General features: G+C 71.9%; 48 protein-coding genes and 2 pseudogenes (1 of these 50 only partly in view). 30 read left to right on the top strand and 20 right to left on the bottom strand.

Going from position 1 to position 57,303, the window contains the following annotated elements; translation table 11 throughout:
- Nucleotides 1-291 carry the final stretch of a hypothetical protein gene (locus QMZ92_RS20215; RefSeq protein ID WP_283298806.1) on the top strand. 1,056 nt of this gene lie to the left of the window's left edge, so 291 of the gene's 1,347 nt are visible here — the last part of the coding sequence; the start codon falls outside the window, past its left edge; its stop codon occupies nt 289-291.
- 251 nt (nt 292-542) lie between these two features.
- On the opposite strand, the gene QMZ92_RS20210 is transcribed toward QMZ92_RS20215, so the two are convergent.
- A complete protein-coding gene (locus QMZ92_RS20210) occupies nt 543-2,045 on the bottom strand; it encodes a peptide MFS transporter (protein WP_283298778.1) in 1,503 nt (500 codons plus the stop codon).
- Nucleotides 2,046-2,512: 467 nt separating this feature from the next.
- Here QMZ92_RS20210 and QMZ92_RS20205 point away from each other — a divergent pair, with 467 nt between their 5' ends.
- Nucleotides 2,513-3,190 carry a response regulator transcription factor gene (locus tag QMZ92_RS20205; RefSeq protein ID WP_283298777.1) on the top strand — a complete coding sequence of 226 codons (678 nt, stop codon included), beginning with the start codon at nt 2,513-2,515 and terminating at the stop codon, nt 3,188-3,190.
- A 222-nt stretch (nt 3,191-3,412) separates the two neighbouring features.
- A complete protein-coding gene (locus QMZ92_RS20200) occupies nt 3,413-4,681 on the top strand; it encodes a sensor histidine kinase (protein ID WP_283298776.1) in 1,269 nt (422 codons plus the stop codon).
- 140 nt (nt 4,682-4,821) lie between these two features.
- Here the strand turns inward: QMZ92_RS20200 and QMZ92_RS20195 are convergent, their stop codons facing one another.
- On the bottom strand, nt 4,822-5,331 hold the full coding sequence (locus QMZ92_RS20195) for a GtrA family protein (protein ID WP_138054865.1): 510 nt from the start codon (nt 5,329-5,331) through the stop codon (nt 4,822-4,824).
- Nucleotides 5,332-5,495: 164 nt separating this feature from the next.
- On the opposite strand from QMZ92_RS20195, the gene QMZ92_RS20190 reads away from it, so the two are divergent.
- The 3 genes from QMZ92_RS20190 to QMZ92_RS20180 are packed head-to-tail and all read left to right on the top strand — an operon-like array spanning nt 5,496 to nt 8,377.
- Nucleotides 5,496-6,635 carry a 5-(carboxyamino)imidazole ribonucleotide synthase gene (locus QMZ92_RS20190; RefSeq protein WP_283298775.1) on the top strand — a complete coding sequence of 380 codons (1,140 nt, stop codon included), beginning with the start codon at nt 5,496-5,498 and terminating at the stop codon, nt 6,633-6,635.
- A complete protein-coding gene (gene purE, locus QMZ92_RS20185; protein ID WP_283298774.1) occupies nt 6,632-7,171 on the top strand; it encodes a 5-(carboxyamino)imidazole ribonucleotide mutase in 540 nt (179 codons plus the stop codon). The genes QMZ92_RS20190 and purE overlap by 4 nt, the downstream gene beginning before the upstream one ends.
- 9 nt (nt 7,172-7,180) lie before the next feature.
- On the top strand, nt 7,181-8,377 hold the full coding sequence (locus QMZ92_RS20180; protein ID WP_283298773.1) for a dipeptidase: 1,197 nt from the start codon (nt 7,181-7,183) through the stop codon (nt 8,375-8,377).
- 133 nt (nt 8,378-8,510) lie between these two features.
- Here QMZ92_RS20180 and QMZ92_RS20175 read toward each other — a convergent pair whose 3' ends face one another.
- The gene (locus QMZ92_RS20175; RefSeq protein ID WP_283298772.1) at nt 8,511-9,023 is read right to left on the bottom strand and encodes a CGNR zinc finger domain-containing protein; all 513 of its coding nucleotides are present in this window, start codon (nt 9,021-9,023) and stop codon (nt 8,511-8,513) included.
- Nucleotides 9,024-9,119: 96 nt separating this feature from the next.
- Here QMZ92_RS20175 and QMZ92_RS20170 point away from each other — a divergent pair, with 96 nt between their 5' ends.
- A complete protein-coding gene (locus QMZ92_RS20170; protein ID WP_283298771.1) occupies nt 9,120-9,482 on the top strand; it encodes a VOC family protein in 363 nt (120 codons plus the stop codon).
- Nucleotides 9,483-9,525: 43 nt separating this feature from the next.
- Here the strand turns inward: QMZ92_RS20170 and QMZ92_RS20165 are convergent, their stop codons facing one another.
- A complete protein-coding gene (locus tag QMZ92_RS20165; protein ID WP_283298770.1) occupies nt 9,526-10,866 on the bottom strand; it encodes a UDP-glucose dehydrogenase family protein in 1,341 nt (446 codons plus the stop codon).
- Nucleotides 10,867-11,051: 185 nt separating this feature from the next.
- Here QMZ92_RS20165 and QMZ92_RS20160 point away from each other — a divergent pair, with 185 nt between their 5' ends.
- Together QMZ92_RS20160 and QMZ92_RS36445 are read left to right on the top strand one after the other, a co-directional pair.
- The gene (locus QMZ92_RS20160; RefSeq protein ID WP_283298805.1) at nt 11,052-12,209 is read left to right on the top strand and encodes an acyl-CoA dehydrogenase; all 1,158 of its coding nucleotides are present in this window, start codon (nt 11,052-11,054) and stop codon (nt 12,207-12,209) included.
- A gap of 346 nt (nt 12,210-12,555) precedes the next feature.
- A pseudogene (locus QMZ92_RS36445) lies at nt 12,556-12,765 on the top strand (IS256 family transposase); the annotation flags it as partial.
- Between the two features lie 213 nt (nt 12,766-12,978).
- On the opposite strand, the gene QMZ92_RS20155 reads toward QMZ92_RS36445, so the two are convergent.
- A complete protein-coding gene (locus QMZ92_RS20155; RefSeq protein WP_283298769.1) occupies nt 12,979-13,554 on the bottom strand; it encodes an HAAS signaling domain-containing protein in 576 nt (191 codons plus the stop codon).
- Nucleotides 13,551-13,943, bottom strand: a complete 393-nt coding sequence (locus tag QMZ92_RS20150) for a PadR family transcriptional regulator (protein ID WP_283298768.1) — start codon at nt 13,941-13,943, stop codon at nt 13,551-13,553. The genes QMZ92_RS20155 and QMZ92_RS20150 overlap by 4 nt, the downstream gene beginning before the upstream one ends.
- Before the next feature lie 140 nt (nt 13,944-14,083).
- Here QMZ92_RS20150 and QMZ92_RS36440 point away from each other — a divergent pair, with 140 nt between their 5' ends.
- Both QMZ92_RS36440 and QMZ92_RS20140 read left to right on the top strand, forming a co-directional pair.
- The gene (locus QMZ92_RS36440; RefSeq protein WP_502962097.1) at nt 14,084-14,410 is read left to right on the top strand and encodes a hypothetical protein; all 327 of its coding nucleotides are present in this window, start codon (nt 14,084-14,086) and stop codon (nt 14,408-14,410) included.
- Nucleotides 14,411-14,740: 330 nt separating this feature from the next.
- Nucleotides 14,741-15,316 (top strand): carboxymuconolactone decarboxylase family protein, encoded by a 576-nt coding sequence (locus QMZ92_RS20140; protein WP_283298767.1) that lies wholly within the window; start codon nt 14,741-14,743, stop codon nt 15,314-15,316.
- 81 nt (nt 15,317-15,397) lie between these two features.
- Here the strand turns inward: QMZ92_RS20140 and QMZ92_RS20135 are convergent, their stop codons facing one another.
- Complete coding sequence (locus QMZ92_RS20135; RefSeq protein ID WP_283298766.1) at nt 15,398-15,838, bottom strand: ATP-binding protein; 441 nt, start codon at nt 15,836-15,838, stop codon at nt 15,398-15,400.
- Between the two features lie 154 nt (nt 15,839-15,992).
- Here QMZ92_RS20135 and QMZ92_RS20130 point away from each other — a divergent pair, with 154 nt between their 5' ends.
- Nucleotides 15,993-16,865, top strand: a complete 873-nt coding sequence (locus QMZ92_RS20130; protein ID WP_283298765.1) for a helix-turn-helix domain-containing protein — start codon at nt 15,993-15,995, stop codon at nt 16,863-16,865.
- Nucleotides 16,862-17,068, top strand: coding sequence for a DUF397 domain-containing protein (locus tag QMZ92_RS20125; RefSeq protein WP_283298764.1), 207 nt, complete (start codon nt 16,862-16,864; stop codon nt 17,066-17,068). Before QMZ92_RS20130 ends, QMZ92_RS20125 begins: the two co-directional genes overlap by 4 nt.
- An 89-nt stretch (nt 17,069-17,157) precedes the next feature.
- On the opposite strand, the gene QMZ92_RS20120 is transcribed toward QMZ92_RS20125, so the two are convergent.
- A complete protein-coding gene (locus QMZ92_RS20120; protein ID WP_283298763.1) occupies nt 17,158-18,384 on the bottom strand; it encodes an LCP family protein in 1,227 nt (408 codons plus the stop codon).
- A 119-nt stretch (nt 18,385-18,503) separates the two neighbouring features.
- Between QMZ92_RS20120 and QMZ92_RS20115 the strand changes: the two genes are divergently transcribed.
- Nucleotides 18,504-19,052, top strand: coding sequence for an acyl-CoA thioesterase (locus tag QMZ92_RS20115; RefSeq protein WP_283298762.1), 549 nt, complete (start codon nt 18,504-18,506; stop codon nt 19,050-19,052).
- Between the two features lie 247 nt (nt 19,053-19,299).
- Here the strand turns inward: QMZ92_RS20115 and QMZ92_RS20110 are convergent, their stop codons facing one another.
- Nucleotides 19,300-20,883 (bottom strand): LCP family protein, encoded by a 1,584-nt coding sequence (locus tag QMZ92_RS20110; RefSeq protein WP_502962096.1) that lies wholly within the window; start codon nt 20,881-20,883, stop codon nt 19,300-19,302.
- A 188-nt stretch (nt 20,884-21,071) separates the two neighbouring features.
- Here QMZ92_RS20110 and QMZ92_RS20105 point away from each other — a divergent pair, with 188 nt between their 5' ends.
- Nucleotides 21,072-22,109 (top strand): glycosyltransferase family 2 protein, encoded by a 1,038-nt coding sequence (locus QMZ92_RS20105; RefSeq protein WP_283298760.1) that lies wholly within the window; start codon nt 21,072-21,074, stop codon nt 22,107-22,109.
- A 120-nt stretch (nt 22,110-22,229) separates the two neighbouring features.
- Here QMZ92_RS20105 and QMZ92_RS20100 read toward each other — a convergent pair whose 3' ends face one another.
- From QMZ92_RS20100 to QMZ92_RS20085, 4 genes are all read right to left on the bottom strand, one after another.
- Complete coding sequence (locus QMZ92_RS20100; RefSeq protein WP_283298759.1) at nt 22,230-23,909, bottom strand: LCP family protein; 1,680 nt, start codon at nt 23,907-23,909, stop codon at nt 22,230-22,232.
- 67 nt (nt 23,910-23,976) lie between these two features.
- Nucleotides 23,977-25,707: an LCP family protein gene (locus tag QMZ92_RS20095; RefSeq protein ID WP_283298758.1), complete on the bottom strand. Its 1,731-nt coding sequence runs from the start codon at nt 25,705-25,707 to the stop codon at nt 23,977-23,979.
- Between the two features lie 232 nt (nt 25,708-25,939).
- Complete coding sequence (locus tag QMZ92_RS20090) at nt 25,940-27,157, bottom strand: LCP family protein (protein ID WP_283298757.1); 1,218 nt, start codon at nt 27,155-27,157, stop codon at nt 25,940-25,942.
- A 236-nt stretch (nt 27,158-27,393) separates the two neighbouring features.
- Nucleotides 27,394-28,146 carry a TIGR03089 family protein gene (locus tag QMZ92_RS20085; RefSeq protein ID WP_283298756.1) on the bottom strand — a complete coding sequence of 251 codons (753 nt, stop codon included), beginning with the start codon at nt 28,144-28,146 and terminating at the stop codon, nt 27,394-27,396.
- A gap of 127 nt (nt 28,147-28,273) precedes the next feature.
- Here QMZ92_RS20085 and QMZ92_RS20080 point away from each other — a divergent pair, with 127 nt between their 5' ends.
- The 3 genes from QMZ92_RS20080 to QMZ92_RS20070 all read left to right on the top strand — a co-directional run bounded on the left by QMZ92_RS20080 (nt 28,274) and on the right by QMZ92_RS20070 (nt 32,258).
- The gene (locus QMZ92_RS20080) at nt 28,274-29,716 is read left to right on the top strand and encodes a peptidoglycan recognition protein family protein (protein ID WP_283298755.1); all 1,443 of its coding nucleotides are present in this window, start codon (nt 28,274-28,276) and stop codon (nt 29,714-29,716) included.
- Between the two features lie 139 nt (nt 29,717-29,855).
- Complete coding sequence (gene manB / locus QMZ92_RS20075) at nt 29,856-30,947, top strand: mannose-1-phosphate guanylyltransferase (protein ID WP_283298754.1); 1,092 nt, start codon at nt 29,856-29,858, stop codon at nt 30,945-30,947.
- A gap of 303 nt (nt 30,948-31,250) precedes the next feature.
- Nucleotides 31,251-32,258, top strand: a complete 1,008-nt coding sequence (locus tag QMZ92_RS20070) for a DNA-3-methyladenine glycosylase family protein (protein ID WP_283298753.1) — start codon at nt 31,251-31,253, stop codon at nt 32,256-32,258.
- 150 nt (nt 32,259-32,408) lie between these two features.
- Here QMZ92_RS20070 and QMZ92_RS20065 read toward each other — a convergent pair.
- The 4 genes and pseudogenes from QMZ92_RS20065 to QMZ92_RS20050 all read right to left on the bottom strand — a co-directional run.
- Nucleotides 32,409-32,468 (bottom strand): annotated as a pseudogene (locus tag QMZ92_RS20065) (biotin/lipoyl-containing protein); the annotation flags it as partial.
- Nucleotides 32,469-32,532: 64 nt separating this feature from the next.
- The gene (locus QMZ92_RS20060) at nt 32,533-33,831 is read right to left on the bottom strand and encodes a coenzyme F420-0:L-glutamate ligase (RefSeq protein WP_283298752.1); all 1,299 of its coding nucleotides are present in this window, start codon (nt 33,829-33,831) and stop codon (nt 32,533-32,535) included.
- Nucleotides 33,828-34,784: a 2-phospho-L-lactate transferase gene (gene cofD / locus QMZ92_RS20055; RefSeq protein WP_283298751.1), complete on the bottom strand. Its 957-nt coding sequence runs from the start codon at nt 34,782-34,784 to the stop codon at nt 33,828-33,830. Before cofD ends, QMZ92_RS20060 begins: the two co-directional genes overlap by 4 nt.
- A 119-nt stretch (nt 34,785-34,903) precedes the next feature.
- Nucleotides 34,904-35,407, bottom strand: a complete 504-nt coding sequence (locus QMZ92_RS20050) for a cysteine dioxygenase (protein ID WP_283298750.1) — start codon at nt 35,405-35,407, stop codon at nt 34,904-34,906.
- Between the two features lie 681 nt (nt 35,408-36,088).
- On the opposite strand from QMZ92_RS20050, the gene QMZ92_RS20045 reads away from it, so the two are divergent.
- From QMZ92_RS20045 to QMZ92_RS20035, 3 genes are all read left to right on the top strand, one after another.
- The gene (locus tag QMZ92_RS20045; protein ID WP_017945871.1) at nt 36,089-36,352 is read left to right on the top strand and encodes a WhiB family transcriptional regulator; all 264 of its coding nucleotides are present in this window, start codon (nt 36,089-36,091) and stop codon (nt 36,350-36,352) included.
- 574 nt (nt 36,353-36,926) lie between these two features.
- Complete coding sequence (locus tag QMZ92_RS20040) at nt 36,927-40,643, top strand: glycosyltransferase (RefSeq protein ID WP_283298749.1); 3,717 nt, start codon at nt 36,927-36,929, stop codon at nt 40,641-40,643.
- Entirely contained in the window at nt 40,640-42,211 is a 1,572-nt protein-coding gene (locus QMZ92_RS20035; protein WP_283298748.1) for a DUF5719 family protein, read from the top strand. The genes QMZ92_RS20040 and QMZ92_RS20035 overlap by 4 nt, the downstream gene beginning before the upstream one ends.
- A 74-nt stretch (nt 42,212-42,285) precedes the next feature.
- On the opposite strand, the gene QMZ92_RS20030 is transcribed toward QMZ92_RS20035, so the two are convergent.
- Complete coding sequence (locus QMZ92_RS20030; protein WP_283298804.1) at nt 42,286-42,714, bottom strand: metallopeptidase family protein; 429 nt, start codon at nt 42,712-42,714, stop codon at nt 42,286-42,288.
- 398 nt (nt 42,715-43,112) lie between these two features.
- Between QMZ92_RS20030 and QMZ92_RS20025 the strand changes: the two genes are divergently transcribed.
- The 6 genes from QMZ92_RS20025 to QMZ92_RS20000 all read left to right on the top strand — a co-directional run bounded on the left by QMZ92_RS20025 (nt 43,113) and on the right by QMZ92_RS20000 (nt 49,524).
- Complete coding sequence (locus tag QMZ92_RS20025) at nt 43,113-43,544, top strand: DUF3499 domain-containing protein (protein ID WP_283298747.1); 432 nt, start codon at nt 43,113-43,115, stop codon at nt 43,542-43,544.
- Between the two features lie 361 nt (nt 43,545-43,905).
- Nucleotides 43,906-45,282 (top strand): phosphomannomutase/phosphoglucomutase, encoded by a 1,377-nt coding sequence (locus QMZ92_RS20020; protein ID WP_283298746.1) that lies wholly within the window; start codon nt 43,906-43,908, stop codon nt 45,280-45,282.
- Nucleotides 45,283-45,627: 345 nt separating this feature from the next.
- Entirely contained in the window at nt 45,628-45,810 is a 183-nt protein-coding gene (locus QMZ92_RS20015; RefSeq protein WP_017945877.1) for a Trm112 family protein, read from the top strand.
- 52 nt (nt 45,811-45,862) lie between these two features.
- Nucleotides 45,863-46,996 carry an SIS domain-containing protein gene (locus QMZ92_RS20010; RefSeq protein WP_283298745.1) on the top strand — a complete coding sequence of 378 codons (1,134 nt, stop codon included), beginning with the start codon at nt 45,863-45,865 and terminating at the stop codon, nt 46,994-46,996.
- A gap of 281 nt (nt 46,997-47,277) precedes the next feature.
- Nucleotides 47,278-48,429: a mannose-6-phosphate isomerase, class I gene (manA, locus tag QMZ92_RS20005; RefSeq protein WP_283298744.1), complete on the top strand. Its 1,152-nt coding sequence runs from the start codon at nt 47,278-47,280 to the stop codon at nt 48,427-48,429.
- Between the two features lie 117 nt (nt 48,430-48,546).
- The gene (locus tag QMZ92_RS20000; protein ID WP_283298743.1) at nt 48,547-49,524 is read left to right on the top strand and encodes a cation diffusion facilitator family transporter; all 978 of its coding nucleotides are present in this window, start codon (nt 48,547-48,549) and stop codon (nt 49,522-49,524) included.
- Nucleotides 49,525-49,815: 291 nt separating this feature from the next.
- Here the strand turns inward: QMZ92_RS20000 and QMZ92_RS19995 are convergent, their stop codons facing one another.
- Nucleotides 49,816-51,954: a fructose-specific PTS transporter subunit EIIC gene (locus QMZ92_RS19995; RefSeq protein ID WP_502962098.1), complete on the bottom strand. Its 2,139-nt coding sequence runs from the start codon at nt 51,952-51,954 to the stop codon at nt 49,816-49,818.
- A 488-nt stretch (nt 51,955-52,442) separates the two neighbouring features.
- On the opposite strand from QMZ92_RS19995, the gene ahcY reads away from it, so the two are divergent.
- Complete coding sequence (gene ahcY, locus QMZ92_RS19990) at nt 52,443-53,900, top strand: adenosylhomocysteinase (protein ID WP_283298741.1); 1,458 nt, start codon at nt 52,443-52,445, stop codon at nt 53,898-53,900.
- Nucleotides 53,901-54,033: 133 nt separating this feature from the next.
- On the top strand, nt 54,034-54,648 hold the full coding sequence (locus QMZ92_RS19985) for a hypothetical protein (protein WP_283298740.1): 615 nt from the start codon (nt 54,034-54,036) through the stop codon (nt 54,646-54,648).
- Nucleotides 54,649-54,748: 100 nt separating this feature from the next.
- Here the strand turns inward: QMZ92_RS19985 and QMZ92_RS19980 are convergent, their stop codons facing one another.
- Nucleotides 54,749-55,807 (bottom strand): RDD family protein, encoded by a 1,059-nt coding sequence (locus QMZ92_RS19980; RefSeq protein ID WP_283298739.1) that lies wholly within the window; start codon nt 55,805-55,807, stop codon nt 54,749-54,751.
- A gap of 174 nt (nt 55,808-55,981) precedes the next feature.
- On the opposite strand from QMZ92_RS19980, the gene QMZ92_RS19975 reads away from it, so the two are divergent.
- Nucleotides 55,982-56,989: a stage II sporulation protein M gene (locus QMZ92_RS19975; RefSeq protein WP_283298738.1), complete on the top strand. Its 1,008-nt coding sequence runs from the start codon at nt 55,982-55,984 to the stop codon at nt 56,987-56,989.
- Nucleotides 56,990-57,303: the final 314 nt, after the last annotated feature.

The raw sequence follows: 57,303 nt of genomic DNA, 5'->3' as shown, positions 1-57,303 counted from the left end.
CTCACGGTCGAGGCGCTGGGCACGACGACGACCTGCACCCCGCCCGCCGACGTCGCGGTCTCCCTGGAGCTCGACACCTCCGCCCAGCCGGGCGGTGCGAGCGGCGGCTCCGGCGGTGCAGCCTCCGGCTCGGCAGGCGGTGGTGACGCCTCGGGCGGCGGTCTCGCCGACACCGGCGCCGGGGACGGTGGAGCTCTGCGCGCCCTCGCCCTCGTGGCCGGCACGGTCATCCTGACCGGCGGTGCGGTCTTCACGTTCACGCCGTGGGGGAGGCTGCGCGGGGCTCGGTGAGCCGGACAGGTGCGGCGGGCGGGCGAGTGCTTCCCACCAGGCCCCGCGACGGCGGCAGCGACGAGGTCACGACGACGAGGACGCTTCCCCCGACCACGAGCACGGCGTCCCGAGTCCGGGAACGCATCCCGAGCTCGGGGTCGGCGACATGCGAACGGGGTCGGCCCGGCACGCGGTGTGCGTGCCGGGCCGACCCCGTTCCGCGGTGAGCGCCTGCGCCGGCGGACGACGCCGGCGGGTCCCGCGTGACGTCAGCGGACGTCGCCCATGAGGGCGCGGATCTTCCTGCCCGCCATCATGAACGTCAGGCCCGCGACGATCGCGACGACCGCCCACATCGAGTAGTACGCGGAGTCGCCCAGCGGCTCGTTGAGCTTGGTGGTCCAGCCGTTGAGGGCGTTGCCCGTCGCGGTGGCCAGGAACCACAGACCCATGATCTGGCCGACGAACTGCTTGGGGGCCAGCTTCGTGGAGAGCGACAGGCCCACCGGGGACAGGCACATCTCGCCGAGGGTCTGGACGAGGTAGACGCTCAGCAGCCAGAAGACGGTGACCTTGCCGGTCCCGCTGTTCGCGGCCGCGGCGCCCGCCAGGCCCATGATGGCGAAGGAACCGCCGATGAGCAGCATCGCCAGGGCGAACTTCATCGGGGTGCTGGGCTCGCGGTTGCGCTTGGCGAGCCTGACCCAGAGGGCGGCGAAGAGCGGGGCCAGCACGATGACCATGGCCGGGTTCACCGACTGGTACCAGGACGCGGGGAACTCCCAGCCGCCGATCACGCGGTCGGTCTTGTTGTCCGCGAACAGGGTCAGCAGCGAGCCCGACTGGTCGTAGATCATCCAGAACAGCACGGCCGTGGCGAAGAACCAGGCGAACGCCTGGATCTTGGGCTTGTCGGTCGCGGTCAGCGCCGGGTTCCGGTAGATCGCGACGAAGTAGACGACCGGCACGACGACGCCGAGGACCGCCAGGACGTTGACGACGTGCTCGATGTCGTACGTGCCGAGCAGCACGTCGACGGCGAGGGCGGCGACGGCGAGGCCGCCCCACAGCAGGACCTTGCGCAGCGCGGTCCGCTTCTCCTCCGGCGTCGCCGGAGTGCCGGGCTCCTTGCCGACGTCGCCGAGGTGGCGGCTGCCGAGGACGTACTGGACGACCGCCAGCGTCATGCCGATACCGGCGACGGAGAATCCGAGGTGCCAGTTGACGTTCTCGCCGAGGTAGCCGACGACCAGCGGGGCGGCCATGGCACCGATGTTGATCGCCATGTAGAAGAGCGTGAAACCGGCGTCCCGGCGGGCGCTGGACTGGCCCTCGTAGAGCCCGCCGACCATGGCCGAGATGTTCGGCTTCAGCAGACCCGTGCCGGCGGCGATGAGCACCAGACCGGCGAAGAAGGCGGTGTCCGACGGGATGGCCAGGGTGTAGTGACCCAGGGCGATGACGATGCCGCCGACGAGGACGGCCTTGCGCGCGCCCCACAGGCGGTCGGCGATCCAGCCGCCTGGCATGGCGGCCATGTAGACCACGGCGTTGTAGACGCCGTAGATGGAGGCGGCCAGCGCCTCCCTGCCCTGGAGCGGCCCGTCGAGGACTCCCGCGACCAGATAGAGGACGAGGATGCCGCGCATTCCGTACCAGGAAAAGCGCTCCCACATCTCCGTCATGAAGAGCGTGGCCATACCGCGTGGGTGGCCGAGGAAGGTCTTCTCGCCAGGGGTGCTGGACGAGTCCTTCGTCAGGCTGGACGCCATGTCGATCCTTGCTGCTCGGGACGCGCCGCGTCGTGAGCGGTTTCCGCGCCCGGTGGGGGGCGGCCGGCACCGGCAGGGGAGCGGTCCCGCCCCCACGCCCGAGGGGCCCGCCCCTGGCGGGGGGCGAGGGACAGTCCTCACCGGGATCCACGCCCCGCGCGCGTCGCCGCGTGCGGGGACCGGCCCAGGTCATTCACGGTCGCGGAGGGGGCGGGATCCCGCCCGACTCCGCACAGAAAAGAGACCTTTGACAATGAAAGAAGCCAAAGGTCCCCAGGTGGTGCTGTAGGCGCTTTGACACCATAAGGCATGACAGCAACATGTTTAGACCACTTGAGAGAAGGATCACAGGTGTTTCGCGGAACCGCCTGCCCGCATTCGAAGGCGCGAACCGGGATCGCATCGCCGACATCGAGGGCCTGCCCAGGACCCCCCGGAGCGTGACCGCCGCGGACTACCATCACCCCATGACCCGTGTACTGCTCGCCGAGGACGACGCATCCATCTCCGAGCCGCTGGCGCGCGCGCTGCGCCGGGAGGGGTACGAGGTCGAGGTCCGTGAGGACGGCCCGACCGCGCTCGAGGCCGGGCTCCAGGGCGGTGTCGACCTGGTCGTGCTGGATCTCGGGCTGCCCGGGATGGACGGGCTCGAAGTGGCGAGGCGGCTGCGCGCCGACGGCCACAGCGTGCCGATCCTGGTGCTGACCGCCCGCGCCGACGAGGTGGACACGGTGGTCGGCCTGGACGCCGGCGCCGACGACTACGTGACCAAGCCCTTCCGGCTCGCCGAACTGCTGGCCCGGGTGCGGGCCTTGCTCCGGCGCGGCGCCACGGAGCCCGCGGCGGCGCCCGCGACGCACGGCGTGCGGATCGACGTCGAGTCCCACCGGGCGTGGATGGGCGAGGAGGAGCTGCAGCTCACCGCCAAGGAGTTCGACCTGCTGCGCGTGCTGGTGCGGGACGCCGGCCGGGTGGTCACCCGCGACCAGTTGATGCGCGAGGTCTGGGACACCACGTGGTGGTCCTCCACGAAGACGCTCGACATGCACATCTCCTGGCTGCGCAAGAAGCTGGGGGACGACGCGGCGAACCCGAGGTACATCGCGACGGTCCGAGGCGTCGGCTTCCGCTTCGAGAAGAACTGACCGCCGGGGACCGGCCGGCCGTCCCGGGGCCCGGTGTCCCGGGAACCCGCCTCCCCGGACCGGCCGCCCGGACCGGATTCCCCGGGCGTGACCGCCCGGGACCGGCCGGCCCCGGGACGCGGCGGTTCGGGACACAGGGCCTGGGGCCGCACCGTCCCGGGCCGGCAAGGAGCGCGGGGGTCCGGCCCCCGCCACGACCGCAAGACCCGCCCGGAGGGCACCGTGCGCCGCCGACTGATCAACTCCACCCTGGCCGTGGTGCTCGTGGTGATCGCCGTCTTCGGTGTGTCGCTCGTCATCGTCGAGACGCGGACGATCAGCAACAGTGCGCAGGAGAGCGTCGACTCCGAGGCGCTGCGGCTGGTCAGCGTCATCGAGGCCAAGGTCCTGGAGCACGAGCGGGTCGATGACGGGGTGTTGGCCGACCAGATCGGGCCGGACCGGTTCGCCAGGATCGAGATCCCCGGCGGCCCGCCGATCGAGGTGGGGCAGCGGCCTTCCGGCAGCGTGATCCGCGGCACCGCAACCGGAGACCAGGGTGAGCGGGTCACCGTCGAGGAGTCCCGGGCCACCGTGACCCGCGAGGTCGGCCGTTCCCTGATGATCATCGGTGCGGTGGCGCTGCTCGCCGTCGTCGCCGCCGTACTGCTCGCCCTGCGGCAGGCCAACCGGCTCGCCTCGCCGCTGACCGATCTCGCCGAGACCGCGGAGCGGCTGGGCTCCGGCGACCCGCGGCCGCGTCACAAGAGGTACGGCGTCCCCGAACTCGACCGCGTCGCCGACGTCCTGGACGCCAGCGCCGAGCGGATCGCCCGGATGCTGACCGCCGAGCGCCGGCTCGCCGCGGACGCGTCCCACCAGCTCCGTACACCTCTGACCGCCCTCTCCATGAGGCTGGAGGAGATCTCCGCCACCGACGACCCGGACATCGTCAAGGAGGAGGCGAACGTCGCGCTCACCCAGGTGGAACGGCTCACCGACGTGGTGGAGCGGCTGCTCACCAACGCCCGGGACCCGCGGACCGGGTCCGCGGTCGCCTTCGACCTCGACGAGGTCGTCAAGCAGCAGATCGAGGAGTGGCGCCCGGCGTACCGCAGCGCGGGACGCGCCATCGTCTGCTCGGGCAAGCAGGGGATGCGGGCCGTCGGCACACCGGGCGCGGTCGCCCAGGTCCTGGCCGCGCTGATCGAGAACTCGCTGATGCACGGGGGCGGCACGGTGGCCCTGCGCACCCGTGTCACCGGCAACCAGGCCGTCATCGAGGTGACGGACGAGGGCCCGGGCGTACCGGCCGACCTGGGGGCGCGGATCTTCGAGCGCACCATCAGCGGGCGGAACTCGACGGGTATCGGTCTCGCCGTGGCCCGGGACCTCGCGGAGGCGGACGGCGGACGGCTGGAGCTGCTGCAGCAGCAGCCCGCGGTGTTCGCCCTGTTCCTGAGCCGGGAGGCGCGGCCGCGCAAGGAGGAGCCGGAGCACACGGTGCGCTGAGGCGGTACNGAGGAGCCGGAGCACACGGTGCGCTGAGGCGGTACGACGCACCGGCACGGGACGCACCGGCACGGGACGCACCGGCACGGGACGCACCGGCACGGGACGCCGGGGACGGGTGCGACGAGCGGCGGGCCGGTTCAGCTGCCGACGCGGTCGGGCGCCTCCGTGCGCCGCTGCTCCAGGAACGACTCCGCGGTCTGCACGGCCTCCCGCGCCGGCAGGGCGCGGAAGACCCAGGTGCGGTACGACCAGAAGCGGAACAGCGTCGCGACCGCGATGCCGAAGAACTTGAAGAAGTTGCTCTGCAGCGGGCTGTCCCAGCCGAACCCGTAGGTCGCGACGTACAGCACACCGTTCTCGATCACCAGGCCGGCCGCGCTGAACAGCAGGAACAGGGTGAGTTCCTTGGTGCGGCCGCTCCTGTCCCGGTCCCGGTACGTGAAGTAGCGGAAGCCCACGTAGTTGAACAGGATCGCGATGACCGTGGCGAGGAGGCTTGCGCGCACCACCGGGATCTCGGTGGTCTGCCGCAGCAGGTTGAAGACCGCCATGTTGACCAGGAGGCCCAGGGCGCCGACCGCGCCGAACTTGGCGACCTCGCGCGCGAGCCGGTTCAGTCGCACACGCAGTGCGCCCCGTTCGCTCATGGTGTTCGCTGGTCCCGTCCGGTCGACTACGTCAATCAGACCACTCTAACCAGCACCTCCGCCGCGCGCCCGATGGACGGCCATGAAGGAGCGCACGTCTTCGTGGGATCGTACGAAGCGGTGGGGTGGGCAGGACCGTACGGAGCTCCGGATACCCTGAGAGGGTGACGTTCCCCGTAGTCGGCATGGTCGGCGGCGGACAGCTCGCCCGTATGACACACGAGGCAGGCATCCCCCTCGGCATCAGGTTCAAGCTCCTCAGTGACACCCCCCAGGACTCGGCGGCCCAGGTGGCCGGTGAGGTCGTCGTCGGCGACTACCGGGACCTGGACACGCTCCGCGCCTTCGCGCGCGGCTGCGACGTGATCACCTTCGACCACGAGCACGTGCCCACCGAGCACCTGCGGGCCCTGGAGGCGGAGGGCATCCCCGTCCGCCCGGGCCCGGACGCGCTCGTGCACGCCCAGGACAAGGGCGTGATGCGCGCACGGCTCGATGCGATCGGCGCGCCCAGCCCGCGCCACCGCATCGTCGCCGACCCGGCGGACGCGGCCGCCTTCGCGGCGGAGGCCGGGGGCTTCCCCGTAATCCTCAAGACGGTGCGCGGCGGCTACGACGGCAAGGGCGTGTGGATCGTCCGGAGCGAGGAGGACGCCGAGCCGCCGTTCCGCGCCGGCGTGCCCGTCCTCGCCGAGGAGAAGGTCGACTACCGCCGCGAACTCGCCGCGAACGTCGTCCGCTCCCCGCACGGCCAGGCGGTCGCGTACCCGGTCGTGGAGTCGCGGCAGGTCGACGGCGTCTGCGACACGGTGATCTCCCCCGCGCCGGACCTGGACGAGGAACTGGCCGGGCAGGCCCAGCAGCTCGCGCTGCGCATCGCCCACGAGCTCGGCGTCGTCGGCCATCTGGCGGTCGAGCTCTTCGAGACCGCGGACGGCCGCGTCCTCGTCAACGAGCTGGCGATGCGCCCGCACAACTCCGGGCACTGGACCCAGGACGGCGCCATCACGTCGCAGTTCGCCAACCACGTGCGGGCCGTGCTCGACCTGCCGCTCGGCGACCCACGCCCCCGGGCGACGTGGACGGTCATGGCGAACGTCCTCGGCGGCGACTACCCGGACATGTACCAGGGCTATCTGCACTGCATGGCCCGGGACCCGCAGCTGAAGATCCACATGTACGGCAAGGACGTGAAGCCCGGGCGCAAGGTCGGACACGTCAACACCTACGGCGACGACCTGGGCGACGTGCTCGCGCGCGCCCGTCACGCGGCCGACTACCTCAGAGGAACGATCACCGAATGACCACCGCTCCCGATTCGGCCCCCCTCGTCGGCATCGTGATGGGCTCGGACTCCGACTGGCCCGTCATGGAGAACGCCGCACAGGCCCTGGACGAGTTCGAGATCCCGTACGAGGTGGACGTCGTCTCCGCGCACCGCATGCCGCGCGAGATGATCGCGTACGGCGAGGAGGCGGCCGACCGCGGGCTGAAGGCGATCATCGCGGGCGCGGGTGGAGCCGCCCATCTGCCCGGGATGCTCGCCTCCGTCACCCCCCTGCCCGTGATCGGCGTGCCCGTGCCGCTGAAGTACCTCGACGGCATGGACTCGCTGCTCTCGATCGTGCAGATGCCCGCCGGTGTGCCGGTCGCGACGGTGTCGGTGGCCGGAGCGCGGAACGCGGGCCTGCTCGCGGCCCGGATCCTCGCCACCCAGGACGCCGACCTGCTCGCCCGGATGCGCGACTTCCAGCAGGAGCTGAACGACCAGGCGACGGAGAAGGGCCGGCGGCTGCGCACGAAGGTGGAGGGATCCGCGGCGTTCGGCTTCGGCAAGTAGGCTGCGACCGTGGATTTTCTCGCCGAAGCCCGTTCGCTGCTCACATCCTTTCCCGTCGTCGACGGCCACAACGATCTTCCGTGGGCCCTGCGCGAACAGGTCCGCTACGACCTGGACCGCCGCGACATCGCGACCGACCAGACGGGCTGCCTGCACACCGACATCCCGCGGCTGAGGGCCGGCGGGGTCGGAGCGCAGTTCTGGTCGGTGTACGTGCGCAGCGACATGGCCGGTGACGAGGCGGTCAGCGCCACGCTGGAGCAGATCGACGTGGTGGACCGGCTGCTGGCCCGCTACCCGGCGGACCTGGCGCGCGCCCTGACCGCCGACGACATGGAGGCGGCGCGCAAGGAGGGCCGGATCGCCTCCCTCATGGGGGCGGAGGGCGGCCACTCCATCAACAACTCGCTCGCCACGCTGCGGGCGCTGCACACGCTGGGCGTCCGCTACATGACGCTGACGCACAACGACAACAACGACTGGGCTGACTCGGCGACCGACGAGCCGCGCTTCGGCGGACTGTCGGCGTTCGGCCACGAGGTCGTGCGGGAGATGAACCGCACGGGCATGCTCGTCGACCTCTCGCACGTCGCGCCGACGACGATGCGGAACGCGCTCGACACCTCCGTCGCCCCGGTGGTCTTCTCCCACTCCTCCGCCCGGGCGGTATGCGACCATCCGCGGAACATCCCCGACGACGTGCTGGAGCGGCTCCCGGCGAACGGCGGCGTGGCGATGGCCACGTTCGTCCCGAAGTTCGTCCTGCAGGAGGCGGTCGCCTGGACGCGCGCGGCGGACGAGAACATGCGGGAGCACGGGCTCCACCCCCTCGACACGACCGAGGCGGGCATGAAGGTCCAGCGGGCGTACGAGGCCGCGCACCCGCGTCCGATGGCGACGGCGGCCACGGTCGCGGACCATCTGGACCATATGCGTGAGGTGGCCGGAATCGACCACATCGGCATCGGTGGCGACTACGACGGCACCGCGTTCACCCCGGCCGGTCTGGAGGACGTCGCGGGCTACCCCAACCTGATCGCGGAACTCCTGCGCCGCGGCTGGTCCCACCCGGACCTGGCCAAGCTCACCTGGCGGAACGCGGTCCGCGCCCTCCGCGACGCGGAATCCGTCGCCCGCGACCTCCAGTCCCGCCGCGCCCCCTCGAACGCGACGCTCCGGTCGACGACGAGCGCGCCCACGCCGTAGCCCGGGGACGCGGCGCCACCGCTCGCGCCCTGCGCACGGCTCCCGGCCCCACTGCTGCGGGCCGCACCGGGGCCGGGGGACCCGCCGCCCGCGGCTCCGCGTCACGCGCACGGTGTTCGGCCTTACCGCGCCCCTACCCGCCCCGCCGTGCGCGGTACGCGCGCATCTTCGCGCGGCTGCCGCAGACCGCCATGGAGCACCAGCGGCTGCGGCCCGCCGGGCTGCGGTCGTAGTAAGCCCAGAGACAGTCCTCCGCCTCGCACGCCTTCAGACGGAGCCAGCTCCCGTCGGCCGCCGCCTCAGCGATCGCCGTCGCGACGCGGGACAGCAGGGAGGCCGGGTCGGCCGTGGGGCGGAGGGTGACGGCGCCCGCGCCGTCCACGGAGACGCGCAGCGGCGCACCGGTCAGCATCCGGTCCAGGTCGGCGGTACTGCGGCCGGGTGGGGAGTGGCCGGCGTGCGCCAGGCACGCCGCCCGCAGCGCCTCGCGCAGCTCCCTCGCGGCCGGCACCTCCGCCGCGGTGAGACCGAACGCCGCGCGCCCGTCCGCGCTGTCCAGCCTGTCGGCGCCCGTGTCGACGCTCAGCGTGTTGACCAGGGACTCGACCAGCGCGAGCCCTCCGGGTGCCGGTGCCCTGTCGTACATGGTTGCGACGTTACCTCCACCACGGGACTATGTGGTTACCGGTTACCAGTGCAAGGTGGTTACCGGTAACCGTCCGTACGTACGAGAGGGAGCACCATGGCCATCGCCACACTGGGAACCGTCGTCCTGGACTGCGCCGACCCGCACGCACTCGCCGCCTTCTACGCGGAGATCCTGGGCGCACGGGTGGAGTTGGACGACGACACCTGGGTCTCCCTCACCGGGTACGAGGGCACGCCCCTCGCCTTCCAGGCCGCCCCCGGGCACACCGCTCCCGAGTGGCCTTCGCCGGGGGCCTCGCAGCAGTTCCACCTCGACCTGACCGTCGAGGACCTGGACGCCGCCGAGCACCGGGTGCTGGCGCTCGGGGCCAAGCCGCTGGACACCGGCGACCGTACACGCGGCTTCCGCGTCTACTCGGACCCCGCCGGGCATCCGTTCTGTCTCTGCGCCTGCTGACGCACCGTCTCGCTGTCCCCGCGCCTGCTGATGCCGGTGTGCCTCAGGCGCGGGGCCGGCCCATCGCACGGTACGTCCACCCGGCCTCGCGCCACTTCGTCCCGTCCAGTGCGTTGCGCCCGTCCAGCACGATCCGCCGGGACGCCACCTCGCCCAGGGCGGCCGGGTCGAGCTCACGGAACTCGGGCCACTCCGTCAGGTGCAGCACGACGTCCGCACCGCGCACGGCCTCCAGCGCGCTGTCCGCGTAGCCGAGCGTCGGGAACACCAGCCGGGCGTTGGCCATGCCCTTCGGGTCGTAGACCGTGACCTGACCGCCCTGGAGATGGATCTGGCCGGCGACGTTCAGCGCCGGCGAGTCGCGGACGTCGTCCGAGTCCGGCTTGAACGTCGCGCCCAGGACCGCGACCCGCGTCCCCAGGAACGACCCGCCGCCCACGGCCTCCCGGGCGAGTTCGACCATGTGCCCGCGGCGGCGCATGTTGATCGAGTCGACCTCGCGCAGGAACGTCAGCGCCTGGTCGGCGCCGAGTTCACCGGCGCGCGCCATGAACGCCCGGATGTCCTTCGGCAGGCAGCCGCCGCCGAAGCCGATCCCGGCCCGCAGGAACTTCTTGCCGATCCGCTCGTCGTGGCCGATCGCCTCGGCCAGCTTCACCACGTCGCCGCCGGCCGCCTCGCACACCTCGGCCATGGCGTTGATGAACGAGATCTTCGTCGCGAGGAACGAGTTCGCGGAGGTCTTCACCAGCTCCGCCGTCGGGAAGTCCGTCACCACGAACGGCGAGCCCTCGGCGATCGGGGTGGAGTACACCTCGCGCAGCACCTTCTCGGCCCGCTCGCAGTCCACGCCCACCACGATCCGGTCCGGGTGCAGGGTGTCCCGCACGGCGAAGCCCTCGCGCAGGAACTCCGGGTTCCAGGCCAGGTCCACTCCTTCGGGCGCATGCTCGGCGAGCAGACGGGCGAGCCGGTCCGCCGAACCCACCGGCACGGTGGACTTGCCGACGACCAGTGCGCCGCCCTTCACACGTGGTGCGAGCGAGCTGAAGGCGGCGTCGACATAGGACATGTCGCAGGCGTACTCGCCGTGTTTCTGCGGGGTGTTCACACAGACGAAGTGGACGTCTCCGCCGAAGTCCTCCAGCTCGTCCCAGGACGTGGTGAAGCGCAGCCGCCCGCTGGACCCCTCGATCCCGGCCACATGGCGGGCGAGCAGTTCCTCCAGGCCCGGCTCGTACATCGGGACCCGGCCGGTGGCCAGCATCCCGACCTTCTCCGGGACGACGTCGAGGCCCAGGACCTCGAAACCCAGTTCCGCCATGGCCGCTGCGTGGGTGGCGCCGAGGTACCCGGTGCCGATCACGGTGATCTTGAGGGCCATGGGCTTGCTCCTGGGGAGGACGGATGGAGTGCGGGCCCGAGCATAACCGGGAGCGCGCAAGGGCATTTTCTCCGCTGTCGGCAAGCTCACGTATGCCCGGTCGGGGCGCGCACACTAAAATTTGTATTACTTAACGGTAGTTAGCAGTCGCTCAGGGGCGCGAGAGACCTTGGCGCCAAAGGGAGATAAGCACAGTGCCTGACTTCGACCTGTACCGCCCGTCCGAAGAGCACGACATGCTCCGGGAGACGGTCCGCTCGCTCGCCGAGGCGAAGATCGCGCCGTTCGCGGCCGCGGTCGACGAAGAGGCCCGATTCCCGCAGGAGGCCCTGGACGCGCTGGTCGCCTCGGACCTGCACGCCGTGCACGTCCCGGAGGAGTACGGCGGCGCCGGCGCCGACGCGCTCGCCACCGTGCTCGTCATCGAGGAGGTCGCCCGCGTCTGCGCCTCGTCCTCCCTGATCCCCGCGGTCAACAAGCTGGGCTCGTTGCCGGTGATCCTCTCCGGTTCCGAGGAGCTGAAGAAGAAGTACCTGGGACCGCTCGCCAAGGGCGACGCGATGTTCTCGTACTGCCTCTCCGAGCCGGACGCGGGCTCCGACGCCGCGGGCATGAAGACCCGCGCCGTGCGCGACGGCGACTTCTACGTCCTCAACGGCGTGAAGCGCTGGATCACCAACGCCGGTGTGTCCGAGTACTACACGGTGATGGCCGTGACCGACCCCGAGAAGCGCTCCAAGGGCATCTCGGCCTTCGTCGTCGAGAAGTCCGACGAGGGCGTGTCGTTCGGCGCCCCGGAGAAGAAGCTCGGCATCAAGGGCTCCCCGACCCGCGAGGTCTACCTCGACAACGTCCGGATCCCGGCCGACCGCATGATCGGCGCGGAGGGCACGGGCTTCGCCACGGCCATGAAGACCCTGGACCACACCCGCATCACCATCGCGGCGCAGGCCCTCGGCATCGCGCAGGGAGCCCTCGACTACGCCAAGGGCTACGTCCAGGAGCGCAAGCAGTTCGGCAAGCCGATCGCCGACTTCCAGGGCGTGCAGTTCATGCTCGCCGACATGGCGATGAAGATAGAGGCCGCCCGCCAGCTCACGTACGCGGCCGCGGCCAAGTCCGAGCGGGGCGACAGCGACCTCACCTTCCAGGGCGCCGCCGCCAAGTGCTTCGCCTCGGACGTGGCCATGGAGGTCACCACCGACGCCGTCCAACTCCTCGGCGGCTACGGCTACACCCGTGACTACCCGGTCGAGCGCATGATGCGCGACGCCAAGATCACCCAGATCTACGAAGGCACGAACCAGGTCCAGCGGATCGTCATGGCGAGGAACCTGCCCTAGCAGGGTTCTCGCAGGTCAGGGGGGCGAGGTTCCGGAGGGCCGCTCTCGGCTTCGCTGCCCGTCGCGGCCTGATCGAGGCCGTTCCTGGGCGCCAGGCTGGGAAACCCTGGGGAGCGAGCGCCCTGAGGACGCCCGCTGACCAGTACGAACAGCGCAGCCCCCGGCATCACGCCGGGGGCTGTCGTCGTAGGCGAATCAGGACGGCGTCCCACCATGAGGTGCAGCCGATCACGGCTGAGGCGTGCGCCCGGGGGCGTGTACCGACAGCGTTTCCGCTCCCTGCCCAGCAGGCGGGCCACTTGCAACTCTCCTTGGTGAAGGGCCGGTTCAACCCGGGAGGTGCACGGTGGCCCGGTCCCGGTCTGACCTGCTGCGCCTGCTGGAGTCACCGGGCTCGGCGGACGGGCTCGAACTCGTCCGCGGTGTGGCTGAGCGGATGCTCCGGAGCTGATCGGGGCCGAGGCCCACGCCCCGGACCGGCGCGGAGTGGAACGAGTGCACCGAAACGCGCACCGCGCTGCGCAACGGCCACCGCGACGAAACCGGTAGGGCTGGCCGAGGCCGCCGGAGCGGGCCATCCGTTCCGGCGCGCCCGGAAGGTCGCGGCGGCGGAGGACCGGGTGTCGTCTGGTCGGCCCGCCAACGGCCGTGGCATCACCCGGCCCACAGGCCGAGGCCGCGAGCATCAGCGCGGCCGACAGCCCGGCCCCGCACGTCGGCCAGGACCTCTCGGCGCCCCCTTCGATCCGACGCCCCGCCGGCGTCGGCTTCAGTGCTTCCGGGTCCGCCAGAGCCACCCCGCGGCAACGAGCGGCATGACGCCCATCACCATGACGATCGCCACTCCCCAGTACAACGGAGGCGACGCATGGCCGAAGACGAGATTCGTGACCACCAGCGTCAGGTGTGGCACCACGACGATCGACGTCACACCGAGCCACTTCTGGCGCGCCGTCCAGTGCCGGGACCTGTACAGCACGACGACTCCGGCGACCTCGAGCACCGTTGAGAGCATCAGGAGCCAGAAGTTCCACCAGAAAGCGTACTTGAGCAGCATCAGCAGCAGCGGCACCCATGCGGGCGAACGGCGCCTGGGCGGCTCCCAGGTGCCCGTCCCGGACTCCTGGAGCGCGGCGGCGGCGATCACCCGCGGGTCGCCCACCTCGCGCAGAATGTCCTGGATGTCGCCGGGCCGTTCGGCGAGCGCGATCTCGATGTGCTCGGCGATGTCGGCGACGAGCTCCTGTCGGCGGTCCGCCGGGAGCGTCGAAGCCTCGCGCTCGACTGCCTCGAGGTAGCGCCGGACCGTCGCGCTCCCGGATGTCTCGGCGTTCTTGGTGCTCATCGCTCTGCCCCTTCAGATGCTTGTATGCGCCCCGTCTTCGGTGCGAGAAGATGATCGACGGCGTCCCGGAACCTCGGCCAGATCCCGGCGAACTCCCCGAGGGCGGCGTGTCCGGCCTCGGTGAGCTGGTAGTAGCGCCGCGGCGGCCCGGATGTCGACTCCTGCCAGCTGGTGACGACGAGTTCGTCCCGTCGCAGTCGAGACAACAGCGGGTACACCGTGCCCTGACTGGTCGCGAGCGCCCCGGTCTCCTCCAGTTCCCGCAGCAGCTCCACGCCGTAGCGCGGTCCGTCGCGCATCAACGCGAGCACGCAGTATTCGAGCACGCCCTTGCGGAGCTGGCTCTCGGCCTTGCTCGCGGCGCGGTGACTCGCCTCACCTAGTACCATGCGAAACATAGTACCTTGGGGTCGGTCACTCTGGAAGGCGCCAGCGGCTGGGCGGGCTGAAGTGCTCGCAGTCAGGGATGTGTCCCGCAGCTGCGAGGGCGACTGGACGGGCACGGCCCGGCCCGGCATGGCACGGCACGGTGGAGCATCTGGCCTCCCTTCCCGGCGTCACCGTCCTCGTCCTGGACGTCGCCCGACGTCCTGGCCGTGGCCCGGCACCGGGACCGGGCGGCCGCGCACAGCCCACACCCGAGCGGCCCGACGGGGCGATCATCGCCACCACGGACCCGGACGGATGGGCCGGTGAGCAGGTCCGCGTCCTGGAGCTCTCCTGGATGTCTTCCGCTCGCGGCCGCTGTGTGGGCGGCGGCGTGCGGCAGCTCGAAGTCCTCGGCGTACGTACCGTCATGGGCCCCGCCGGGGCCGCCACTCCTGGTCCCGGACCGGTGGCCTCGCCGCCGCTCTGAGGACACACGTCCTCACGGAGAGTCGCCGATCGTGGTGGCCGAGCCATCGGCCGCGACCGCCGCACCGTTGCGCACCGTGCCCGGACGCGGGCCCAGGGGCAACGCCCGATTGAAGTTCTCCCGTCGATCCGGACAGCCTGGTATCGGGATGGATCGTCCCTGCGGCGGGCAGCCCAGGCCGACTGGCGAGAGCAGCGGGCACGCGGTGCACGGCAGGGTCCGAGCCGCACGCGGTCGCACTTGTCCTGTCGCCGCCGCAGGGGAACGTCACCGAGATCGCCCGGGACCGCGTGCGTGGTGAGGCCCGGGCGCCGAGAGAGAAGGTCCGTCATGCGCACCCTGCGTCCGGAGAACCTGCCGAAGCTCGATCTGCCCACGGACGACGAGCTCGACGCGGAGACGGTGGAGTTCCTCGCGTCGATGCCGCCGCTCAACGTGTGGCGCATGATCGCCAGAACCGGAATGGCCCGCGAGTACCGTGCACTGCTGTCCGTGATGTTCGGAAAGGACTGGTTCCCCGGTGCGGACCGGGAGGTCATCGCGCTGCGCACCTTCCGCCAGAACGCCTCGGACTACGAGATCCCGCAACACTTCGTGCTGGCGGAGGCCGTCGGGCTCCCGCGCGAGGCCGGCCGGGCCGTGCTGGACGACGAGCTGGACCGGCTCTCTCCCTGGCACCGGCGGCTGTGCCGCATGGTCGACGACATGGCCGCCGACGCGAAGCTCAACGCGGACCGGGTACGGGAGCTCGTGTCGCACTACGGCAGTCAGGACATGGCCGCACGAGCCATCATGACCATGGCGTGGTTCCCCATGCTGACGCGCTTCGTCGACACGACCGGCGTTCCGGTCGAGACGGGGCCCGGTGCCTATGACGGCCTCTCGGCACCGACCGGACACGCCTGAGCGGACGGGCGAAGGGCTCGTCCGCGCACCCGGACTCCCCCGCCCCGGCAGTGCCGGGCGGGCCGGCGGCGGGCTGCCCGGTCACGGCATGAGGTCGAGCTCGGCCCACACGGTCTTGCGCGGTACGGGGCCCGTGATCACGCCCCACCGTGCGGCGAGCGCTTCGACGATCAGCAGGCCGCGCCCCGACTCTGCGCCGTCGGCCGGAGGGGTGAGGGTGCCGGGGCCGGGCGGAAGCCGGTCCCACCGGGTGTCGGTGACCTCGATCCGCAGGCGCCTGCCCTGGTCCTCGACGGCGAGACGGAGCCGGAAGTCCCTGCCCGGTACGCGCCCGTGGAGCGAGGCGTTGGCGGCCAGTTCGGCGACGACTCGCGCCGCTGACTCCGATGGGATTCCCCAGCCCGCCAGTTGGGCCGCGGTGAGCAGCCGGGCGAGCCGGGCTCCCCGGCGGGTGGGGGAGAGGAGGACGGTGAACTGCCCGGCAGGAGCGGAAGGTTCGGTTCGGGTGATTTCCAGGTTCACGTGACTCAGCGTGGCCGGTTGGCTCGTACTCTGAACAGAGCGCCACGTGTACGGACAGTGACTGTCCAGGCGTTGGGCGGCCCTGTCCATCGTGTATGGGCGCCGGTTGTCGGGTGTGGTGCGGGTGGCTGGGCGTGGATGGAGGCGGTGTCGTATGGCGGACGGGCTCGGCGGGGCCGGTACGGCGGACGGGGTGGACGAGCCGGACCGGGACATGGGGCCGGAGGACGACTCGGGAGCGGTGATCGCGGTGGTCGGCCGGCAGGTGCGGCTCTGGCGCGAGGCGGCGGGGATGCGCGCGGCAGAACTGGGCGCGGCGATCGGGTACGGCGAGAACCAGGTCTACAAGGTCGAGACGGGCAAGCGCATCCCGAAGCCGGAGTTCCTGGACAGGGCGGACAAGGCCCTGGGCGCGGGCGGGAAACTGGCCGCGATGAAGAAGGACGTGGCGGAGGCGAGGTATCCGAAGAAGGTCCGGGACCTGGCGAAGCTGGAGGCGGACGCGGTCGAGATGGGCGCGTACGCCAGTGCCGTGGTGCACGGTCTGCTGCAGACCGTGGAGTACGCCCGTGCGCTGTACCGGGAGCGGCGGCCCGCCTTCTCGGAGGACCAGGTCGAGCGTTTCGTGGCCGCGCGGATGGCCCGGCAGTCGGTGTTCGAACGGCAGCCCGCCGCCCTTCTGACGTTCGTCCAGGAGGAGGCGACGCTCAGGCGGCCGATCGGGGGCAGAATGGTCCTGCGCCGTCAGCTCGAACACCTGCTGGAAGTCGGGGCGTTGAGGCATGTCGAGATCCAGGTGATGCCGACGGAGACCGAGGAACATTCGGGCCTGGACGGCTCGCACAGGGTGCTTAAGCTGAGCGACGGTACGGCTGTGGGCTACAACGAAGTCCAGCTCACCAGCCGTCTGATCACCGACCCCAAGGAGGTCCAGATCCTTGAGATGCGGTACGGCCTGATCAGGTCGCAGGCGCTCACGCCTCGGCTGTCGCGGTCCTTCATCGAGAAACTGCTGGGAGAGACATGAGCGTCAAGCCCTCGACCGGAGCCCTTTCGGGAGCGACCTGGGTCAAGAGCAGCTACAGCGGGGCCGACGGCCCCGACTGCGTCGAGGTCGCGGTGGCAATCGGCGCCGTCCACGTCCGCGACTCCAAGGACGTGCCCGGCCCTCGACTCGGTTTCACCCCCGAGGCATGGGGGGATTTCGTGGCCTACGCCGCCGGAAGCTGACCGCCGAGCCCGGGCCACCGTGCCGGGACGGACCCGAGCCCGGACCGAGGTCGGCGGCCCGGGTCCGGCCCGTGGCGTCGGCGGCGGTGTCAGTCCGCGGTGACGGTGACCTTCTCGTCGTTCTTGATCTGGTTCACCAGCTGGCGCACCTTCTCCTTGTCCCAGACCAGGTTTCCGCCGCGGCTGCCGGAGATCGGTATGTTCATCGACTTGCCGTCGCCGCCGCTGATGCCCTTCATTGCGAAGAACATCTCACCCAGGTCGAGCAGGGACATGTCCTTGTCGACGATCAGGGTGTCCAGGCCCGAGCCCAGGGTCGGGTAGAGCTTGAACGGGTTGAGGATCGTGCCGGGGGTCGCGGCCTGGTTGGCCAGCGCGGCGAGGAACTTCTGCTGGTTCTTGGTGCGGTCCAAGTCGCTGCCGGCGAAGGCGTAGCGGGTGCGGACGAAGGCGAGGGCCTGCTCGCCGTTCAGGGTCTGCTTGCCCGCCTGGAAGTCGGCACCGGAATTCTTGTCCTTGAAGGCCTTGGGGATGTCCATCTCGACACCGCCGAGAGAGTCCACGATGTTCGCGAAGCCGGCGAAGCCGATCTCCGCGTAGTGGTCGATCCGCAGACCGGTGTTGTGCTCGACGGTGCGGACGAGCAGTTCGGGGCCGTCCTCCGCGTACGCCGCGTTCAGCTTCACCCGGCGGCCCTCGCCCGGGAAGGTCTTGCCGGACTCCGAACCCACGAAGGACGGGATCTCCACGTCCGAGTCGCGGGGCAGCGAGATCATGGTGTTCCCGCTGCCGCAGGCGGCGAGGATCATCATCGAGTCGGTGCGCTTGCCGTCGGCGGAGCCGGTGTGCAGGCGCTTCTTGTCCTCCGACGTCAGGCCCTCACGGCTGTCGGAGCCGACGATCAGGTACGTCGTGCAGTCGCCCTCCTCGGGCCGCTCTATGACCTTGGTGAGGTCGACCTCGCGGCGCATCTTGGAGTCGGCCCAGAAGTAGGTGCCTATGGAGACCCCGAGAGCCAGCACAAGCACGGTGATCGAGCCGACCTTGAGGCGCCGGCGCCAGTCGGGGGCCGGGCGGCCGTAGGCCGGCGGCTCGCCGTAGCCGTCGTGTCCGCCCTGCCCGCCGTGTCCTCCGCCGGAGGGCGAACCGTAGACCTGGCCCGTGTTGTACCCGCTGTCGTACGGGGCGTCGTACCTGTCGTCGTACCCCTGCGGCTGCTGCGGGATCGGGCGTCGCCGCACATGGCGCATCACACGCGGACCCTCGGGTTCCGCGCCGCGGCCGCCGTGTCCGTATCCATCGGGCCAGTCATTCATGCGGAACAGTGTGCAGGCCGTCGCCGAAAGCCCGACAGAGCGGGTGACGAATCACACCGGGGCTGTTGCGAACCTGATGCAATGCTGCGGTGTCCGGGGGCCCGCATAGGGTGGAGGGCATGACAGACCAGGCCCAGCGCTCGGAGAGCGATATTCCGGGTAAGCCGACATCGGCTTCGCGTACGACCCTCAGCCACATCATGACGCACAGCGACACCAATCTCCTCGGGACGGTGCACGGTGGAGTGATCATGAAATTGGTGGACGACGCGGCGGGCGCCGTCGCCGGCCGGCACTCCGGCGGACCGGCGGTCACGGCCTCCATGGACGAGATGGTCTTCCTCGAGCCGGTCAGGGTCGGCGACCTGGTGCATGTGAAGGCACAGGTCAACTGGACGGGTCGGTCCTCCATGGAGGTCGGCGTCCGGGTGCTCGCCGAGCGCTGGAACGAGTCCACCCCCGCGACCCAGGTCGGCTCCGCCTACCTGGTCTTCGCCGCCGTCGACGCGGACGGCAAGCCCCGGCCCGTCCCACCGGTGGTCCCCGAGACGGAGCGCGACAAGCGGCGCTACCAGGAGGCGCAGATCCGGCGCACCCACCGGCTCGCCCGCCGCCGCGCGATCAAGGAACTCCGCGAGCGCCGCGCGGCCGAGGGGCACGAGGACTGAGTCGTCCTCGGCGCCCGCTCCCAGGAGATGCGCGGGCGGCGGCGGGGAGCCAGGCGCCGCGGATGCGCTCGCACCCGGCCTCGAGGGGTCCCGGCGTCCTTCCGACCGCCGCCCCGGCGTCGGCGTTCCGGCGCTTTCCTGCGCCCGCCACCCCTCCGCGGCATCCCGGCGCCGTGGGTGCGCGTGCGCCGGCGCCGACGTGTCCCGGCGCCTTCCGGCCGCCTCCCCGGCGCCCTTTCACGACGTGTCAGCGGCAGAGGACCTCGTCGCCGGTGATGGCTCCGAAGGCGCCCCTGGCACGCGGGGTGTCCGCCCGGACGGGGGTCACCGAGGTGAAGCCGGAGCCCGCCGTCACCTCGAGCGTCGGGCCCTGGCCCTTCACGGGGCGCAGCTCGGCGCCGGGCAGCGCGACCGCCAGGGACCGCGCCGAGCGGTCCCAGCGCGGGTCGTAGGTGATGAAGGTGCGCTTCACCTTGCGGTCTCCGGCGTTCAGCGGGGCCCGCGTCGTGTTGAACCCGGTCGCCTTCAGGGCGGTGTCCACGCGGGAGCCGAGCCCGTCCAACTGCGTCCCGTTGTAGACCTGCACCCGGATCTGCCCGGGCGGGACCTCGACGACCTTGGCGGGGCGGGCGGACGCGGCCCCCCGCGGCCGCTCCGGGGCGAGCGGCTTGTCCTCGCGGAGGGCCCGGAAGAGCCGTTCCGCCTTCACCGGGTCCCACTTCACCGTCGAGCCGACGCCCTTCACCGGGAAGCTCGGGTCCTTGACGGGGACCGACACGAACTCCGTCGACGCCGGCGTGAAGCTCCGCATCGCCTTGCCGAGCGTCAGCATCTGGTCCGTGCCGAAGCCCCGGTCGGCCCGTACGGAGTTGAGCGCCGTCGTGGTGACCTGGCGGAACTTCACCGGGTTCAGCAGCACCCCGCTGCCGGTGGCCTGCTGCACCAGTGCCGCCACGAACCGCTGCTGGCGCTGCATCCGCCCCAGGTCCGCCGCGCCGTCGACATGGCGGGCCCGCACGTACTGCAGGGCCTTGGCACCGTCGAGGCGGTGGGTGCCCGCCTTGAGGTCGAGGCCGGAGTGGGTGTCCTTGAGCGGCCGGGCCGTGCAGACCTCCACCCCGCCGATCGCGTCGACCGTCTTCATGAAGCTGCGGAAGTCGACCTCGAGGTAGTGGTCGACCTTCACCTTGGTCAGGTCCTCGACGGTCCGCACGGTCAGTGCGGGCCCGCCCTCCGCGTACGCCGCGTTCAGCTTCACCGCGTGCAGACCGTGCTTCTTGCCGGTGGTCAGGTCCGTGTGGGCGGGGATCTCCGCGTAGGAGTCGCGGGGGAGGCTGACGATGCTCGCCCGCTCCCGGTCCTCGGAGATGTGCACGAGCATGATCGTGTCGGTGCAGCGGCAGGGTGCGCCGCCGAGCCGGTACTTGTGGCGCTCCTCCTTGGTGATCGTGTCACGGCCGTCGGTGCCGACGAGCAGGATGTTCATCCCGTTGCCGCCATCCGGCCGGTTCTTCATGTCCCTGAACGGGTCGACCCGGCCGATGCCGCTGTCCAGCCCGGTCACCAGCGCGTGACCGATGCCACCCACGCCGAGCACCAGCACCGAGAGGGTCGTCACCAGCCGCATCCCCCAGCGGGGCCGCTCCGGCTGCCCCCGCCCGCGTGTGCGCGGGGCCGGTCCCCGGCGGTTCTTCCCCGCCGCCCCCTGCTGCGGTGCCGCTCCCGCCCGCCGCTGTGCCGCCGGTCTCGGGCGGCCCGCCGTCGGGCCGGGAACCGGCCTCGGACGGGCCGCCGCCGGTCGCGGACGGGGCGAGCGGGGCGGTGTGGGCACGAGGGGCACCTCCGCGGGGCAGCAGACCGGTGATCCTGAGCACCGTAGGCCCATACGATCTGCGGCAGGGGGAGGCCGGGGGGAGGCGCGCATCGCTGTCCCCCGTTCGCGGTAACGTGGCGGGCGACGCCGCTGTCTCCCCGAGGCCGTTGTCTCCCGGGGGACGACCCCAGGACCCCGAGGAACCCATGCCAGCCGCCCCGCCCGCCGTCTCCGTGATCATGCCGGTCCTCAACGAGGAACGTCATCTGCGCGACGCCGTCCGTCACATCCTGCAGCAGGACTACGCGGGCGAGATGGAGGTGGTCATCGCGCTCGGCCCGTCGACGGACCGCACCGACGAGATCGCCGCCGAGCTGGTGCGCGAGACGGCCTCGAACCCCTGGGGCCGGGTGCACACGGTTCCCAACCCCTCCGGCCGTACGCCCGCTGCGCTCAACGCCGCGATCAAGGCATCCCGCCACCCGATCGTCGTCCGCGTCGACGGTCACGGGATGCTGTCGCCGAACTACATCGCGACGGCCGTCCGCCTCCTGGAGGAGACCGGCGCGCAGAACGTCGGCGGCATCATGCACGCCGAGGGCGAGAACGACTGGGAGCACGCCGTCGCCGCGGCGATGACCTCGAAGATCGGCGTCGGCAACGCAGCCTTCCACACCGGCGGCGAGGCGGGCCCCGCGGAGACCGTGTACCTGGGCGTCTTCCGCCGTGAGGCGCTGGAGCAGCAGGGCGGTTACAACGAGGAGTTCATCCGCGCCCAGGACTGGGAGCTGAACTTCCGCATCCGCGAGGCCGGCGGACTGATCTGGTTCTCGCCCGAGCTCAGGGTGCAGTACCGGCCGCGCCCCTCCGTGAAGGCGCTCGCCAAGCAGTACAAGGACTACGGCCGCTGGCGCCATGTCGTCGCCCGCTACCACTCCGGGTCGATCAACCTCCGCTATCTCGCCCCGCCGACCGCCGTCTGCGCGATCGCCGCCGGCCTGGTGGCGGGTGCGACGCTGACACCGCTCGGCTTCGTGATCCCCGGCGGCTACCTCGCGGCGATCGCCGCGGGCTCGGTCCCGGCGGGCAAGGGCCTCCCGTTGAAGGCCCGTCTCCAGATCCCGGTGGCGCTGGCGACGATGCACATGTCGTGGGGCTTCGGCTTCCTGACGAGCCCGCGTTCGCTGGCGAGGAAGGTCATCGAGAGCCGCCGGCCGGCGGTGACGGCACCGACGCAGGCCTGACCACGCGGGCCGACGCCCACGAACGGGGCCGTCCGAAGCGCAGCGCTTCGGACGGCCCCGTTCGTGGGGGAGGGGCCGGCGCGGTTGCGGAGCCCCCTGGGACGGGCGTTCCGTCGCGGACTACCAGGTGAATCCGGGCTGCACGGGCATACAGGCCTTGGTGTTGTCGGCGCTGAGCGGCTTCGCCGACGACGGGGCCTTGCCGTCGTCCTCGGCGGCGGGCTTCGGGTAGGCGGCGCCCTCGCGCCAGTCCGCGCCCACCACCAGCGTCACTCCCGACACGTCGGTGGACCTCTTCACCGACGAGACGGGCAGTCCCACGGCCTTGGCGACCGCCTGCGCGTCGCCCGCGAGCTCCGCGCTGGGGTAGAACACCACGGTCCGCTCCTGCGGGTTGGTCTGCTTGTCCGCCGTCGCCCTGGTGAAGCCCTTGCCGGTCAGCACGCCCGCGATCTCCGTCGCGCGCCCCCTCGCGGCCCCCAGCTCATCGGTGTGCGTGCCGTTCTGCACGCTCACACCGATCTCGTCCGGTGCCGCGGCGGGGTCCTTCGCAGCGGCCGGCGCCGTGCGCTTGGACGCCTTCCCGTCGAGCGGGATGTCCTCGCGCACCATGCGGAACACCTGCTCCGCGTCCGGCTGCAGCGGTTCGACCTTGCCGGCGAAATAGGGCCGGTGGGTGTAGAAGTTCGGCATCGTCGTCATGGTGATGCGCTCGGTCGGGACCTGCTGGAACTCCTCGGCGAGGGCGTACAGCTTCGCCACCGTGTCCAGCCCCGCGTCGACCGTGAGCGCGGACGTGGCCGCCTCGGCCAGGTTCCGCAGCTTGGCGGGGTCGGTGAGCTTGGTGCTCTTGCGCAGCTCGCGGACCATCGAGTTCATGTACATGTGCTGGGCTTCCGTACGGGCCAGGTCGGTACCGTCCTTGAAGCCGTAGCGGGTGCGCAGCCACTGCAGCGCCTGCTCGCCCTTGACGAAGGTCGTGCCCGCCTTCAGTTTGAGACCGGAGCCCTGCCCCGCGCTGTTTCGGGAGTGGACGTTCTGCGTGACGCAGACGGGTACACCGCCGATCGCGTCGGCCATGGACACGACGCCTGCGAAGTCGACCTGCATGAAGTGGTCGATGGTGATGCCGGTCAGCTTGTACCAGGTGGCCACCGTGCAGCCGGGCCCGCCGCGCTGGAGGGACTCGTTGGTGAGGGTCCAACCGGTCGCCTCGAAGACCTTGCCCTCGCGGTCCGTGCACTCCGGGATCTTCAGCACGGTGTCGCGGGGCATGCTGATCACCGACATGTTGCTGCGGTCGGCGGACAGGTGGACGAGCATCTGCACATCCGCCAGCGGAGGGCCGTCGAAGGTGTCCCGGGCGCCGCCGAGAGCCTTGTTCGCGGCCGAGTCGCGCGCGTCCGAGCCGATCAGCAGGATGTTCAGCGGTGTCTGGCCGGCGGCGTTCGCCTTGTGGTCGGCCATTCCGTTCTTGCCGAGGTTCAGGTCGTCCGTCTTGATGTTGGCGTTCAGATGCTCGTAGTACAGGTATCCGGCTCCCGCCGTCCCGAGTATCAGCAGCGAGAGCACGGAGGCGACCCAGCGGAGCGTCCGGCGTCTGCCCCGTATTCCAGGGCCGCGCGGGTTGCCGCGCGGCCGGACCCGTCCGCCGCCCGTGCCGGCGGACGCGGCGGCGGGTGAGGATTCCTCCCCGCCGCCTGTGCCGGCGGAGCCGCCGCGCTCCTCCGCGCCGCTGCCGCCGGACCGGCCCGGTTCTCCGGCGTGCCGGACACGCTCGCGCGTGTCCTCCCCTTGCACGCTGCTCCGTCCCACCCCTGGAACCCCCCCTGTCGTCAGGCGCGCCGCGTGACCCGGTGATCCGGGGTCACTGGGCGCACACCTGCTTGTCTGCTTCGACCTTGTCCACCGGCGGCTTCGCCGGTGCGGTGATGGGCACCCCCGCGCCCTTGAAGTCGGCACCGAGCGTGAGGACCATAGCCTCCGTGCCCTCGGCGTCCTCCGTGCCGGGCTTCAGCGCCGTGGCCGGCAGACCCATGAGGTCCGCGAGCTTGCGGGCCTGGTCGGCCTGGTTCGGCGCGTACTCCAGTGTCGTCTTGGCCGTCTTCTCCGGGGCGTTGCTCTTGTTGGCGGACTTGAGCACGCCCTGCTCGACCTGGAGCCAGTTGAGCGTCCTCTGCGCCGCCCCTGAGGTGTCGCTGCCGTTGTAGACGTCGACCCGGACGGCGGAGGCTTCCGCCCGCGGGCCCTTGAGCAGGGCCGCCTGCTTGCTCTTGGCCGCGGACTCCTTCTTCTTGACCTCGGTGAAGGAGATGTCGTTCTGGAGCATGCTGAACACCTGCGGAGCCTTGACCTCGTCGAGGAGGACGGTGGCGCCGTCGGTGTTGTCGACCACCGGCACGGTCGCGAAGCTGATGTGCTTGACGTCTATCTTGCCGAGCTCCTGGGCCATGGCCGTCAGTTTGGGGATGTCCCCGATCGCGCTGTCGACGGTGAGGGCCTGGGTCGCGGCCTCCGCGACCGCGAACATCTTCTTCGGGTTGCCCAGCGTGTCTTCCTTCATCTGCCGGATCATCGACGCCACGAACTGCTGCTGCTGCTTGATGCGGTCCAGGTCGCTCTCGTTGCCGAGGCCGTGCCGGTTGCGGACGAAGGCGAGGGCGTCCTCGCCCTCGACCTTCTGCTTGCCGGCCGGGAGATCCAGTTTGGAATCCTTGTCCCTGATGGGCTTGGCCAGGCAGACCTCCACACCGCCGACGGCGGTCGAGAGTGTCTTCACCGCGTTGAAGTCGGCCATCATGAAGTGGTCGACCGGAACGCCGGTGATCTGCTTGACCGTGCGCATCGTGCAGCCCGGGTCGCGGCCCTCGACGCCGAAGCTCTCGTTGAAGCGGACGCCCTGGGAGCCCTTGATTATCTTCGTCGAGCCGTCGGGCTGCTTCGTGGGGCAGTCCGGGATGTCCGTGATCAGGTCGCGCGGGATGCTGAGCGCGGTGGCGTTGGTGCGGTCCTCGGAGACGTGGAAGAGGAACGTGGTGTCGGCGTGTCCGGTGCTGCCCTTGTCGCCGTACCCCTCGTTGCCCGCGCCGGTGCGCTTGTCGGTGCCGAGCAGAAGGATGTTGACCGGGCCGTCCTTGGTGATGCCCTTGGAGCCGGCGTCACCGACGTCCACCGTGTTGAGGTTCCCGTTGAGCCGTTCGTACAGGTAGTACGCGAAGGCCGAGCCGGCGACGAGGACGCAGGCCATCACGCCGCCCGTCCACAGCATCGCCTTCTTCTTCCTGCTCTTCGGCGGCTTGCGCTTCCGGCGCCCCGCGGCGGTCTGCTGCGAGCCGCGCCCTCCGTCGCCGCCGCCCGGCGGGTTTCCGCCACGCGCCGAGCGCCGCGTGCGTTGTCCCGGAACCTCGGCGGTGGTGGGAGTGGCGCCGGAAGGGCCGCGGCGGCCGGAAGTTCCGGGGGCGACGCCGGCGGAGCGGGAGGGGGGCGGCTTCGGAGCGGAACGGTCCAGTCGCAGCTCGTAGTTACCCGTCTGCGGGTTCAGTACCCACTGGTCGGCGGGGTCGATCTCGTCCGCCTGCCCACGGCTCTGCGCATCCACGGTTGCTTGAGTCCTCCGTCGGTGCCACGCGCGGCGTCCCTCCCCCCGGGAGACGCTCGATTCGTCGGTCCGGTTGTGTATGACCGCGGCCTGGCCGGCCTGATGTACCGGATCGCGTCACACTATCCGCCCAGTTCAGCGGTGGGCGACGTCCGTGACAAATTCCACGCCCCTTACAACCGGGCAATCCACCCAATCTCCATGGACTGCCGGTGACTCTTTGGGCAGGGCTTTACCCGCACCCGGCCGATGTCGCGTTGGTGCCGGAGAACGTGGGGGTCGCCGAAGGGTTCTGCGACCCCGTCCCGCTGTCACGCTCCGTGTCCCCCGCGGTGCTCGCCGTCGTCTCCTTGGGTACCACACGCACCGGGGCGTCCTTGCGCAAGCGCTCGAAGAGTCTGCTCGCCGCCGGCTGCGCGAGGACATCGCGGTTGGGGTCGTACGGGTAGGGCCGGCGCGGCACGGTGAGGAACTGCACGCGCTCCGTCGGTACTCCGCGCAGGGAGCGGGCCAGATCGAACAGGTCCTTCAGGGAGTCCAGGCCCGGATCGGTGGTGAGCGACCGGGTCGCCGCGTCCAGCACGGGGTAGAGGCGGGCCGGGTTCAGCAGGACCCCGTTGCTCTGGATCTTGTTGAACAACGCGCCGAGGAACTGCTGCTGCCGGTCCATGCGTTCGGTGTCGCTGCCGTTGCCGAGGGACTTGCGGGCGCGGACGTAGCCGAGGGCCTGCTCGCCGTTCAGGGTGTGCTTGCCGGCCTTCAGCCTCAGATGCGCGTCCGCGTCGTCGATGGGCGCGGGAAGGCAGACCGTCACCCCGCCCACGGCGTCGACCATGCTCTTGAAGCCGTGGAAGTCGACGACCATGTGGTGGTCGATCCGGACGCCGGTGAGCCGTTCGACGGTGCGGATCGTGCACGCCGCACCGCCGACGGCGAAGGCCGAGTTGAACTGGGCGTACTGCGCCCGGCTGCGGGTGCCCTCGGCGGTACGGCAGCTCGGGATGCCGACCAGGAGGTCGCGGGGCACGGACACCGCGGTCACGCTCCGGCGGTCGCCCGCGATGTGCAGCAGGATCGTGGTGTCCGAGCGCTGGACGCCCTTGTCGCGGCCGTACTTGCCGTTGTCGGCACCGGCGCGGCTGTCGGAGCCGATCAACAGGATGTTCTGCGCGCCGTGCGGTGCGGGCAGTGGGCGCTCCCTGTCGTAGCGCTCCAGTTCCTCCACGGCGGTCAGGTCCGTGGTGATGTTGCCCTCCAGCTTGCGGTACAGCCACCAGCCGACCCCGGAGCCCAGCAGCACCAGGAGCGAGACGCCCAGCGCGACCCACCGCATGCTCCGGTGCCGCCTCTTCCCGTACCCGCGCCCCCCGCCGCCCGCACCGGAGCCGTCACCGGCGGCGTGCTCCGCGGTGTCGTCAGGTTCGGCGGGCGTGCCGGCGCTGTCGGTCACGTGGCGTCCGTCCTCGCGGTGGTCTGTCGCAGTACCCACCGCCGATGATCCACCGGACCTGCCGCCGCGGCCTGCGGGCCCGGTGCCCACTGGGCCGAACGGGTGAAATCCGCAGCGTCGGCCGTACGACGTCGCTGGTCAGGGCCGTATCGGCGGGTGGCCCCGTGCGAGCGGCGCGGGTCGGGGCGACCGGGGTCCGGGGCCCGTCGGCGGAGCCGTGCGGCGGCGCCGGAGGATCAGACCGCCGTGCCCGTCACCCGCTCGCTCCCGATCCGCTTCTCCAGGTCCTGCGCCGGCAGCCGGTCCAGGTTCCGGCAGAGCACGACCGAGCCGCCGGACGCGAGGGGCGCGTACAGTCCGGCGGACAGCCCCTCCCAGTTCGCGTACCCGTGGCCCGACAGCAGTCGCGACCCGGGCGCCAGGCCCAGATCGGCGGCGTCCGCTCGGGCGCGCTTGACGAGCTGAGCCCCGGTGAACTCCACGCCACCGACGGCGAGCGCGGGAGCGTCCGCGTCGACCGGTACGTAGGGGGCGAAGCGATCGCCCTGGCCGGGGACCTCGACCGCGTAGTCGGCGAACCCCTCGGGAGGCTGAGGGAACCGGCCGCCGAGCGGGCGCAGCGCCAGCGCGATCCGCTCACCGGAGCAGGCGCGGGCGGCATCGAGGGTGTCCGGGCCGCTCACGACAAGGTCCGCGGCCGCCGGGTCGCCTCCGACGTCCGCGACGACTCCCACCGATGAGCAGGCGAGCAGCCACACCGCCGTCTGCCAGTGCGCGGGCAGCAGCAGGGCGAGCCGGTCGCCCGGCTCGGCGGACAGGCCGTCCTGCAGGAGGTTCGATGTCTTGGCCACCCAATTGGCGAAGGTGGCGACGGACAATTCCACGCGCTCACCGGTGGCATCGTCGTAGAAGGTGACCAACGGGCGTGCGGGGTCCGCGGCGAGCGCGGATCGCAGCAGGTCGGCCGGGGTGCGTTCGCTGGCGTTCACCCGGGCAAGGGTACGCCGCGCCCGCCGCGCCGGTGCGGCCGTCCCGGTGACGACGTCCCCCGGACGGGGCGACGGAGCGCCGGTTTCCCGGTGGGCGGATCCCCTGCCGCCGCCCAAGGATCGAGCCATGCGTGCCTACCTTGCATCCTCCGTCGGAGTCGCCTGCACCGCCGCCCTCGTTCTTCCCGCGCTCACCCCCGTGGCCTCCGCCGCGCCGCGCGTGCCGGATCTCCCGGGCTCTACGCAGTCGTTGCCCCTGGTTCCCCTGACCGGCTACGAACGCTCGGCCGGCGGGGCGGTCGCCCAAGGTCTGCCGCAGCGCGAGACCCGGCCGTTCTCCCTCGTCGGTGTCGTGTGGGACGACCCGGACAGCGAGCTCCACGGCTCGGTCCAGGTCCGTACCCGCGCCACCGGCTCGGGCGCGTGGTCGGAGTGGCAGGACGTGGAGACCCACGACTTCGAACACGCCCCGGACCCCGGCTCCGAGGAGTGGGCCGAGGGCAGGGTGCGCGGGGCGACCGCCCCCCTGTGGGTCGGCGACTCGGACGCGGTGGCGGTCCGGGTCCGGCCCGAGCCCGCCCGGGGCTCGACCCGCGCCGCCACGCCGCCCCTTCCCGGAGGGCTGCGGCTGGAACTCGTCGACCCGGGCGATGAACCGGAGAGCCCGCAGCCGGGCGACCCGCAGCCCGGGAGCCAGGAGAACCCGCAGCCCGGCAGCGAGGAGAACCCGGCGCCGCTCGCCCGCCTCCCGGAGAGGCCGGAGATCCCCGTGCCCGGCGAAGGCGTGTACGAGGAACTGCCGGGAGCCATCGGCGATCCGGCCCTCACCGCGTCGCTCACGCCCGAGTCGGCGGCCGCCTCCGCCGTCAACGCGGACCTCGCGCCCCTCGGCTCCGACGCGATCCTCCCGCTGAGCAAGGCGGAGACGGGGGCGGAGGCCGCGGCGTACGGGGTCGCCAAGCCGTACATCGGGCCCCGCCCCGGTATCGTCACGCGCAAGGGCTGGGGTGCCGACGAGGCCCTGCGCGAGAAGCAGTTCGTCTACACGAAGACGGTCCAGGCCGCCTTCGTCCACCACACCGCCACGGGCAACCGGTTCACCTGCCAGCAGTCCGGCTCCGTCCTCCGCAGTATCTACCGCTACCACGTGGAGAGCAGCGGCTGGCGCGACATCGGCTACAACTTCGCCGTGGACAAGTGCGGAAACATCTACGAAGGCAGGGCGGGAGGCGTGGCCAAACCGGTCCTCGGCGCGCACACACGCGGTTTCAACGCCAACAGCATGGGCATCGCCGTGCTCGGAACGTACAGTTCGACCACTCCGCCCAAGGCCGCGGTGGACGCCATCGCCAAACTCGCCGCATGGAAGCTCGGGCTCTTCGGGGCCAACCCGAAGGCCACGACATTTCTGACGTCGGGCGGCGGCAACAGATACGCGAAGGGTACGAAGGCCAGGCTCCACGTCATCTCCGGGCACCGGGACGGATTCGCCACCGACTGCCCGGGCGCCCGCCTCTACGGCCAACTCGGCACGGCCCGCGCGCTCGCGGCCAAACTGCAGGGCCGCTGAGGACCCACCGGCCGTCATCCGGCGCGTCCGCCGGACCGATTGGTCCGGCGGTGCCGCATACGTACGTACGCACAGGCTGCATAGACTGGCCGGTCATACGCGCGAATCGCCCGGCCCCAGAAGGAAGCAGAGAAGGCAATTGACCAAGGCCCAAGAAGCGATCCTCCTGGTCGGCGGCAAAGGCACACGACTCCGCCCGCTCACCGTGAACACGCCGAAGCCCATGGTCCCTGCGGCGGGGGTGCCGTTCCTCACGCACCAGCTGGCGCGGGCGCGCGCCGCGGGCGTCGAGCACATCGTGCTGGCGACGTCGTATCTGGCGGAGGTCTTCGAGCCGTACTTCGGGGACGGTTCGTCGCTCGGTGTGCATCTGGAGTACGTCACCGAGGTGGAACCACTGGGCACGGGCGGGGCGATCCGGAACGTCGCCTCCCGACTGAGGTCGGGCCCGGACGACCCGGTGCTCATCTTCAACGGGGACATCCTCACGGGACTGGACATCCCGGCGCTCGTCGGCACCCACCGGTCCTCGGGAGCCGATGTGTCGCTGCATCTGACCCGGGTCGAGGACCCCCGCGCCTTCGGTCTGGTGCCCACGGACGCCACCGGCAGGGTCACGGCGTTCCTGGAGAAGCCGCAGACCCCGGAGGAGATCGTCACCGACCAGATCAACGCGGGCGCGTACGTCTTCCGCCGCTCCGTCATCGACGGCATCCCGGCGGGTCGGCCGGTGTCCGTCGAGCGCGAGACCTTCCCCGATCTGCTGAGCTCCGGGGCCCACCTCCAGGGCATGGTCGACTCCACGTACTGGCTGGACCTCGGCACCCCGCAGGCGTTCGTCCGCGGCTCCGCCGACCTCGTCCTCGGCCGGGCCCCGTCGCCCGCGGTGCCCGGCCGCTGCGGGGACCGCCTCGTCCTGCCGACCGCGACGGTCGCCGCCGACGCCAAGCTGACCGGAGGAACCGTCGTAGGGGAGGGCGCCACCGTCGGCGAGGGCGCCAGGATCAGCGGCAGCACCCTCCTGGCCGGCGCGGTGGTCGAGGCCGGCGCGGTGGTCACCGACTCGCTCATCGGCGCGGGCGCGCGCGTGGGCGCCCGCACGGTGCTCACGGACGCGGTCGTCGGCGACGCAGCGGTCGTCGGGCCCGACAACGAGCTGCGCGACGGCGTCCGGGTCTGGTGCGACGCCGCGATCCCGGCGGGCGCGATCCGCTTCTCCTCGGACCAGTAGCCGAGCGCCCGCCCGGTGACCCGACGCCGGTGCGGCAACGCGCCGCCGGCCCGGCGGTCCGCCGCGCCCGGTCCGGCTGCGCCCCACTTTCCCGCGCCCCCGTTCCGGACCGGCCGCCCGGCGGTCCCGCGCCCGTGCACCGGGACGACGTGTCCCGCAGCCGGAGCGGCTGCCCCGCACCCGTGGACCGCGGCCCGTGCCGGACCGCGGTCCCGCGGGCGGTCGCGGGGTCCCGCTGCGAAGCCACAGCCCTTAGGCTCGGGGCAGACCTCGGCACACCCCCCGCACCCAGGACACCCATCCGTGGCAGGACGCTTCACCTCCCGGCCCGCAGTCACCCGCACCACGGTGCGCGGCGGCGAGGTCGCCGTACCCGCGCCCAGGACCGGGGCGGCGACCGCCGGGGGCCGGGAGCGGACGTACGTCCCGCCGGGCCCACTTGACCTCGGACTGGTGCTGGGACCGCTGCGGCGCGGCCCGGGCGACCCGACGTTCCGTACGACCCCCGACGGCTCCGTGTGGCGCGCCGCCCGGACGCCCGCCGGCCCCGGCACGCTGCGCGTGACGGCGAAGGGCGCGGCGGTGCACGCCGAGGCGTGGGGTCCGGGAGCCGAGTGGCTCCTCGATCAACTGCCCGCGATGCTGGGCGACCTGGACGACCCGGACGCGTTCGAGCCGCGCCACCGCCTCGTCGCGGCCAGCCACCGCCGCCGCCGTGGACTGCGCCTCACCCGCACGGGACTGGTCCTGGAGAGCCTGATCCCGTCGATCCTGGAGCAGAAGGTCACCACGGACGAGGCGTACCGCGCCTGGCGTCTCCTCGTACGCGAGTACGGCGAACCCGCACCCGGCCCGTGCTCCGACCGGATGTGCGTCATGCCGGACGCCCGCACCTGGGCGATGATCCCCTCCTGGGAGTGGCACCGCGCGGGCGTCGACGACAAGCGCGCGTCCACGATCCTGCGCGCGGTCCGCGCCGCGCGCAGGATGGAGGAGGCCGCAGCGATGGAGCCCGAGGCGGCCATGGCACGCCTGGAGCTGATCCCGGGCATCGGCCCCTGGACCTCCGCCGAGACCGTCCAGCGCAGCAACGGCGCCCCGGACGCGATCACCCTCGGGGACCTCCACCTGCCGCGCATCGTCGGCTACGCCCTCGCGGGAGACCGGAACGCGGACGACGCGGTGATGCTCGAACTCCTCGCCCCGTACGCCGGCCAGCGCCACCGCGCCGCCCGCTTCGTCCTCCTCGGCGGCCGGACCCCGCCCCGCCGCACACCGAAGATGCCGCGCTGGGACATCGGCGGACTGTGATCCGGAGGGGCGTTCACACTCCTCGAGTGCGCTGGGGGAGGGGTGGGCTGCGTGCGCGCGTGCCGAGTTCGCCGACCTCCTGCCGGGGGAACCGAGGGCGCCGGGGCACGGACAGCACCTGGGGGAGAGGCACGAGGACGACAGGACGCCGGAGGCCGGTGCGGGGATCTCGGTGTCGGCCTTGTCGGTCGACACCTCGAGCAGCGGCTCGTCGGCCTCGACGCAGGAGGGGCACGCCGCGGCCGTCGTGCCCCGTCACCCGCTGACCCCGAGCTCACCGCACCTCGACGAACGCCCCCGCGTCCCGTGCCGGCCGCTCCTTCGGCGCCTGTGCCGCGTGCCCGATCGCGACCGCGCCCATCGGGTCCCAGCCGGACGGCAGGTCCAGCACCTCGCGGACGACATCGCGGCAGAACATCGTGGACGACACCCACGCCGACCCGAGTCGCTCGCCGGCCAGCGCCACCAGGAAGTTCTGGACGCCCGCGCCCGTCGCGACGACGAACATCTCGCGCTCCGCGGCGTCGCGGCGCTCGTCGCCGTAGTGGTGCGAGCCGTTCACGACCATGCAGGGCACCGCCAGATACGGCGCGTTGCGCAGGACGTCGCCGCGCCGCACGCGCTTCGCGATCGACTCCTCGGACTTGCCGTCGCGGCGCAGGTCCGTGATCCAGGCCTCGCGCATCGCGTCGAGAAGGCGCAGCCGTGAGGCCTCCGACTCGAGGAGCACGAAGCGCCAGGGCGTCGTGTGGTGCGGAGCCGGGGCGGTCACGGCGGCCGCGACCGCGCGGCGGACGGCGCCCGGGTCCACGGGCTCGTCGGTGAAGGCGCGCACCGTGCGGCGCTGGGCCACCGCCTCCCGTACCGCCTCGGAGGTGCCGAGCCGGAACATGTCGTCCGCCGCGGGGCGCACCAGCGCGCGGGCGCCGTCGGTCCCGTCCGCGACGACATGGCCGAGCCCTCGGACCACCGCCACCGGCAGCCCGGCCGCCTTGCCCTTGACCAGATCACCGGCCGCGGCGAGTTCGTCCGCGGTGGCGACGACCGTCGCGTCGAGCCGGTTGCCGTGCGCGTCGGTGCCGCCGCGCAGGTCGTCCAGGACCCGAACGCCCGCCGCGCCGATGGCGACATCGGTGAGCCCCGCCCGCCACGGGCGGCCGAAGGTGTCCGTGATCACCACGCCCACGTCGACGCCGAGCGCGTCCCGCAGCCCTTCCCGGATGCGCGAGGCCGAGGCGTCCGGGTCCTCGGGCAGCAACAGCACGGTCCCGGCGGGGGTGTTGGAGGCGTCCACCCCGGCCGCGGCCATCACCAGCCCCTGCCGGTTCTCGACGATGCGCAGGGCACCGCGGCGGGCCACCACCCGTACCGTCTCCGCGTCGACGGCCGCCTCGCGGTCGCCGGCCTCGACGATCCGGCCCTCCGCCTTGCTGACGATCTTCGAGGTGACCAGCAGGACGTCGCCGTCCACCAGCCCGGGCTCACCGGCCGCGATCAGCTTTGCGACGTCGTCTCCGGGCCGTACCTCGGGCAGTCCCCGCAGCGCCCACACCCGGTAGGAGGGTGCGGTCATCCGCGGACCTCCTCGGCGAGCGCCAGCGCCTCGCGCGCCATCGCGGCCGTGGCGTCGAGGTCGGCCATCATCAGCGGTACCGACCGGCAGCGGATCCCGGCCTCCTCGACCTCGGCCACCGCGGCCGCGTCCACCGTGTCCACGAGCCAGCCGTCCAGCAGCCCCGACCCGTAGTGCCGTGCCACGGCGGCGGCCGTCGACTCGACGCCGACGGCGGCTAGCACCTTGTCGGCCATGCCGCGCACGGGGGCGTCGCCGACGATGGGGGAGAGCCCCACGACCGGAACGCCCGCGTCGGCGATCGCCTCGCGGATGCCCGGCACCGCCAGGATCGTCCCCACGCTCACGACGGGGTTCGACGGCGGGAAGAGGATGACGTCGGCCTCGCCGATCGCCTCCAGCACGCCGGGTGCGGGCTTGGCCTGCTCGGCCCCGACGGGCACGACGGCCTGCGCGTCGACGGACGCCCGCAGCCTGACCCAGTACTCCTGGAAGTGGACGGCCCGGCGTTCGCCGTCGACGTCGACGGCGACATGGGTCTCGACCCTGTCGTCGGACATCGGCAGCAGCCGCACCCCGGGCTGCCAGCGTGCGCACAGCGCCTCGGTGACGGCGCTCAGCGGATAGCCCGCACCGAGCATCTGGGTCCGGACGATGTGCGTGGCGAAGTCGCGGTCACCGAGCCCGAACCACTCGGGTCCCACGCCGTACGCCGCGAGCTCGCTCTTGACCTGGAAGGTCTCCTCGGAACGTCCCCAGCCCTGCTCCTCGTTGATGCCGCCGCCGAGCGTGTACATCACCGTGTCGAGGTCCGGGCAGACCTTCAGCCCGAACAGATGGATGTCGTCACCGGTGTTGCCGATGACCGTGATGTCGGCTTCGGGGGCGGCCGCCTTGAGGCCACGCAGAAAACGAGCACCGCCGATGCCACCGGCCAGAACCACAATGCGCATGCCCAGAGTGTGTCAGGCGCCGGCACCCCGGGATGAGTCGCGGTCCGCCGGCCGAGGGGCCGGTGGCAGGCTGCGGGCGTGGGTGCGTTGCCGGGCCGGACGGTACGGGCGGGCCGCGGTCAGGCGACGACGGCGTCCTGCCGGGCGGCCGGCGAGCAGTGGGCCGTGTGCATCGGCATCTCGGTCAGGCCCGGGAAGTAGACGTGCAGGCTCACGGCCGGCTCGAGCGAGTCGTTGACCACCTCGTGCACGTATCCGGGGGCGAAGACGCGCTGCGCGCCGGCAGTCAGGGCGCGGTCGGCCCGCGCGGTCCGCTCCGTCAACTCGCCCTCCAGGACGGTCAGTACGCCGGAGGAGGGGCCGTGGTCGTGAAGTCCGCTGCCCTGTCCCGGGACCCAGGACAGCAGCCAGACCTCGTAACCGGGGCCGGTGCGCAGCCGGTGGTACCACCGGGTCGTGGCGTCGTACCGGACGAGCGGGGCCCACTGGGCGCGGTCCTCGGCGATGGACCGGGCGAGTCCGGCGAACTCGGCCACGGTGGACGGGTGCTCCTTGGCGGGCTGGAGGAGGTGCGGGACCTCGAGGATGTCGCCGGCGATCTGGAGGTCGCTGTCGCTGTTCATGGGGTGCGGTGGTTCCTCGGCAGAAACGGAAGGTCAGTGCTGGGGTGTCGCGAAGCCCGCCGGGAACGGGCGGGCCGGGGAGAGCTGGAGCGCTACGGCATCAACAGCTGGAACAGCAACAGCGCGCCTGGACAGCGCTGCGGAACCCACGGGTCGCGTGGGTCGCGGAGGGCGCTGTGGTCGCTGGCATGCCATCCAAGGTGACGAACACGGCTCCGGATGTCAACTTGATGACCGATTTGGCGGCAATGTTTCACCTCATCCGGTTACTCCGGTCGGAGAAAGGTTTGTGCTTCGACCGAGCCGGAGACATGGCGCTGCAACTGTGCCCTCAAACGTCGTTGCGCTCTTGTGATCGGACTGTGATCCGGATCGCTTGTGTGGCTGGATCGCAACAAGATCGAAGTGCGGGACGTCCTTCCTTGTGGCGCCGGTGGACGCCGGTGCGGCATCGCGGGAGGGGGAGGGCGTGGTCGGGTCGGCGGCGAGTGTCATAGTTTTTGGTGATTTAAACACTTTCCGCATACGCTTGGTTCCGCAGAGTGAATACGGGGCCCAATAGCAGATCTCGGCTTGACTGGCCCGGATCCACACACTTGTAATTTCACTCGTGTCGTTCGGCCGAAATCGGTACGGCTCACGGCCGGATCACGGGGACGCAAAGACAGACGAGGGGCGCACATGACCGAGCTGTTCCAGCAACTGCTGGTCGAGGACGCGGACGAGGAACTCGGCTGGCAGGAGCGCGCGTTGTGCGCCCAGACCGACCCCGAGTCCTTCTTCCCCGAGAAGGGCGGATCCACCCGCGAGGCCAAGAAGGTCTGCCTCGCCTGCGAAGTCCGTTCCGAATGCCTCGAGTACGCCCTCGCCAACGACGAGCGGTTCGGCATCTGGGGCGGCTTGTCCGAGCGTGAGCGTCGCCGGCTGAAGAAGGCCGCGGTCTGAAGTAGGGCCACGGTCCGAGAGGCCGCGTTCCGGAGAAGGCCGCCAGCGGCCCCGCCCGGGCCGCCGCCCGACCCACCGCTCCACCGTCCGGCCGGTCGTCGACCGCGCCCGCCACCGGTGACCGTCACTACCCGCGACGGCCCGGCCGGTACCCGCTCCCGTCGCGACGGCCGTGAACGCCGCCCGCGACGGCCCACGCGGCACCCCGCCTGCTGGGCACGCCCCGTTCGCCGCCCCGACTCGGATGCATCCCGCGCACCCGCGCACCCGCGCGTCGCACAGAACACGTCCGCGCATCGCGCACGAGAAGGTCCGCCGCCCCGGCTCCGCTGCCGAGCGGCGGATCTTCCCGTACGCCCGCCCGCCGGTATCCCCGCTCCGGCCGCGACCCGGTGCCCGCCCGCCGTCGCCGGCCCGGCGTCCGGCAGCAGCCCGGGAGCGGCCCGCCCCCCGCCGCCGGCCCCGCGTGGACAGCCCGCGCCACGGCGCTCCGCCGGACCGTTAGTGTGGGGCCCCGTCCCAGACGCTCCAGCGCCCCTCACGGGGGCGAACCGGCCGGAGGGCCCGTACCTCAATGTCCGCCACCCCTGCGGAGTTTGTTCCCGCCACCCCGCCCGAGTTCCCGCGGCACGTCGTCACCGCCGTGCTCGTCTCCCACGACGGTGCCCGGTGGCTGCCCGACGCGCTCGCCGGGCTGCTCGGTCAGGAGCGCCCCGTACAGAACGTCGTCGCCGCCGACACCGGCAGCGCCGACGATTCCGCACGGCTGGTCACCGAGGCGCTGGGCGCCGACCGGGTCCTGCACCTCGCCCGCCGTACCGGTTTCGGTGCCGCCGTCGAGGAGGCGGCCCGCACCGCGCCGGTGCTCACCCCGGACGACCTGCCCTATCTGAGGCGGCCCAGCGGCTGGGACCCGGTGACCAGGACCTGGCGCGACGAGGCGTACGACATGCCGGAGCTGCCGCACGGCGAACCGGTTCAGTGGCTCTGGCTGCTGCACGACGACTGCGCACCCGCCCCCGACGCCCTCGCCGAACTCCTCCGCGTCGCCGACTCCGACGAACACGCCGTGGTCATCGGCCCCAAGCTGCGCGGCTGGTACGACCGCAAGCAGCTCCTCGAGGTCGGCGTCTCCATCGCCAACAGCGGCCGCCGCTGGACCGGGCTCGACCGCCGGGAGCAGGACCAGGGCCAGCACGACCAGGTCCGCTCCGTGCTCTCCGTCTCCTCCGCGGGCATGCTCGTGCGCCGCGACGTCTGGGAGGAACTCGGCGGCTTCGACCGGCGGCTGCCCCTGATGCGTGACGACGTGGACTTCTGCTGGCGCGCCCATGCCGCGGGCCACGGCGTGTTCGTCGCCCCCGGCGCCGTGCTGCGGCACGCCGAGGCCGCCGCCCGCGAGCGCCGCACCGTCGACTGCGCGGGCCGATCCGTCGCCAGCCCGCACCGCGTCGACAAGGCGGGCGCCGTCTACACCCTGCTCGTCAACGCGCGCGGCAGGTCGCTGCCGTTCGTCCTGCTCCGCCTCGTCCTCGGCACCCTGCTGCGCACCGTCGCGTATCTCGTCGGCAAGGTGCCCGGCCAGGCGGTCGACGAGGTCATGGGCCTCCTCGGCACCCTGCTGCGCCCGGAGCGGATCCTCGCCGCCCGCCACCGGCGCGGCAAGGCCCTCGTCGACGCGAGCGAACTGCGACCGCTCTTCCCGCCGCCCGGCGCCACCGTCCGCGCCACCTTCGAACAGGTCGCCGGAAGCCTCGGCACCGGGCGCGACTCCGACTCCGGCGGCTCACGGCACGGAGCCGTCGAGTCCGGTCCCGGCGGTGACGAGGCCGACTTCCTCGAGGTCGAGCAGTTCGCCCGGCTCAAGAAGATCGCCCGCAAGCCGGGGCCCGTCCTCTTCGCGGTGCTGCTGCTCGTCTCCCTCGTGGCCTGCCGCGGCCTTCTCGGCGGCGGCGCGCTCGCGGGCGGCGCCCTGCTGCCCGCGCCGGGCGACCTCTCCGAACTGTGGAGCCGCTACGCCGACGCCTGGCACCCGCTCGGCACCGGCGGGACCCAGACGGCACCGCCGTACCTCGCGATCCTGAGCGTCCTCTCCGGACTCTTCCTCGGCTCCACCGGCTTCGCGCTCACCCTGCTGCTCGTCTGCTCGGTTCCGCTCGCGGGCGTCACGGCGTACTTCGCCTCGCGTCCGCTGATCGAGTCCCGGCTGCTGCGGGCCTGGGCGAGCGTCGCGTACGCGTTCCTGCCCGCCGCCACCGGCGCACTCGCCACCGGGCGGCTCGGCACCGCCGTCCTCGCCGTCGTGCTCCCGCTGATCGCCCGCGCCGCGGTCGCGGCCTACGGACTGGCCCGCACCGACGGTGCGCGCGGCAGCTGGCGGGCCACCTGGGCGTACGCGCTGCTGCTGACGTTCGCGATGGCCTTCACCCCCGTCGTCTGGCCGCTCGCCGTCGTCCTCGGCCTGGCCGCCCTCGTGCTGCGCCGCGGCGACATCACCGCCTACGGGATGCGCTTCCTCGTCGTGGCCGGCACCCCGCTGCTGGTCCTGGCGCCCTGGTCGCTGTCGCTGCTGACCGACCCGTCCCGCTTCCTGCGCGAGGCGGGGCTGGAGTTCGGCACCGGCGCGGCCTCCCCGCTCGACCTGCTCGGCACCAGCCCCGGCGGTCCCAAGACCGTCGGCGGGCTGCTCCTCATCGGTGTGGTCCTGGCAGCGCTCGCCGCCCTGCTGCGCGCCGAGCGGCAGTTCGCGATCCGCACCGCCTGGGCGGTCGGGGTCGTCGCGCTGGTCTTCGCGGTCCTGGCCAACGGCTCGGGCTGGGCCGGACCGGCCACCCTCGTCTACGGCATCGCCCTGATCGCCGCCGCGGTCGTCGGCGCGGATGGCGCCCGCCGGCGCGTCGCCGCCCAGAGCTTCGGCTGGCGTCAGCCCGTGGCCGCGCTCGTCGCCCTCGCGGCCGCGGCCGCCCCGCTGTTCTCCGCGGGCAACTGGATGATCAGTGGCGCCGCGGGCCCGCTGGAGCGCCGCGACCCGGTGCAGGTCCCCGCCTTCGTCGCCGAGGAGAGCGGCACCCGCGACCAGCCCCGCACGCTCGTCCTCGGCGGCTCGTCGCCGGCGAAGGTGTCGTACACGCTCGTCCGCGGCTCCGGCGGGCGCCTCGGCGACGCCGAGCTCAGCGAGGCCGCGGGCAGCGACCCGCGCCTCGACAAGGTCGTCGCCAACCTCGTCGCCGGCTCCGGCGCCGACCAGACCAGCCAGCTCAGCGGCTTCGCCATCCGGTACGTGCTGGTCCGCGACGGCGCGCCCCGCCAGATGAGCCGCGTCCTCGACGCCACCCCCGGCCTCTCCCGGCTCAGCCAGCTCGACGGCAGTGCGCTGTGGAGGGTGGACAGCCAGATCGCCCGCGCGGTCATCGTCAGTGGTGGTGCGGAGCCGCTGCCGGTGGCCTCCGGACCGGTCGAGGCCCACACGAACATCCCCAAGGGCCCCGACGGCCGGGTACTGCGCATCGCGGACAGCGCCGACGACGGCTGGCGGGCCACGCTCGACGGCCGCCGGCTGAAGACCACCACCGTGGACGGCTGGGCCCAGGGCTTCGAGCTGCCCGCCGAGGGCGGACGGCTCGACCTCACCTACGAGGCCCCGGTCACCCACACCGCCTGGATCTGGGCACAGGGCGCGCTCGCCCTCGTCCTGATCGTGCTGGCCCTGCCTGGCCGGCGCCGCGAGATCGACGACGACCTGCCCGAGGAGGAGGCCGCGATCCCGGCCCAGCCCGTCGAGGGCGAGGGCCGCCGTGCCCGCAGGCTCCGCGCGGCGCAGGCCGAGGCGGCCGCCGTCGAGGAGGAGCCGGATCCCGCGGCGGGCCGGCAGCCCGAGTCCGGAGCCGCGGACCCGTACACGGCGGTGCCCCGGCAGCCGCAGTACGGCGCGGAGTGGGACGAGCGGGCCTACGCCGACGAGGGCGCCCCGGACACCTCCGGCTACGGCTCGTACGGGAACGGCGGGTACGCCGACCCGTACCCGGGCCAGTACCAGGAGGACAGCGCCGGACAGCAGTACGCGTACCCGGACACCCGGCAGTACGACGGTCCCCGGGGGCAGCAGTACGAGCCCGGGCAGTATCCGCCGGGGCCGTACGAGCCGCAGCAGTACGACCACCGGTACGGCGGTCATGAGTACGACCCGCAGCAGTACGACCCGTACGGGTCGGGCCCCGGCCCGGAAGCGAACCCGTACGACCCCTACGGCCACGAGAACGAGCAGCGTCCCGACGGGAGCAGCAACCAGTGAACCGCACGACCCTCTCGCTCCTCGCGGCCGTGACGTCTCTCGCCGCCGTGACCGGATTCGCCGCGCTCACCGCACCCGACGGCGGGGCGGCGACCGAGGCGACGGCTCCGGCCCGGCTGCCGGTGGAGCGCTCCAGCCTGCTCTGCCCGGCCCCGGCGACGTCGGACATCGCCGAGACGGTGTACACGTCCTTCACTCCGGGTTCCGGCAGCGGCGGCAGCTCCGCCACCTCGGGCGCGGTGGCCGAACTCAAGCCCTCCGTCGCGACGTTGAGGGACCCGGTCGACGACGCGGGCAAGGCCGGCGGGGAGAAGGACGACGAGGAGGACGGGGCGGAGAACGACCGAAGCGCGAAGAAGCCCTCGTCCGACAAGCCCGTCGTCACGCTCAAGCAGCCCGGGAAGCCCGTCGGCGCCAAGGCGAGCGGCAGCGCCGCCCCGGCGCTCGTGGGCACCGCCACCGGCGGCCTCGCCCCCGGCTGGACCACCCAGCAGACGACCACAGTGAGCGCCGGCAGTGGACGCGGTGTGCTCGGAGTCCACTGCACCGCACCCGACACAGACTTCTGGTTCCCGGGCGCGAGCCTCGCCAAGGACCGGCAGGACTACGTCCACCTCACCAATCCCGACGACTCCGGCGCGCTCGTCGACATCGAGCTCTACGGCAAGGACGGCGCGCTCAAGTCCCAGTTGAGCGACGGCATCCAGGTCCCACCGGGAGCGAGCGTCCCCGTCCTGCTCTCCACCCTGACGACCGATCCCGCCGAGGACGTGACCGTGCACGTGACGACGCGCACCGGCCGGGTCGGGGCGGCGGTGCGGGGCGCCGGGGACGAGACCGGCAGCGACTGGCTCGCGGCGTCCGCCGACCCGGCCGGCACGCTGGTGCTGCCGGGCGTCCCGGCGGACGCGACCGCCGTGCGATTGGTCGCGTTCGCGCCCGGTGACGACGACGCGGAACTGAAGGTGCGCCTCGCGGGTGCGAGCGGCACGATCAACCCCGCCGGCGCGGAGAGCCTCCGGGTGAAGTCAGGGATGACGGCCTCGCTCGACATGAAGGACGTCACCAAGGGCGAGGCGGGCTCGATCCTCCTGCTACCGGCCGAGGGAGCCCCGGCGACGCCGGTGGTCGCGGCCCTGCAGGTCACCCGGGGCAAGGGCGACAAGCAGGAGATCGCCTACATCCCGGCGACCGCGCCGGTCAAGGAGCGGGCCACCGCCGCCGACAACCGGGCCAAGGGCTCGGTGCTCTCCCTCACCGCGCCCGGTGAGACCGCCCAGGTCAAGGTGACGGCCTCGGCCGGCACCGAGGGCGGGTCCCAGTCCGTCAAGACCTACACGGTCAAGGGCGGAACGACGCTGGCGGTCAGCCCTCCCGTCCCGGAAGGGCTGAAGGGCTCGTACGCGCTGACCGTGGAGCCGCAGTCCGGCGGGCCGGTCCACGCGGCCCGCACGCTGCTGCTCCCGCAGGACGGCATCCAGATGTTCACCGTCCAGACGTTGCCGGACGACCGCGGTCTGGTCGCGGTCCCGGCGGCGGAGCAGGACCTCTCCGTCCTCGACGACTGACGGGCCCCGGCCACCCCGGGCCCCGGTGGGCGGGGGACGCGGCTGCCGCGCGCCGGGCCGGGCCTAGTCCTGGCCTAGTCCTGGCCGTAGCGAGGGTCGACCGACTCCGGTGCGAGGCCCAGCAGGTCCGCCACCTGCTCCACCACCACCTCGTGCACCAGCAGCGCTCGCTCGTCCCGGTTCTTCGTGCGGATCTCGACGGGACGCCGGTAGACCATGATCCTCGCCGGACTGCCCTTCTCCGCCGGCACCGAGCGACCCAGCGGCACGCTCTCCTCCACCGACCCCGGCACGTCCAGCACCAGGAACTCCACCTCGGTCAGCTGGGGCCAGCGCCGCTCCAGCCGCTCCACCGAGTCCTGCACGAGATCGCGGAACGACTCGGCCCGGCTGGCGGAGAGCGGCACCTGCGGCGGGGCGACGGGCCCGCGCATCCCCCGGCCGTGACGGTCGCGGCGGCGCGGCCTGGGCTCGGTGGGGCGGGGCGGTACGGGACTGTCCATCACTGACGCAGGGTAGCTCTCCCGGACCCTGCCGCAGCGGGGCCGTGCCCCTCTCGAACACGGGGCCATCGCCCTCGTGGGTGACGGGGCACCACCCGGAGGCGTGAAGGTTTCGACGGTCCCCGACGCACGTCTCCCGGGCGCCCCGGGCGCCGCCTGCCCGGAGCGTCCTCGGCGGGCCGCGTCGGCTTGTCGCTTATTGAACATTCAGGCCAAGGTTGGGCTCGATTCGATGCCTTTCCTCGATCGCCGCACTCGCCGTGAATGACGCAATTAATATGCAGTAGTGACCGGATCGCATGGGGTACCGAATCGGCCGCCGTTCCTCCCGCGCAGGTCAGTCCAGTTGGCCGGAACGGGGCTGTGCGGGACCTCACAGCGCGACACGGTGGAGTGACGTGGCGGAGAGTCGTCGCGGCCCGCTCAAGAGTGCGGTACCGTCCAACGTCGTGAGCCCTGTACGTCGCTGTTCGCGCACCGCGTGCGGCCGTCCTGCCGTCGCGACACTGACGTACGTCTATGCCGACTCGACCGCGGTCCTCGGCCCTCTCGCCACCTACGCCGAGCCCCACTGCTACGACCTGTGCGCCGAGCACAGCGAACGGCTCACGGCGCCCCGCGGCTGGGAGGTCGTCCGGCTCTCCGACGCCTCCGGCCCGGCCAGGCCCAGTGGCGACGATCTCGAGGCCCTGGCGAACGCGGTCAGGGAGGCGGCCCGCCCACAGGAGCGAGCGGCCCAGGCGGGCGGCGGCTCAGGAGCCCGCAGGTCCGACTCGATGGAGGTCGCGCGGCGGGGGCACCTCCGGGTGCTGCGCTCGCCCGACTCCTGAAGAGGCGTTTCTTCTCCTGTCGTTCCTGTCGTTCCTGCCGTCCGCGGTGCGCTGTCCGCGGTGCGTCGCTCGGACGGGCTGATCGCGATCCGCCGCCGGGACGGGCCGGCTGTGGCGGAATGACCCGGCCGCGGGGCTTCCGGTTCTCCGGCCGCGGCGCTTCCCGTGCGCGGGGCTCTCCGGCGAAGGTCCGATGGTCGCCGACCTCGGGTTCGCCGCAAGCCGGCGAGTCCGCCCCGGGTCCGCAGCCTGCCGGCCCGGCGCCCGTGCCGGTCCATCCCGAATTTCGGGCCTGGCCCCTGCTGTCCCCGCCCCGACGGGTAGTTTGTTGCGACCACAGGGAATTCGGGAAGGTTGGGTCGTGGCTGCATCCTCTGCTGCTGATCTGTCACAGATCGTGAAGGCGTACGACGTGCGCGGGGTGGTGCCGGACCAGTGGGACGAGTCGCTGGCCGAGCTGTTCGGGGCCGCCTTCGTCCAGGTCACCGATGCGGACGCCATCGTCGTCGGTCACGACATGCGGCCCTCGTCGCCCGGTCTCTCCGCCGCCTTCGCCCGGGGGGCCGCCGCCCGCGGCGCCGACGTCACCATGATCGGTCTGTGCTCGACGGACCAGCTGTACTCGGCCTCCGGTCAGCTCGTGCTGCCGGGCGCGATGTTCACGGCGTCCCACAACCCCGCCCGGTACAACGGCATCAAGATGTGCCGCGCGGGCGCGACCCCGGTGGGCCAGGACACGGGCCTGACGGAGATCCGAGAGCTGGTCGAGTCCTGGCGCGCGTCCGGTGCCCCCGCCCCCGTGGCTGTCCCGGGAACGGTCTCCGAGCGCGACACCCTGGACGACTACGCCTCCCACCTGCTCTCCCTCGTGGACCTTGCGACGATCCGCCCGCTGAAGGTGGTCGTGGACGCGGGCAACGGCATGGGCGGCCACACCGTCCCGAAGGTCTTCGCATCCCTGCCGGTCGAGCTCGTCCCGATGTACTTCGAGCTGGACGGAACGTTCCCGAACCACGAGGCCAACCCCCTCGACCCCAAGAACCTCGTGGACCTCCAGCAGCGGGTGCGCGCGGAGGGCGCGGACATCGGCCTCGCCTTCGACGGCGACGCCGACCGCTGCTTCGTCGTCGACGAGCGCGGCGAAGGTGTCTCCCCGTCGGCGATCACGGCCCTGGTCGCGGCCCGCGAGCTGGCCAGGCACGGCGGCGGCGTCGTCATCCACAACCTGATCACCTCGTGGTCGGTGCCCGAGGTCGTGCGCGAACAGGGCGGTACGCCGGTCCGTACGCGTGTCGGGCACTCCTTCATCAAGGAGGAGATGGCCCGCAGCGGCGCGATCTTCGGCGGCGAGCACTCCGCGCACTACTACTTCCGCGACTTCTGGAACGCCGATACGGGCATGCTCGCCGCCCTCCACGTCCTGGCGGCCCTCGGGACCCACGACGGCCCGCTGTCCGACCTGGTGGGCCGCTACGACCGCTACGCCGCCTCCGGCGAGATCAACTCCACGGTCGAGGACCAGGCGGGCCGCACGGCAGCCGTCCGCGAGGCCTTCGCGTCCCGCGACGGCGTCACCTTCGACACCCTCGACGGACTCACGGTCTCCACCGCCGACTGGTGGTTCAACCTGCGTCCCTCCAACACCGAGCCCTTGCTCCGCCTCAACGTCGAGGCCCGTGACGAGGCCACGATGTCGGCCCTGCGGGACGAGGTCCTGGCGCTGGTGCGGAACGGCTGAGGCCGGCGCTGGGCGGACCCACCCGCGCCGCCTCCCGTACCGGAGCGGCACGGCACGCGCCCCGCTTCAACGTCCGGCCTCTTCCCGCCGTCCCGGTCGCACTCGGCCGGTGGGGCTCGGCGGGTGGGGCTCGGTTGGTCCCGTCGTCCCGGTCGGTCTCGGCTGGCCGGTGGACCCGGTCGCCCTCGATTCCGACCCGTCGCGCCCCGGCCCACCGCCGTGGACCGTGGAGCCCGTCGGGGCCGTAGCCGCACCGCCCGCCCCACCCGCACGCCGAGCCGCGCCGGCCGCCCCCCGGCGGTAGGCTGACGTGGCCCAATCCGCATGTTCGAAAGGACGATCCACATGCCGCTCGAAGCCGGCCTTCTGGAGATCCTCGCTTGTCCGGCCTGCCATGCTCCGCTCGAAGACGCGACGGCCGCCGAAACCCCCGAGCTGATCTGCACCGGCAAGGACTGCGGCCTGGCGTACCCCGTCCGGGACGGCATCCCCGTACTGCTCGTGGACGAGGCCCGCCGCCCCGCGTAAGCGTCGAGCCCCCCACCTGTCCGGCTGTTCGGCGAATCGGAGGCACACCCCCATGCTCGACGAGTCACTCCTCGACGCCCCGGAAGCCCTCGCCCGCGCCGACCGCCGCGGTCTGCTCCGCGGCGCCGCGGAGGCGGGGGCACGCGTACGTACCGCAGCCCGGCACGCCGCCGAGGCGGGCATCGCCGAGCTGACCCCGGAGGGCCGCCCGCGGGCCGTCCTGATCGCGGGCTCCGGCACCGCGGCGACGGGCGTCGCCGACCTCCTCGCCGAGCTGGCCGGACCCACCGCGCCGGTCACCCGTCTCCACCCCACCGGCGTCGCCCCGGCGGCCGGCGCCCTGCGCTGGGCGCTCCCGGGCTGGGCCGGCTCCGTCGACCTCCTGCTCATCGCCACGACCGACGGCAGTGAGCCGGGACTCGCCCTGCTCGCCGAGCAGGCGTACCGGCGCGGCTGCACCGTCGTCGCCGTCGCCCCGCAGCGCTCCCCGCTGTCCGAGGCCGTCGACGGCGTCCACGGCCTCGTCGTGCCGATGGCGACGGCGCCGTACGAGCTGTACGAGGAGACCCGGAGCGCGGCGAGCCCCGGCGCCTTCTGGGCCCTGTTCATCCCGCTCCTCGCACTCCTCGACCGGGTCGGCCTGATCTCCGCCGACCCCGAGGCGATGCAGGGCGTCGCCGACCGCCTCGACCGAATCGCCGAACGCTGCGGCCCCGCGATCGCCACGTACAGCAACCCCGCCAAGACCCTGGCGGCCGAACTCGCGGACACGCTCCCGCTGATCTGGACGGAGGGCGCGGCGGGGCCGGTCGGCCGCCGGTTCGCCGCCGTACTGGCCGAGCTCGCCGGCCGGCCCGCCATCGCCGCGGAGCTGCCCGAGGCGCTACCGGCCCACGGCATGCTCCTCGCGGGCGACTTCGCGGCCGGGGCGGACCCGGACGACTTCTTCCGTGACCGCGTCGAGGAGCCGCAGGCCGTCAGGGCACGGGTCCTGCTCCTGCGGGACAGCCTGGACAACGGGTACACGGCGGCCCCGGCCGCGCGCGAGCTCGCGCTCAGCCACGACACCGCCATCAGCGAACTGGAGCCGGAGGAAGGCAGCGCGCTGGAGACCCTGGCGGAGCTGCTCGCCGTGACTGACTTCGCCGCCGGGTATCTGGCCCTCGCGAGCAACGGCCACGCCTGACCTCGCACCGGCCCGGCACCCGGACCGAAGGTGCCGGCACCGGATCGACCGGCCCACGGACCCGACGGTGCGCTCCCGGCCCCGGCGGTCCGGCGCCCGGAGTTTCCGTCGGTTTCCGCCGCCCGACCCGACGTTCCGACAAGGGCCCGTACCCCGGCCCCGGCGGCCCGGCACCCCGGACCCGGGACCGCCCGGACCGGCCGGACGCACACCGCACCGGTCACACTGCAGACACGCACCAGCCACGCATCCGCCACGTACCGAGTCGAGGATCACCCCTCATGGATCGCCTTTCCAACACCGTGCGTCCCTACGCCTGGGGATCCACCACGCTCATCCCGGAACTCCTCGGCATCGCCCCGACCGGCGAGCCACAGGCGGAGATGTGGATGGGTGCCCACCCCGGTGCCCCGTCGCAGACGGGCCGGGGCTCCCTGCACGACATCATCGACGCCGATCCGCTGCGCGAGCTCGGCCGCCCCGCGCTCGACGCCTTCGGCCCCCGGCTTCCCTTCCTGCTCAAGCTGCTCGCCGCCGGCGCGCCCCTGTCCCTGCAGGTGCACCCGGACCGCGCGCAGGCGCGGGAGGGTTTCGCCGCCGAGGAGAAGGCCGGCATCCCCCTCGACGCACCCCACCGCAACTACAAGGACGACAACCACAAGCCCGAGCTGGTCTGCGCGCTCACCCCGTTCGACGGCCTGTGCGGCTTCCGTCCGCCCGTCGAGGCGGCCGACTTCATCGCCGGTCTCGACGTCGACTCCCTCAAGCCGTACGTGGACCTCCTCCACGCCCATCCCGAGGAGGCCGCCCTGCGTGAGGTCCTGACCGCGGTCCTCTCCGCCGATCCGGAGGAGATGGCCCACACCGTCGCCGAGGCCGCGGCGGCCGCGGAACGCCTCGGTGCGCCGTACGCTCCCTTCGCCGCCATCGCGCACCACTTCCCCGGCGACCCGGGCGTCATTGCGGCCATGCTCCTCAACCACGTACGGCTGCAGCCCGGAGAGGCGCTGTTCCTCGGAGCCGGTGTCCCGCACGCCTACCTGGGCGGACTCGCCGTGGAGATCATGGCGAACTCCGACAACGTGCTGCGCTGCGGGCTGACCCCCAAGCACGTCGACGTCCCCGAACTGCTGCGCGTCGTGCGTTTCGAGGCGGGCGACCCCGGCGTCCTGCGGCCCGAGGCATCGCCCTCCGGCGAGGAGCTGTACGACACCCCGATCGACGAGTTCCGGCTCTCCCGCTTCGTACGGCCGGACGGTGCGGCTCCAGTGGACCTCACCCTGCCCACCCCGCAGATCCTGCTGGCGACGGCGGGCCGGCCGAAGGCCGGGGAACTCACCCTCGCCGCAGGGGAGTCGGTGTTCGTCCCCGCGGGCGAAAAGGCCGAACTGTCCGGTACGGGAACGCTCTTCCGGGCCACCGTGGCGGTCTGACTCGGCGTCCGCCTGGGCTGCTGCAACAATGTCCCGCCGTAACGCGGGAGCTCCACCCCGGAACCCCAGGGACGCAGGAACTCCGGAACCCCAGGAACGAAGGGACACCACGCACCCATGAGCGCGTCAGGCGGAACCAAGGCGATCGTCGCGGCCCTCGCCGCGAACATCGCGATCGCAGTAGCCAAGTTCGTGGCGTTCCTCTTCAGCGGCTCCTCGTCGATGCTGGCGGAGAGCGTCCACTCCGTCGCCGACTCCGGAAACCAGGGCCTGCTGCTCCTCGGCGGCAAGAAGGCCAAGCGCGCGGCCACCCCGGAGCACCCCTTCGGTTACGGTCGCGAGCGCTACATCTACGCCTTCCTCGTCTCGATCGTGCTCTTCTCGGTCGGCGGCATGTTCGCGATCTACGAGGGTTACGAGAAGATCGCTCACCCGCACGCCATCGAGGACTGGTACTGGCCGATCGGCGTGCTCGTCTTCGCGATCATCGCGGAGACCTTCTCCTTCCGGACGGCCATCAAGGAGTCCAACCTCCTGCGGGGCAAGCGCTCCTGGAAGGAGTTCGTCCGCCATGCCAAGGCCCCGGAGCTCCCGGTCGTCCTCCTCGAGGACCTCGGCGCGCTCGTCGGTCTGGTCCTGGCTCTCTTCGGCGTGGGCCTCGCCCTGATCACCGGTAACGGCGTGTGGGACGGCATCGGCACCCTCTGCATCGGTGTCCTCCTCATCCTGATCGCGCTGGTGCTCGCGGCCGAGACGAAGTCCCTGCTGCTGGGTGAGGCGGCCGGCGTCGAGGACGTCGAGAAGATCAAGGCGGCGACGGTCGACGGCGAAACGGTGACCGGCATCATCCACATGCGCACGCTGCACATCGGCCCCGAGGAGCTGTTGGTGGCCGCCAAGATCGCGGTCCGGCACGACAACACGGCGGAGCAGGTCGCCGTGGCGATCAACGCCGCCGAGGACCGCATCCGCACCGCGGTCCCGATCGCGCGTGTCATCTACCTGGAGCCCGACATCTACAGCGAGGAGGCCGCCGCCGCGGGCGCGGACCCGGCCAAGTCCCCGGGCGGCCCCGGCCCGGAGCCTGCTCACTGACGACGCCTCCGCCGGTCGACGGACGGGCCCGGCACCACGACCCCTGGAAACCGCCGTGGTACCGGGCCCTCCGGCTTGTTCGGAGGACTGCGGTCGGGCCGTCCCCGCAGTGCACCGTCGGGGGGCTTCTTCGGCGGTGACCGGGAGATCGCCAGGCTCGTCGTCGCACGACCCCGGAGCCGGCACCGGCGCCGAGCGGGAGCCGGCAGTGGAGTCCGAGTCCGAGCCGGCGCCGAGCGGGAGCCGGCAGTGGAGTCGGAGCCGGCACCGGTGCCCGAGCCGGGGCCCGCGTTACGCGATCTCCGTGAGCACCCGGAGCACGGCCGGTTCGTCCGGGGCCGCGAGAAGCCGCTCACGGAATTCCGCGTCCGCCAGCTTGCGCGACAGCAGCGACAGGATCCGCAGGTGCTCGTCTCCCGCGGCCGCCTCCGGAACCGCGATCATGAAGATCAGCCGAGCCTTCGTGCCGTCGGGCGATCCCCACTCCACGCCCTCGGGCGAGCGCGCGAAGCCGACGACCGGAGCGGTGACCGCGTCGGTCTTCGCGTGCGGGACGGCGATCTCCTCGCCGAGCCCCGTCGTCCCCTGGTCCTCTCGGGCGTGCGCGGCCCGTACCAGTCCTTCCACGTCCGTGACCCGGCCCGTCGTCGCGAGCATTGCGGCCATCTCGCGGATGGCGGCGTCCTTGTCCGTGGCATCGAGCCCGACCTTCACGGTCCGGGCGGTCAGATGACCGGACAACACCTCGCCGCCGGGTCCGGCTCCGGCTCCGGACCCGGACTCCGATCCGGGATCCGCCGCATCCGTCGTGTCGGTTCCGGTTCCGCTGCAGGCTCCGGGGCCCTCGACGTCCGCACCGGCGGCCTCCGGCGCACCAACGGTGCGCGCCCCTCGCTTCGGATCCCCTTCGGCCGATGTCCCTCCGGTGCGCGTTCCACCGGCCGTTGTCCCGGCGAGCGTCGGCACCGCGCCCGCCGCTCCCTCCGTGCCCCGCGCGCCCGCCTGCGCGCCGACCTGTGCCGGGACGCGGACGTTCCCGCCGCCACGCGCTTCGGCTCCCCGCTCCTTGACGCCGATCAACGCGTTCGTGGTCAGCGCCGTCACGACCGTGCCGGCGGCGATCGCAAGGAAGAACATGGGCACGCCTCCTGTCGCACCGAGTACCGCGACGATCGGCCCGCCGTGCGGCACGGCGTCCTCCACGCCCGCGAGCCCGGCCAGGGCACCGGCGACGGCGCCCCCGAGCATGTTCGCCGGGATGACCTGGGCGGGCCGCGCAGCCGCGAACGGGATCGCCCCCTCCGAAATACCGAAGAAGCCCATGAACAGTGCCGCCATACCGGTCTCGCGCTCCTGCTCCGAGTAGAGCCTGCGCCGGATCAGGGTGGCGAGTCCCTGCCCGAGGGGCATCACCGGGATGGCCGCCGCGCACATGCCCATGACCGTCTGGTTGCCGGACGCGATGAGTCCGGCGCCGAAGAGGAACGCGGTCTTGTTGACCGGTCCGCCCATGTCGAACGCGATCATGAGGCCGAGTACCGCGCCCAGCAGGATCGCGCTGGTCCCGGTCATTCCGCTCAACCAGCCGGTCAGATGCTCGAAGACCCAGGCGATCGGCTTGCCGATGACGTAGATGAAGAACAGGCCGAGCGCCGACGTCGCCACGATCGGGATCACGATGATCGGCATGATCGGCTGTGCGAACCTGGGGACCTTGACCTTCTTGATCCACAGCACCAGGTATCCGGCCAGGAAGCCGGTCACGATCGCGCCGATGAACCCGGCACCGGCCTCGGAGCCGTACAGCGCTCCGGTGTTCGCGATCCAGCCACCGATCATGCCCGGCACGAGCGCCGGCCGGTCCGCGATGGCGTAGGCGATGTATCCGGAGAGGATCGGCACCATCAACCGGAACCCGATCTCGCCGATCTTGAACACGCTCTCCCAGAAGGAGCCCTCCGGAATGGCGTAGCCCTCCGGCGTCGCGTGGCCGCCCAGTGCGAGGGATACCGCGATCAGCAGGCCGCCGACCACGACGAACGGGATCATGTACGAGACGCCGTTCATCAGCGCCTTGTAGGCGGCGCTCCGCTCCTTGCCGCCGCTGTCCCCGTGACCGCCGTCGGCGCCGACGCGAGTGCGGGACGATCCGGCGGCCGCCGGAGTCGAGCCCCCGTGAACCGGCGCGCTGCCCACCCGCTCGATCAGCCTCTCCGGATGACGGATGCCCTCGGCCACGCCGACCTTGAGCACTCGCTTGCCGGTGAAGCGGCTGAGGTCCACGTCCTTGTCGGCTGCGACGATGATCCCGTCCGCATTTCTGACATCGTTGTCAGAGAGTACGTTCTCGGCCCCGATGGATCCCTGCGTCTCCACCTTCATCTCGACGCCGAGAGCCTCCGCGGCCTGCGCGAGCTTCTCCGCGGCCATATAGGTGTGGGCGATGCCTGTGGGGCAGGCGGTCACGGCGAGCAGCCTCGTCCTCCGCTGCTTGTTCCCCGGACTGGTCACGAGATCTCCTCACGCTGGGGGTGCGGATCGCGTGGGCTTCCCGATCCGCGACGAGCATGGTGCACCACACGACCCCGGGACCAAAAGTCTTGGAACACACGCCTCCGTATGGCTGCGCACCCCGGGATTCGGCCGGAAACCGGGCATGGGCGGGCTGTGGGCCGCAACGGCGATCGGTGTAGATTCGTGACCAGAGCCAGACGTCGCTGCTGATGGCGGTCGGGCGGTCCCGAGCGGACCGGCCGAGGGAGAGAGGGCCTCCGACGGACTGCGCTGCGGACGTCCCACGGCGTCCGGACACGCACGTGCGGCACCCGTGTGTGCTTGTGCGCGTGTCCGTTTTCGCCGTAGCGACCGCAGAGCCATCCCGCCCGAACACCCTCGACCCTTCTGAGGAGCAGCTCGCAATGACGACTGTCGCCACCGGTCAGGACTTCAAGGTCGCCGACCTTTCCCTCGCCGATTTCGGCCGCAAGGAGATCACCCTCGCCGAGCACGAGATGCCCGGTCTGATGGCGATCCGCAAGGAGTACGCGGAGTCGCAGCCGCTTGCCGGTGCGCGGATCACCGGCTCCCTGCACATGACGGTGCAGACCGCCGTCCTGATCGAGACCCTGGTCGCGCTCGGCGCCGAGGTGCGCTGGGCGTCCTGCAACATCTTCTCCACCCAGGACCACGCCGCCGCAGCCATCGCCGTCGGCCCGGACGGCACCGCGGACAACCCCCGGGGCGTCCCGGTCTTCGCCTGGAAGGGCGAGACGCTGGAGGAGTACTGGTGGTGCACGGAGCAGGCTCTGACCTGGCCGGACTCGCCCACCGGCGGTCCGAACATGATCCTTGACGACGGCGGTGACGCCACCCTCCTCGTCCACAAGGGCGTCGAGTTCGAGAAGGCCGGCGAGGCCCCGGACCCGTCCACCGCTGACAGCGAGGAGTACGGCCACATCCTCCGTCTGCTGAACCGCACACTCGCGGAGAACCCGCAGAAGTGGACGCGGCTGGCCTCGGAGATCCGCGGCGTCACCGAGGAGACCACGACCGGCGTCCACCGCCTGTACGAGATGCAGCGCGACGGCTCCCTCCTCTTCCCGGCGATCAACGTCAACGACGCCGTCACCAAGTCGAAGTTCGACAACAAGTACGGCTGCCGCCACTCGCTGGTCGACGGCATCAACCGTGCCACCGACGTCCTGATCGGCGGCAAGGTCGCCGTCGTCTGCGGCTACGGCGACGTCGGCAAGGGCTGCGCCGAGTCCCTGCGCGGACAGGGCGCCCGCGTGATCATCACCGAGATCGACCCGATCTGCGCCCTGCAGGCGGCCATGGACGGCTACCAGGTCACGACGCTGGACGAGGTCGTCGACCAGGCCGACATCTTCATCACCACGACCGGCAACAAGGACATCATCATGGCCTCGGACATGGCCAGGATGAAGCACCAGGCGATCGTCGGGAACATCGGTCACTTCGACAACGAGATCGACATGGCCGGTCTGGCCCAGGTGCCGGGCATCGTCAAGGACGAGGTCAAACCGCAGGTCCACACCTGGACCTTCCCGGACGGCAAGGTGATCATCGTGCTGTCCGAGGGCCGCCTGCTCAACCTGGGCAACGCAACCGGTCACCCCTCCTTCGTGATGTCCAACTCCTTCGCGGACCAGACCCTGGCGCAGATCGAGCTGTTCACCAAGCCGGAGGAGTACCCGACCGACGTCTACGTGCTGCCCAAGCACCTCGACGAGAAGGTCGCCCGCCTCCACCTCGACTCGCTCGGCGTGAAGCTCACGACGCTCCGCCCCGAGCAGGCCGCGTACATCGGCGTCGAGGTCGAGGGCCCGTTCAAGCCCGACCACTACCGCTACTGACCCACCCCGGGCAGGCCCTCCGACCAACCGGCCGGAGGGCACTCCGGCCGGCAGTGGCGCCAGCGCACCAGGCAGGCCCCCGCACCCCCGTGTCGGGGGCCTGCCCCGTACTCCGGAGAAGTCAGGCAACCCCATGCCCCGCGGCCGTTACTCGCTCCATGATCCGCACGATCGCACCCCCCTCGGTGAAGAGCACTTCCACTGCGCACCCGGCCCGTCGGGCTGGCGCTACGTCTCCCAGCTGACCACCCCCTCCGGAGAACACGCGGGCTCCGTCGATCTGGCGCTCGACGAGCTCGGACGCCCCATCCGGCTCGAACTCCACGCAGCGAGCTGGCAGGTCCGCGGCGCTGCCGTCGACGGCGTCACCTGGGTGCGCACCGACCCCACCGGCGCGCACGCCACCGAGGGAAACGTCCGCGCCCACTCCTTCACCGGAACCTCCCCCGCGTTCGTCGTCGCGACGGCACGACTGCTCCGGCTCTCACCCGGTGCCCCCGCCACGCGTGTCCGTCTCGTCGCCTTCACCGACCCCGTCCTCGCCCCCCTGACCGTCGACCAGTCCTGGGCCCTGGTGAGGAGTGAAGCGCACACCACTGACAACGGCCTTCTGACCGTCGACGAATACCAGGTCAGTGCCCTGGACACCGGTGAGCGGCACACGGTCCACATCGCAGGCGACGTGGTCCTCGCAGCGCCCGGCATCGAGCTCGAGGACCTGGAGACCCCACCTTCCGTGTTTCCGTGAGCAGTCCGCTTCCCGAGCGGAACCGCGTGCTGAGAACGTGGCCCTGAACCGGCCTCCCGGGAGCGTCCTCACTCCGCGGCCGGTCCTCCCGCGCCGCCCCTCAAGCGGGCGGCGCGAACCCCGTCGCCGCCTGGGCCGGCCCCGCTCCCTGACCGCCGCTGTCTCCCCCGGCGGCCCCGGGGGACGACGCCGCAGCCGGAGCGGTGCCGGCAGCAGGGGCGGAGGCAGAAGGTGCGCCCGGCAGCACGAAACCGGCGGAAGCGGGGGCGGAGTCGGCAGGCGCCGCGTCCCCGTGGGCCGTCCCCGTCACGGTGTGGGCCGTCGGCACCGGCCCGGCCGGGCGCGGCCCCACGTCGGCACGGTGCGTGTGCGGGGCCGGAGGGTTCACCGGCACCACGGGGTTCCTGGCCGCCGCCGCATGCGCCCGTCGCGTGTCCCGGGTCTGCCGCTCGTTCACCACGGCCGCCAGGAACGCACCCGCCGGCACGCCGGCCGGGACGGGCGTCCCGGTGCACGCGGCCAGCTCGACGGCGAGTCGTTCGGCCAACGACCGGCCCACCTCCGGGTCCAGCTGGTTCATCCGTGTCAGGTACTGGCGTACCGCAAGCCACAGATCGTCCGGCACCCCGGACAGGTCGAGCTCCGTGAACCGCCCGAGAAGCCAGGGCGGCGGCGGAGGCACGTACACGGACCGTGCGGCGGGCACCCGCTCCCGAACGACCAGGGTCCCCGCGAACACATCGCCGACACGCCGACCGCGTGCCGACACCAGTGAGGCGATGCAGGCGATCGCTCCGAAGGTCATCAGGATCTCCACGACCCCGATCGCCCCGCGCACCAGCGCATGCCGAAACCGGATCGGGCCCCCGTCGTCGCGTACCACCCGCAGTCCGCAGGCGAGCTTGCCCAGAGAACGCCCGTGACTGAGCGTCTCAACGGCGATCGGCGCACCGACGACGACGAGGACGAACGACGCGATCGACACGGCCGTCCCCGCTGCCTCGTCCAGCGAAGCCGTGGCCATCGCGAGTCCCACGGATATCAGGAGGTACGCGGCCCACACGAGTGCCAGATCGATCACCAGCGCCAGGGCGCGGCTCGGCAGCCTTGCCGGACGAAGCCCCAGTACGACGGCATCCCCGGTCACAACCCCGCTCACGGCGCCCACCCTCTCCACTGTCCTCGAAACGTTCCCCGGCCTTCGCGACCCCTCAGTACGCAAGTCTGCCAAGCTGACCCGCAAGCACGCCGCAGCAGTACGAGCAGGCGTACGAGTCGTTGTCAGCACCGCCCCCGCGGCGGGCCGGACCAGTGCCTGGAGCAGCAGCCGACCATGGACCTCGACGTCTTCGTCATGACCCACCGGGCAGAGTGGGACCGCCTGGACTCCCTCCTGCGGCGCGGACGGGGGCTCACCGGCGCCGAGGCGGACGAACTCGTCGCGCTCTACCAGCGCACCGCCACCCATCTCTCACTGATCCAGTCCAGTTCCCCGGACCCCATGATCACGGCACGGTTGACCCAGCTCGTCGCCCGCGCTCGCGCCCTTGTCACCGGGACCCGCCGCGCCTCATGGAAGGACGCGGTCCGCTTCCTGACCGCCGGCTTCCCGGCCGCGGTCTACCGCTCCCGGCACTGGTGGATCCCCACCGCCGTTCTCTCGACGCTCCTCGCCGCCGTCATCGGCTGGTGGATCGGGACGCACCCCGAGGTCCAGGCGGCGATCGCCGCCCCAGAGCAGCTGCGCGAGCTCACCCGACCCGGCGGGCAGTACGAGACGTACTACTCGAGTCACCCCGCGGCCTCGTTCGCCGCCCAGGTCTGGACGAACAACGCCTGGGCCGCCGCGATGTGCCTCGTCTTCGGTGCGTTCCTCTGTGTGCCGGTGCTGTGGATCCTCTTCATCAACATGGCGAATCTCGGCATCGGCATCGGCCTGATGTCGTCGGCCGGGCGCCTCGACACGTTCCTGGGGCTCGTTGTCCCGCACGGTCTCCTCGAACTCACCGCGGTCTTCGTCGCTGCCGGCACGGGCCTTCGTCTCGGCTGGACCCTCATCGACCCGGGACCGATGTCCAGGCGGGCCGCCCTCGCCCAGCAGGGCCGTGCCGCCATCGGCATGGCCATCGGCCTGGCCCTGGTCCTCTTCGTCTCGGGCGTGATCGAGGGCTTCGTGACACCCTCGGGTCTTCCGACCTGGGCCCGGATCACGATCGGAATCATCGCCGAGCTGGCGTTCCTGGCGTACGTCTACGTCCTCGGCGGCCGCGCGGCCCGAGCCGGCGGGACGGGTGACGTCGAAGCCTCGGAACGCAGCGCCGAGGTACCTACGGCCGCCTGATGTGCAACCACCGGGGGTGAGCTGCTAGTGTCCTCTTCGCCCACCGGAACCGTTGACACGGGCCGTGTGGGGAGGTAGATTCAAACGGTTGCCTCGGAGTGGACAGCTTCGAGTGTGACCATCTAGAATCTCTCTCGCTCTCATCGGGAATCTCGTTTCCGTGGAGCCACTCTCGAATCCTTATCCGGATCGCGAAGCCGATTAGCTCGGCCGCGGAAGATTCTGGTAACGTCGAGAAAGTCGAAAGACAAGAGGCCCTCCAACGGCCACCGGAAATGAATTCCGAACCGGGAACGGAACGGAAATCGGATCTG

Source organism: Streptomyces sp. HNM0645, from assembly GCF_030056615.1.
GTDB classification, from domain to species: domain Bacteria; phylum Actinomycetota; class Actinomycetes; order Streptomycetales; family Streptomycetaceae; genus Streptomyces; species Streptomyces marianii.
This window is presented reverse-complemented; position numbering and strand designations above follow the sequence as displayed.

Excerpts from the sequence above, each read along its gene's own strand:
- QMZ92_RS20125 (WP_283298764.1), top strand. The coding sequence starts at position 16,862 with ATGAGCGTCAAGCCCTCGACCGGAGCCCTTTCGGGAGCGACCTGGGTC.
- QMZ92_RS20060 (WP_283298752.1), bottom strand. The coding sequence starts at position 33,831 with ATGACCGCACCCTCCTACCGGGTGTGGGCGCTGCGGGGACTGCCCGAG.
- QMZ92_RS20170 (WP_283298771.1), top strand. The coding sequence starts at position 9,120 with ATGGCCATCGCCACACTGGGAACCGTCGTCCTGGACTGCGCCGACCCG.
- QMZ92_RS20195 (WP_138054865.1), bottom strand. The coding sequence starts at position 5,331 with ATGAGCGAACGGGGCGCACTGCGTGTGCGACTGAACCGGCTCGCGCGC.
- QMZ92_RS20130 (WP_283298765.1), top strand. The coding sequence starts at position 15,993 with ATGGCGGACGGGCTCGGCGGGGCCGGTACGGCGGACGGGGTGGACGAG.
- purE (WP_283298774.1), top strand. The coding sequence starts at position 6,632 with ATGACCACCGCTCCCGATTCGGCCCCCCTCGTCGGCATCGTGATGGGC.
- QMZ92_RS20010 (WP_283298745.1), top strand. The coding sequence starts at position 45,863 with ATGCTCGACGAGTCACTCCTCGACGCCCCGGAAGCCCTCGCCCGCGCC.
- QMZ92_RS20050 (WP_283298750.1), bottom strand. The coding sequence starts at position 35,407 with ATGAACAGCGACAGCGACCTCCAGATCGCCGGCGACATCCTCGAGGTC.
- QMZ92_RS20150 (WP_283298768.1), bottom strand. The coding sequence starts at position 13,943 with ATGGTACTAGGTGAGGCGAGTCACCGCGCCGCGAGCAAGGCCGAGAGC.
- QMZ92_RS20120 (WP_283298763.1), bottom strand. The coding sequence starts at position 18,384 with ATGAATGACTGGCCCGATGGATACGGACACGGCGGCCGCGGCGCGGAA.
- QMZ92_RS20030 (WP_283298804.1), bottom strand. The coding sequence starts at position 42,714 with ATGGACAGTCCCGTACCGCCCCGCCCCACCGAGCCCAGGCCGCGCCGC.
- QMZ92_RS19995 (WP_502962098.1), bottom strand. The coding sequence starts at position 51,954 with ATGGCCGCGGAGAAGCTCGCGCAGGCCGCGGAGGCTCTCGGCGTCGAG.
- QMZ92_RS20080 (WP_283298755.1), top strand. The coding sequence starts at position 28,274 with ATGCGTGCCTACCTTGCATCCTCCGTCGGAGTCGCCTGCACCGCCGCC.
- QMZ92_RS20000 (WP_283298743.1), top strand. The coding sequence starts at position 48,547 with ATGAGCGCGTCAGGCGGAACCAAGGCGATCGTCGCGGCCCTCGCCGCG.
- ahcY (WP_283298741.1), top strand. The coding sequence starts at position 52,443 with ATGACGACTGTCGCCACCGGTCAGGACTTCAAGGTCGCCGACCTTTCC.
- QMZ92_RS20155 (WP_283298769.1), bottom strand. The coding sequence starts at position 13,554 with ATGAGCACCAAGAACGCCGAGACATCCGGGAGCGCGACGGTCCGGCGC.
- QMZ92_RS20175 (WP_283298772.1), bottom strand. The coding sequence starts at position 9,023 with ATGTACGACAGGGCACCGGCACCCGGAGGGCTCGCGCTGGTCGAGTCC.
- QMZ92_RS20045 (WP_017945871.1), top strand. The coding sequence starts at position 36,089 with ATGACCGAGCTGTTCCAGCAACTGCTGGTCGAGGACGCGGACGAGGAA.
- QMZ92_RS20040 (WP_283298749.1), top strand. The coding sequence starts at position 36,927 with ATGTCCGCCACCCCTGCGGAGTTTGTTCCCGCCACCCCGCCCGAGTTC.
- QMZ92_RS20140 (WP_283298767.1), top strand. The coding sequence starts at position 14,741 with ATGCGCACCCTGCGTCCGGAGAACCTGCCGAAGCTCGATCTGCCCACG.
- manA (WP_283298744.1), top strand. The coding sequence starts at position 47,278 with ATGGATCGCCTTTCCAACACCGTGCGTCCCTACGCCTGGGGATCCACC.
- QMZ92_RS20115 (WP_283298762.1), top strand. The coding sequence starts at position 18,504 with ATGACAGACCAGGCCCAGCGCTCGGAGAGCGATATTCCGGGTAAGCCG.
- QMZ92_RS20165 (WP_283298770.1), bottom strand. The coding sequence starts at position 10,866 with ATGGCCCTCAAGATCACCGTGATCGGCACCGGGTACCTCGGCGCCACC.
- QMZ92_RS20015 (WP_017945877.1), top strand. The coding sequence starts at position 45,628 with ATGCCGCTCGAAGCCGGCCTTCTGGAGATCCTCGCTTGTCCGGCCTGC.
- QMZ92_RS20205 (WP_283298777.1), top strand. The coding sequence starts at position 2,513 with ATGACCCGTGTACTGCTCGCCGAGGACGACGCATCCATCTCCGAGCCG.
- QMZ92_RS19975 (WP_283298738.1), top strand. The coding sequence starts at position 55,982 with ATGGACCTCGACGTCTTCGTCATGACCCACCGGGCAGAGTGGGACCGC.
- cofD (WP_283298751.1), bottom strand. The coding sequence starts at position 34,784 with ATGCGCATTGTGGTTCTGGCCGGTGGCATCGGCGGTGCTCGTTTTCTG.
- QMZ92_RS20210 (WP_283298778.1), bottom strand. The coding sequence starts at position 2,045 with ATGGCGTCCAGCCTGACGAAGGACTCGTCCAGCACCCCTGGCGAGAAG.
- QMZ92_RS19985 (WP_283298740.1), top strand. The coding sequence starts at position 54,034 with ATGCCCCGCGGCCGTTACTCGCTCCATGATCCGCACGATCGCACCCCC.
- QMZ92_RS20105 (WP_283298760.1), top strand. The coding sequence starts at position 21,072 with ATGCCAGCCGCCCCGCCCGCCGTCTCCGTGATCATGCCGGTCCTCAAC.